General features: G+C 68.4%; 52 protein-coding genes, 2 tRNA genes and 3 pseudogenes (1 of these 57 only partly in view). 34 read left to right on the plus strand and 23 right to left on the minus strand.

Annotated elements, in window-relative coordinates:
* From D6682_00550 to D6682_00565, 4 genes and pseudogenes are all read left to right on the plus strand, one after another.
* Positions 1-1,089: pseudogene (locus D6682_00550) on the plus strand (FMN-binding glutamate synthase family protein).
* The gene (locus D6682_00555) at positions 1,082-2,527 is read left to right on the plus strand and encodes an aldehyde dehydrogenase family protein (GenBank protein ID RMH52833.1); all 1,446 of its coding nucleotides are present in this window, start codon (positions 1,082-1,084) and stop codon (positions 2,525-2,527) included. Before D6682_00550 ends, D6682_00555 begins: the two are co-directional and overlap by 8 nt.
* 158 nt (positions 2,528-2,685) lie before the next feature.
* Complete coding sequence (locus tag D6682_00560; protein ID RMH52834.1) at positions 2,686-4,335, plus strand: acetolactate synthase large subunit; 1,650 nt, start codon at positions 2,686-2,688, stop codon at positions 4,333-4,335.
* Positions 4,336-4,357: 22 nt separating this feature from the next.
* A complete protein-coding gene (locus D6682_00565) occupies positions 4,358-4,627 on the plus strand; it encodes a hypothetical protein (GenBank protein ID RMH52835.1) in 270 nt (89 codons plus the stop codon).
* Here the strand turns inward: D6682_00565 and tsaE are convergent, their stop codons facing one another.
* The 3 genes from tsaE to thiC all read right to left on the minus strand — a co-directional run bounded on the left by tsaE (position 4,628) and on the right by thiC (position 7,519).
* Entirely contained in the window at positions 4,628-5,092 is a 465-nt protein-coding gene (gene tsaE / locus D6682_00570; protein RMH52901.1) for a tRNA (adenosine(37)-N6)-threonylcarbamoyltransferase complex ATPase subunit type 1 TsaE, read from the minus strand. It abuts the gene before it with no gap.
* A 28-nt stretch (positions 5,093-5,120) separates the two neighbouring features.
* Positions 5,121-5,582, minus strand: coding sequence for a CBS domain-containing protein (locus tag D6682_00575; protein RMH52836.1), 462 nt, complete (start codon positions 5,580-5,582; stop codon positions 5,121-5,123).
* Positions 5,583-5,653: 71 nt separating this feature from the next.
* A complete protein-coding gene (gene thiC, locus D6682_00580) occupies positions 5,654-7,519 on the minus strand; it encodes a phosphomethylpyrimidine synthase ThiC (GenBank protein RMH52837.1) in 1,866 nt (621 codons plus the stop codon).
* 52 nt (positions 7,520-7,571) lie between these two features.
* On the opposite strand from thiC, the gene D6682_00585 reads away from it, so the two are divergent.
* The 10 genes from D6682_00585 to D6682_00630 all read left to right on the plus strand — a co-directional run bounded on the left by D6682_00585 (position 7,572) and on the right by D6682_00630 (position 16,405).
* Positions 7,572-8,297, plus strand: a complete 726-nt coding sequence (locus D6682_00585; protein ID RMH52838.1) for an adenosylcobinamide-GDP ribazoletransferase — start codon at positions 7,572-7,574, stop codon at positions 8,295-8,297.
* Positions 8,298-8,304: 7 nt separating this feature from the next.
* Positions 8,305-9,486 carry a bifunctional folylpolyglutamate synthase/dihydrofolate synthase gene (locus tag D6682_00590; protein ID RMH52839.1) on the plus strand — a complete coding sequence of 394 codons (1,182 nt, stop codon included), beginning with the start codon at positions 8,305-8,307 and terminating at the stop codon, positions 9,484-9,486.
* A gap of 160 nt (positions 9,487-9,646) precedes the next feature.
* Positions 9,647-11,164, plus strand: a complete 1,518-nt coding sequence (locus tag D6682_00595; protein ID RMH52840.1) for an Rne/Rng family ribonuclease — start codon at positions 9,647-9,649, stop codon at positions 11,162-11,164.
* Positions 11,165-11,176: 12 nt separating this feature from the next.
* Positions 11,177-12,373: a radical SAM family heme chaperone HemW gene (gene hemW, locus D6682_00600; GenBank protein RMH52841.1), complete on the plus strand. Its 1,197-nt coding sequence runs from the start codon at positions 11,177-11,179 to the stop codon at positions 12,371-12,373.
* Positions 12,348-13,373: an MRP family ATP-binding protein gene (locus tag D6682_00605; GenBank protein ID RMH52842.1), complete on the plus strand. Its 1,026-nt coding sequence runs from the start codon at positions 12,348-12,350 to the stop codon at positions 13,371-13,373. The genes hemW and D6682_00605 overlap by 26 nt, the downstream gene beginning before the upstream one ends.
* Before the next feature lie 3 nt (positions 13,374-13,376).
* On the plus strand, positions 13,377-14,291 hold the full coding sequence (gene ispE / locus D6682_00610) for a 4-(cytidine 5'-diphospho)-2-C-methyl-D-erythritol kinase (GenBank protein ID RMH52843.1): 915 nt from the start codon (positions 13,377-13,379) through the stop codon (positions 14,289-14,291).
* Positions 14,282-14,356, plus strand: a tRNA-Gln gene (locus tag D6682_00615). Before ispE ends, D6682_00615 begins: the two co-directional genes overlap by 10 nt.
* A gap of 78 nt (positions 14,357-14,434) precedes the next feature.
* Positions 14,435-15,403, plus strand: coding sequence for a ribose-phosphate pyrophosphokinase (locus D6682_00620; GenBank protein ID RMH52902.1), 969 nt, complete (start codon positions 14,435-14,437; stop codon positions 15,401-15,403).
* A 26-nt stretch (positions 15,404-15,429) separates the two neighbouring features.
* The gene (locus D6682_00625; GenBank protein RMH52844.1) at positions 15,430-15,873 is read left to right on the plus strand and encodes a hypothetical protein; all 444 of its coding nucleotides are present in this window, start codon (positions 15,430-15,432) and stop codon (positions 15,871-15,873) included.
* 16 nt (positions 15,874-15,889) lie between these two features.
* A complete protein-coding gene (locus D6682_00630) occupies positions 15,890-16,405 on the plus strand; it encodes a bifunctional adenosylcobinamide kinase/adenosylcobinamide-phosphate guanylyltransferase (GenBank protein RMH52903.1) in 516 nt (171 codons plus the stop codon).
* Between the two features lie 229 nt (positions 16,406-16,634).
* On the opposite strand, the gene D6682_00635 is transcribed toward D6682_00630, so the two are convergent.
* From D6682_00635 to D6682_00660, 6 genes are read right to left on the minus strand one after another with little or no spacing between them, the layout of a single operon-like run.
* On the minus strand, positions 16,635-16,895 hold the full coding sequence (locus tag D6682_00635; protein ID RMH52845.1) for a hypothetical protein: 261 nt from the start codon (positions 16,893-16,895) through the stop codon (positions 16,635-16,637).
* 20 nt (positions 16,896-16,915) lie between these two features.
* The gene (locus tag D6682_00640) at positions 16,916-18,280 is read right to left on the minus strand and encodes a methylenetetrahydrofolate--tRNA-(uracil(54)-C(5))-methyltransferase (FADH(2)-oxidizing) TrmFO (GenBank protein ID RMH52846.1); all 1,365 of its coding nucleotides are present in this window, start codon (positions 18,278-18,280) and stop codon (positions 16,916-16,918) included.
* A 4-nt stretch (positions 18,281-18,284) separates the two neighbouring features.
* The gene (gene rfbB, locus D6682_00645) at positions 18,285-19,340 is read right to left on the minus strand and encodes a dTDP-glucose 4,6-dehydratase (protein RMH52904.1); all 1,056 of its coding nucleotides are present in this window, start codon (positions 19,338-19,340) and stop codon (positions 18,285-18,287) included.
* Between the two features lie 47 nt (positions 19,341-19,387).
* The gene (locus D6682_00650; protein ID RMH52905.1) at positions 19,388-20,029 is read right to left on the minus strand and encodes a hypothetical protein; all 642 of its coding nucleotides are present in this window, start codon (positions 20,027-20,029) and stop codon (positions 19,388-19,390) included.
* 14 nt (positions 20,030-20,043) lie between these two features.
* Entirely contained in the window at positions 20,044-20,739 is a 696-nt protein-coding gene (locus D6682_00655; protein RMH52847.1) for a hypothetical protein, read from the minus strand.
* Positions 20,740-20,770: 31 nt separating this feature from the next.
* Positions 20,771-21,577: an SDR family oxidoreductase gene (locus D6682_00660; protein RMH52848.1), complete on the minus strand. Its 807-nt coding sequence runs from the start codon at positions 21,575-21,577 to the stop codon at positions 20,771-20,773.
* 128 nt (positions 21,578-21,705) lie between these two features.
* On the opposite strand from D6682_00660, the gene D6682_00665 reads away from it, so the two are divergent.
* From D6682_00665 to D6682_00700, 8 genes and pseudogenes are all read left to right on the plus strand, one after another.
* Positions 21,706-22,374, plus strand: a complete 669-nt coding sequence (locus D6682_00665) for a ribulose-phosphate 3-epimerase (protein ID RMH52849.1) — start codon at positions 21,706-21,708, stop codon at positions 22,372-22,374.
* 142 nt (positions 22,375-22,516) lie between these two features.
* Positions 22,517-23,218, plus strand: coding sequence for a hypothetical protein (locus D6682_00670; protein RMH52906.1), 702 nt, complete (start codon positions 22,517-22,519; stop codon positions 23,216-23,218).
* 62 nt (positions 23,219-23,280) lie between these two features.
* Complete coding sequence (locus D6682_00675; protein ID RMH52907.1) at positions 23,281-25,611, plus strand: molybdopterin oxidoreductase; 2,331 nt, start codon at positions 23,281-23,283, stop codon at positions 25,609-25,611.
* A 3-nt stretch (positions 25,612-25,614) separates the two neighbouring features.
* Positions 25,615-26,468 (plus strand): annotated as a pseudogene (locus D6682_00680) (4Fe-4S dicluster domain-containing protein).
* Positions 26,469-26,613: 145 nt separating this feature from the next.
* Positions 26,614-27,996 carry a polysulfide reductase gene (locus tag D6682_00685; GenBank protein ID RMH52908.1) on the plus strand — a complete coding sequence of 461 codons (1,383 nt, stop codon included), beginning with the start codon at positions 26,614-26,616 and terminating at the stop codon, positions 27,994-27,996.
* Positions 27,993-28,529 carry a DUF3341 domain-containing protein gene (locus D6682_00690; protein RMH52850.1) on the plus strand — a complete coding sequence of 179 codons (537 nt, stop codon included), beginning with the start codon at positions 27,993-27,995 and terminating at the stop codon, positions 28,527-28,529. Before D6682_00685 ends, D6682_00690 begins: the two co-directional genes overlap by 4 nt.
* Positions 28,526-29,095: a cytochrome c gene (locus D6682_00695; GenBank protein ID RMH52851.1), complete on the plus strand. Its 570-nt coding sequence runs from the start codon at positions 28,526-28,528 to the stop codon at positions 29,093-29,095. The genes D6682_00690 and D6682_00695 overlap by 4 nt, the downstream gene beginning before the upstream one ends.
* A pseudogene (locus D6682_00700) lies at positions 29,092-30,117 on the plus strand (polysulfide reductase, NrfD). Before D6682_00695 ends, D6682_00700 begins: the two are co-directional and overlap by 4 nt.
* A 253-nt stretch (positions 30,118-30,370) precedes the next feature.
* Here the strand turns inward: D6682_00700 and D6682_00705 are convergent.
* The 3 genes from D6682_00705 to mgtE all read right to left on the minus strand — a co-directional run bounded on the left by D6682_00705 (position 30,371) and on the right by mgtE (position 34,261).
* Entirely contained in the window at positions 30,371-31,918 is a 1,548-nt protein-coding gene (locus D6682_00705) for a 2-isopropylmalate synthase (GenBank protein ID RMH52852.1), read from the minus strand.
* A 156-nt stretch (positions 31,919-32,074) separates the two neighbouring features.
* A complete protein-coding gene (locus D6682_00710; GenBank protein ID RMH52853.1) occupies positions 32,075-32,893 on the minus strand; it encodes a symmetrical bis(5'-nucleosyl)-tetraphosphatase in 819 nt (272 codons plus the stop codon).
* Positions 32,894-32,902: 9 nt separating this feature from the next.
* Positions 32,903-34,261, minus strand: a complete 1,359-nt coding sequence (gene mgtE, locus D6682_00715) for a magnesium transporter (GenBank protein RMH52854.1) — start codon at positions 34,259-34,261, stop codon at positions 32,903-32,905.
* Between the two features lie 88 nt (positions 34,262-34,349).
* On the opposite strand from mgtE, the gene D6682_00720 reads away from it, so the two are divergent.
* Positions 34,350-36,065, plus strand: coding sequence for a proline--tRNA ligase (locus tag D6682_00720; GenBank protein ID RMH52855.1), 1,716 nt, complete (start codon positions 34,350-34,352; stop codon positions 36,063-36,065).
* A 228-nt stretch (positions 36,066-36,293) separates the two neighbouring features.
* Here the strand turns inward: D6682_00720 and uvrA are convergent, their stop codons facing one another.
* Both uvrA and D6682_00730 read right to left on the minus strand, forming a co-directional pair.
* Positions 36,294-39,092, minus strand: a complete 2,799-nt coding sequence (gene uvrA, locus D6682_00725; protein RMH52856.1) for an excinuclease ABC subunit UvrA — start codon at positions 39,090-39,092, stop codon at positions 36,294-36,296.
* A 153-nt stretch (positions 39,093-39,245) separates the two neighbouring features.
* Positions 39,246-39,321, minus strand: a tRNA-Ala gene (locus D6682_00730).
* A gap of 99 nt (positions 39,322-39,420) precedes the next feature.
* Here D6682_00730 and D6682_00735 point away from each other — a divergent pair.
* Complete coding sequence (locus tag D6682_00735) at positions 39,421-40,116, plus strand: endonuclease V (GenBank protein ID RMH52857.1); 696 nt, start codon at positions 39,421-39,423, stop codon at positions 40,114-40,116.
* A gap of 84 nt (positions 40,117-40,200) precedes the next feature.
* On the opposite strand, the gene D6682_00740 is transcribed toward D6682_00735, so the two are convergent.
* The 9 genes from D6682_00740 to D6682_00780 form a co-directional block, all read right to left on the minus strand.
* Positions 40,201-40,467 (minus strand): hypothetical protein, encoded by a 267-nt coding sequence (locus D6682_00740; GenBank protein ID RMH52858.1) that lies wholly within the window; start codon positions 40,465-40,467, stop codon positions 40,201-40,203.
* 126 nt (positions 40,468-40,593) lie between these two features.
* Complete coding sequence (locus D6682_00745) at positions 40,594-41,295, minus strand: hypothetical protein (protein RMH52859.1); 702 nt, start codon at positions 41,293-41,295, stop codon at positions 40,594-40,596.
* A gap of 126 nt (positions 41,296-41,421) precedes the next feature.
* The gene (locus D6682_00750; GenBank protein ID RMH52909.1) at positions 41,422-42,468 is read right to left on the minus strand and encodes a glycosyltransferase family 4 protein; all 1,047 of its coding nucleotides are present in this window, start codon (positions 42,466-42,468) and stop codon (positions 41,422-41,424) included.
* Between the two features lie 11 nt (positions 42,469-42,479).
* Positions 42,480-43,544 carry an RnfABCDGE type electron transport complex subunit D gene (locus D6682_00755; GenBank protein RMH52910.1) on the minus strand — a complete coding sequence of 355 codons (1,065 nt, stop codon included), beginning with the start codon at positions 43,542-43,544 and terminating at the stop codon, positions 42,480-42,482.
* 222 nt (positions 43,545-43,766) lie between these two features.
* Positions 43,767-45,263, minus strand: coding sequence for an electron transport complex subunit RsxC (gene rsxC / locus D6682_00760; protein ID RMH52860.1), 1,497 nt, complete (start codon positions 45,261-45,263; stop codon positions 43,767-43,769).
* Between the two features lie 111 nt (positions 45,264-45,374).
* On the minus strand, positions 45,375-45,941 hold the full coding sequence (gene rsxB, locus D6682_00765) for an electron transport complex subunit RsxB (protein ID RMH52861.1): 567 nt from the start codon (positions 45,939-45,941) through the stop codon (positions 45,375-45,377).
* Positions 45,942-45,983: 42 nt separating this feature from the next.
* Positions 45,984-46,565 carry an electron transport complex subunit RsxA gene (gene rsxA / locus D6682_00770; protein ID RMH52862.1) on the minus strand — a complete coding sequence of 194 codons (582 nt, stop codon included), beginning with the start codon at positions 46,563-46,565 and terminating at the stop codon, positions 45,984-45,986.
* An 81-nt stretch (positions 46,566-46,646) separates the two neighbouring features.
* On the minus strand, positions 46,647-47,039 hold the full coding sequence (locus tag D6682_00775; GenBank protein RMH52863.1) for a 30S ribosomal protein S9: 393 nt from the start codon (positions 47,037-47,039) through the stop codon (positions 46,647-46,649).
* Between the two features lie 3 nt (positions 47,040-47,042).
* Complete coding sequence (locus D6682_00780) at positions 47,043-47,507, minus strand: 50S ribosomal protein L13 (GenBank protein RMH52911.1); 465 nt, start codon at positions 47,505-47,507, stop codon at positions 47,043-47,045.
* 422 nt (positions 47,508-47,929) lie between these two features.
* Between D6682_00780 and D6682_00785 the strand changes: the two genes are divergently transcribed.
* The 10 genes from D6682_00785 to D6682_00830 all read left to right on the plus strand — a co-directional run.
* Positions 47,930-48,295, plus strand: a complete 366-nt coding sequence (locus tag D6682_00785) for an NADH-quinone oxidoreductase subunit A (protein ID RMH52864.1) — start codon at positions 47,930-47,932, stop codon at positions 48,293-48,295.
* Complete coding sequence (locus D6682_00790) at positions 48,286-48,765, plus strand: NADH-quinone oxidoreductase subunit B (protein ID RMH52865.1); 480 nt, start codon at positions 48,286-48,288, stop codon at positions 48,763-48,765. The genes D6682_00785 and D6682_00790 overlap by 10 nt, the downstream gene beginning before the upstream one ends.
* 13 nt (positions 48,766-48,778) lie before the next feature.
* Positions 48,779-49,381, plus strand: a complete 603-nt coding sequence (locus D6682_00795; GenBank protein ID RMH52866.1) for an NADH-quinone oxidoreductase subunit C — start codon at positions 48,779-48,781, stop codon at positions 49,379-49,381.
* The gene (locus D6682_00800) at positions 49,374-50,549 is read left to right on the plus strand and encodes an NADH-quinone oxidoreductase subunit D (GenBank protein ID RMH52867.1); all 1,176 of its coding nucleotides are present in this window, start codon (positions 49,374-49,376) and stop codon (positions 50,547-50,549) included. The genes D6682_00795 and D6682_00800 overlap by 8 nt, the downstream gene beginning before the upstream one ends.
* Before the next feature lie 203 nt (positions 50,550-50,752).
* Positions 50,753-51,247 carry an NAD(P)H-dependent oxidoreductase subunit E gene (locus D6682_00805; GenBank protein ID RMH52868.1) on the plus strand — a complete coding sequence of 165 codons (495 nt, stop codon included), beginning with the start codon at positions 50,753-50,755 and terminating at the stop codon, positions 51,245-51,247.
* Entirely contained in the window at positions 51,244-52,521 is a 1,278-nt protein-coding gene (gene nuoF, locus D6682_00810; protein ID RMH52869.1) for an NADH oxidoreductase (quinone) subunit F, read from the plus strand. The genes D6682_00805 and nuoF overlap by 4 nt, the downstream gene beginning before the upstream one ends.
* The gene (nuoG, locus tag D6682_00815; protein ID RMH52870.1) at positions 52,518-54,890 is read left to right on the plus strand and encodes an NADH dehydrogenase (quinone) subunit G; all 2,373 of its coding nucleotides are present in this window, start codon (positions 52,518-52,520) and stop codon (positions 54,888-54,890) included. Before nuoF ends, nuoG begins: the two co-directional genes overlap by 4 nt.
* The gene (gene nuoH, locus D6682_00820) at positions 54,887-55,948 is read left to right on the plus strand and encodes an NADH-quinone oxidoreductase subunit NuoH (protein RMH52871.1); all 1,062 of its coding nucleotides are present in this window, start codon (positions 54,887-54,889) and stop codon (positions 55,946-55,948) included. Before nuoG ends, nuoH begins: the two co-directional genes overlap by 4 nt.
* Before the next feature lie 10 nt (positions 55,949-55,958).
* Entirely contained in the window at positions 55,959-56,441 is a 483-nt protein-coding gene (nuoI, locus tag D6682_00825; GenBank protein RMH52912.1) for an NADH-quinone oxidoreductase subunit NuoI, read from the plus strand.
* Between the two features lie 2 nt (positions 56,442-56,443).
* Positions 56,444-56,994: the 5' portion of an NADH-quinone oxidoreductase subunit J gene (locus D6682_00830; GenBank protein ID RMH52872.1), read on the plus strand. Its footprint extends 37 nt past the window's final position; the window shows 551 of its 588 coding nt (coding positions 1-551); the start codon lies at positions 56,444-56,446; the stop codon falls past the right edge of the window.

Raw genomic sequence — 56,994 nt, forward strand, 5'->3', positions numbered from 1 at the left:
CAGCCTGTTCAACATCTCGGCGATGAGCTACGGCGCCCTCTCCAGGGTGGCGGTGCAGGCACTCTCGCTGGGGGCGGCCCGTACCGGCTGCTGGCTGAACACCGGAGAAGGGGGCTTTCACCCTATCATCTGGAGGGAGGATGCGACCTGGTGGTGCAGATCGGCACCGCCAAGTACGGGGTGCGCGACGAACATGGACGCCTTTCCGATGCACGGTTGCGTGCGCTGGCGGAGATCGAGCAGGTGCGCATGTTCGAGATCAAGCTCAGTCAGGGGGCCACGCCGGGCAAGGGAGGGATCCTGCCGGCGGCCAAAGTGACCGAGGAGATCGCTGCCATCCGCGGCATTCCGCCGGGGGAGGATTCGGTCAGTCCCAACCGCCACCCGGAGATCGCCAGCGCCGCCGATCTGCTCGATATGGTGGCGCACATCCGCTCGGTCACCGGCAAGCCGGTCGGCTGCAAGCTGGTGATCGGAGGATGCAATGTGCTCGATTCGCTGTGCGAGGAGATCAACCGCCGCGGCAAGGCATCGGCGCCCGACTTCATCACCCTGGACGGAGCCGAGGGCGGCACCGGAGCCGCGCCCCAACCGCTGATGGACTTCATGGGGCTGCCGCTCAGGGAGAGCCTGCCGATGCTGGTCGACCATCTGGTCGGCTACGGACTGCGTGACCGGATACGGGTGATCTGCTCGGGCAAGCTGATCGTGCCGTCGGCGGTGGCGTGGGCGTTGGCGGTCGGGGCCGACTTCGTGGTCTCCGCCCGTGGATTCATGTTTGCTCTAGGCTGCATCCAGGCGTTGCAGTGCAACAAGAACAGCTGCCCCACCGGCATCACCACCCACCAGCGACGGCTGCAGCGCGGACTGATCCCTGAGGAGAAGGCGGTACGGGTGGCGCACTATGTCGACAATCTGTTGCACGATGTCGGGGTGATCGCCCACTCCTGCGGCGTGCGCCACCCCAGACAGTTGAAGCGAAAGCATGTGCGGGTGGTCACCGCCGACGGCAACGGCATCGGCCTCGACCGGCTCCATCCGGAGACCGTGGTCGGCTATCCGCACGGCAAGGAGGGAAGCGATGGATGAAAGACCCCATTTCCCGGCGATGGCGCCGGGCGGAACGCATGAGCCGCTGGCGGTGACCGCCCCGTTCGACGGTCGGCGGCTGGCCACGGTGGAGAGAAGCGACGCAGCGGGGATCGATCAGGCGCTGGCCACGGCGGAGGCATGCTTCCGCGACCGCGACCGTTGGCTGTCGGTTACCGAGCGGATCGCCATCCTCGAACGGGCCATCGCCCTGATGAACGAGCGGTTCGAGGAGCTGGCGCGCGGCGCCGCCGCCGAAGGGGGCAAGCCGCTGATCGATTCGCGCATCGAGATGACCCGCTGCATCGACTCCTTCCGCCTCTGCATCGACGCCATGCGCAGCAACGGCAGCCCGCCGCCGGTGATGGGGATCAACCCCGCCTCGAGCCGGCGCGTCGCGCTGCTGCGCCGCGAGCCGATCGGGGTGGTGGTGGCGGTCAGCGCCTTCAACCATCCGCTCAACCTGATCGCCCATCAGGTCGGCCCGGCGGTGGCCAGCGGCTGTCCGGTGATCGTCAAGCCGGCGGAGGATACGCCGCTCTCCTGTATCCGGCTGGTCCGCATCCTGCACGAGGCGGGGCTTCCCGAGGCGTGGTGCCGCTGGATCGTGCCGCAATCGCTTGCGCTGGCGGAAGCGTTGGTGACCGACCCCCGGGTTGCCCTCTTCACTTTCATCGGCAGCGCCAGGGTGGGGTGGCATTTGCGCTCGCGGCTGGCTCCCGGCACCCGCTGCCTGCTCGAACACGGCGGCGTAGCACCGGTGGTGGTGGCCGCCGATGCCGATCTGGAGGCGGCGTTGCCCGGACTGATCAAGGGGGCCTTCTACCACGCTGGCCAGGTCTGCGTCTCGGTGCAGCGCATCTTCGTCCACGCCTCCATCGCCCGTCGTCTGGGCGCGATGATGGCCGAGGCGGCCGAAGCGCTGCGGGTCGGCGACCCGCTCGACGAGGCGACCGAGGTCGGGCCGCTGATCCGCCCCGCCGAGGTCGATCGGGTGGCCCAATGGGTCGGCGAGGCGCGCAACGGCGGGGCGGCGCTGCTTTGTGGAGGGCGGCGGATCGGCCGTCAGTGCTATGCGCCGACGGTGCTGTTCGACCCACCACCAGATGCGGCCGTCTCCCGCCGGGAGGTGTTCGGGCCGGTGGCCTGCCTGTATCCATTCGATGATCTGGATGACGCAATCGCCCGGGCCAACGCGCTCGAGGTCGCCTTCCAGGCGGCGGTCTACAGCCGCGACATCGACACCGCCCTCCATGTCGCCGACCGGCTGGACGCATCGACGGTGATGATCAACGACCACACCGCCTTCCGTGTCGACTGGATGCCGTTTGGCGGATTGCGCCACTCCGGGCTGGGCATCGGCGGCATCCCGTTTGCCATGCGTGACATGCAGGTGGAGAAGCTGACCGTGATCCATTCTCCGGGAATCGGGCCATGATGGTTTCTTGCGAAACCATCATCGCGGCCATCCGTGGCCGCGCAAATCCGAAGCTTGCGCATGCAAGCGAAGGATTTGTAAGGGAATCGAAGACCTCGCTCTACGATTCCCGTCGAGCAAAAAGCCCACGGACGGGCTTTTTGCGATTCCATTAGGTCATGAACTGCGCCGAGCTGCTGGTCCGCGCGCTGGAGATGGAGGGCATCCGCTATGTCTTCGGCGTACCCGGCGAGGAGAACGCCGATTTCATGATGGCGCTGGAGCAGTCGGAGTCGATCCGCTTCATCCTCACCCGCCACGAGCAGGCCGCCGCCTTCATGGCCGATGTCCACGGCCGGTTGACCGGCGATCCGGCGGTCTGCCTCGGCACGCTGGGGCCGGGGGCGACCAACCTGATCACCGGGGTGGCCAACGCCAACATGGACCGCTCTCCGATGCTGGTGGTGACCGGGCAGGGGTCGAGTGACCGGCTGCACAAGGAGTCGCACCAGGTGATGGATGTGGTCGGCATGTTCCGCCCGGTGACCAAATGGGCCACCTCGATTCGCCATGCGGAGGCGACCCCGGAGATCGTGCGCAAGGCGGTTCGGCTGGCGCGGAGCGAAAAGCCGGGCGCCTGCCATATCGAGCTGCCGGAGGATGTGGCGCAGCAGGAGGTCGATGCCGCACCGATGGCCCCGCACCGCTACCCCCATCCGGTGGCCGATCCCGGTGAGATCGAGATGGCCTTCGCCATGATCCGCCGCGCCAGGCGGCCGCTGATCCTGGTCGGCAACGGCTGCGTGCGCCGGGGCGTGCGCGATGAGCTGCGCCGCTTCTGTGCGCGCAACGGCATCGGGGTGATCAGCACCTTCATGGCCAAAGGGGTGGTGGACATGGATGCCGACTACTGCCTCTACACCATCGGCCTGCAGGCGAAGGATGTGGTCGCCTGCGCGCTCGACGGCGCCGATCTGGTGATCACCATCGGCTACGACCTGGTCGAATACCACCCGCGGCTGTGGAACCGCGACGGCAGCAAGCAGATCATCCACATCGACACCCAACCGGCGGAGATCGATCGCTGCTACCATCCTGAGATCGAGATCATCGGCGACCTGCCCTACACGCTGGCGGTGATCAACGCCAATCTCGACCAGTTGGGTCCGGTGGAGCGCAACCTGTCGCAACAACGGGCGGTGCGTCGGGCGATGCAGCAGGAGCTGGCCGACGACGCTCCCGATCGGGACGGCCTGATCCGGCCGCAGAAGGTGCTGGCGATCACCCGCGCGGCGATGGGGCCCGAGGATGTCCTGCTCTCCGATGTCGGCGCACACAAGATGTGGATCGCCCGCCACTACCACTGCCACGAGCCCAACACCTGTCTGATTCCCAACGGCTTCTGCTCGATGGGCTTTGCTCTGCCCGGAGCGATCGCCGCCGCGCTGATCCATCCGGAGCGGCGCATCCTGGCCATCTGCGGCGACGGCGGTTTCCTGATGAATGTGCAGGAGATGGAGACCGCCCGGCGGCTGGGTGTCAACCTGGTGGCGATGGTGTGGGAGGATCATGGCTACGGGCTGATCGCCTGGAAGCAACAGAGCCACTTCGGCCACCACACCGAACTCGGCTTTGGCAACCCCGACTGGCTGGGGCTGGCCGCCGCCTTCGGCTGGCACGGCCACCGGGTGAAGGATGGCGACGGCCTGCGCGCGGCGTTGGAGACGGCCTTCACCGAGGAGGGACCGAGCCTGCTGGTGGTGCCGATCGACTATCGCGAAAACATGAAGCTGAGTGCGCGGCTGGGCAGTATCGCCTGCCCGATCTGATCCGGACGAACGAGGGAGGGGGATGAGACAGGGCATGGCGATCGCCCGCCGGCCGGAGGTGGTGCGCACCGCGCTGCGCTTCTCGCTGGTGGTCGGCCCGCTGCTGGTGGTGATCAACCACGGTGACGGGCTCTTCTCCGGCGCCATGACGCAGGCAGACTGGCTGAAGAGCCTGCTGACCATGATCGTTCCCTACGCGGTCTCCACGCTGTCGAGCATCAGCGCCTGTCGTTCCTGCGAGGAGGAAACAGCTGACGCGCCTGACGACTTGCGCCCTCCCCGGAGGAGGTGATCAGCCGGACTCGGGAGAGCCCGTCGGAGACTTGGGAGAGCCCTGCCAGGCAGGCGGCGCCAACACCATCCGCCGTGACCCGGGCGCATCGGCGGGAATGGCGAGCTCCACCCGCCAATAGGCCGCAGGCAGCAGCCCCATCCCCCGCTCCGGCCACTCGACAAGGGTGATCCACGGCGCGACCAGATACTCCGCCACGCCGGTCAGACGCAGCTCCGCTTCGTCGTCGATGCGGTACCAGTCCATGTGGGCCACCGGCCCATGGGCACCGCGATAGGGCTGGATGATGGCGTAGGTCGGGCTGGGCAGGGCCGCATCGCGCACGCCGAGCGCACGCAGCATCGCCCGGGCGAAACAGCTCTTGCCGACACCGAGCGGGCCGCTGAGCGCCACCACATCCCCAGGCTGCAACCGCGCGGCCAACTCCCGGGCGGCACGGAGCGTCGCCGCCTCGTCCTCCAGCAGCGTGGAGGCCGCTGCGGTCACGGTCGCATCAGCCGGCGGCGCGGGCGGCCAGTGCGCGGATCAGCTCCCGCTTGGTCACCATGCCGACGACGAAGTTGTCGCCATCGACCACCGGCAGGTGGTGGATGTCGGCATCCTCCATCAGCGCGGCGATCTCGTCGAGCGTGGCCTCCGGCGCGATGGTCCGGGGCGGATGCTCGATCAGATCGCCGGCGGTCATCGCCCTGAGCCGGGCGATCTCTCGCTCGAAGCGCTGCGCGCCCAGCGGAATCACCATGTCAAAGATGGCCAGCGCGGTGGGAATATGGAGGCTGGCCTGCCGGTCGACCAGGTCGCTCTCGGTCACCACACCGAGCAGCCGCTGCTCCTCGTCGACCACCAGCACACCGGTGATCCCCTCCTCGCTGAAACGAACGGCCAGCGTGCTGATCGGGGTATCCGCCCTGCAGCAGGGCGGCTGCCGGTTCATGATCTCCGCTGCGGTGTTCATCGTGCCTCTCCCCTGGTCGAAACTTCTCGCGCGGCCGTCCTGACCGCGAATGACGGCTTCTCACGAAGCCGTCACGCCTGCCGGTAGATCTCGCCGCCCTGGTCGACGAACTCCTCCGCCTTCTCCTGCAGGCCACGCTCCAGCGCCTGCTCCAGATCGAGCCCCTGCGTCGCCGCGTAGTCGCGCACATCCTGCGTGATCTTCATCGAGCAGAACTTCGGCCCGCACATCGAGCAGAAGTGGGCATGCTTGGCGCTCTCCTTGGGTAGGGTGGCGTCGTGGTAGGCGCGCGCGGTCTCCGGATCGAGACTGAGGTTGAACTGATCCTCCCAGCGGAACTCGAACCGCGCGCGGGAGAGCGCGTCGTCGCGCGCCTGAGCGCCGGGATGCCCCTTGGCCAGATCGGCGGCGTGGGCGGCGATCTTGTAGGCGATCACCCCCTGTTTGACATCCTCGCGATCGGGCAGGCCCAAATGCTCCTTGGGCGTGACATAGCAGAGCATGGCGCAGCCGTACCAGCCGATCTGGGCGGCGCCGATGGCGCTGGTGATGTGGTCGTAGCCCGGGGCGATGTCGGTGGTCAGCGGCCCCAGGGTGTAAAACGGCGCCTCGAAACAGTGCTTGAGCTGCTCCTCCATGTTCTCCTTGATCAACTGCATCGGCACATGGCCCGGCCCCTCGATCATCACCTGCACATCGTGCGCCCACGCCTTGCGGGTCAACTCGCCCAGCGTATGCAGCTCGGCGAACTGCGCCTCGTCGTTGGCGTCGGCGATGGCGCCCGGGCGCAGACCGTCACCGAGCGAGAAGGCGACGTCGTAGGCCTTGGCGATCTCGCAGATCTCGTCGAAATGGGTGTAGAGAAAGTTCTCCCGATGATGCGCCAGGCACCACTTGGCCATGATCGATCCGCCGCGGGAGACGATGCCGGCCAGCCGCTTTGCGGTCAGCGGGATGTAGCGCAGCAGCACCCCGGCATGCAGGGTGAAGTAGTCCACCCCCTGCTCCGCCTGCTCGATCAGGGTGTCGCGCACCAGCTCCCAGCTCAGCTCTTCGGCAACCCCATCGACCTTCTCCAGCGCCTGATAGATCGGCACCGTGCCGATCGGCACCGGACTGTTGCGGATGATCCACTCGCGGGTCTCGTGGATGTACTTGCCGGTGGAGAGGTCCATGATGGTGTCCGCCCCCCACCGGATCGCCCAGACCATCTTCTCCACCTCCTCCTCGATCGAGGAGCCGAGCGCGGAGTTGCCGATGTTGCCATTGATCTTGATCAGGAAGTTGCGCCCGATGATCATCGGTTCCAGCTCGGGGTGGTTGATGTTCGCCGGGATGATCGCCCGGCCGCGCGCCACCTCGTCGCGGACGAACTCCGGCGTGATCACCCGGGGGATGGTCGCGCCGAACGGCTCGCCGGCATGCTGATCACTCAGCGAACGGATCCGCTCGCGCCGCTGGTTCTCGCGGATGGCGACGAACTCCATCTCCGGCGTGACGATCCCGGCGCGGGCGTAGTGCATCTGGGTGACGTTGCCCCCCGGCCGCGCCCGCCGCGGCCGACGCATATGGGCGAAGCGGAGGTGCGCCAGCGCGGGATCCTCCCGCCGGGCACGGACGAAGCTGGAGGAGGGGGCGGGCTGCAGCTCGGTGTCGGCACGCTCCGCGATCCACGGTGCGCGGATCGACGCCAACCCCTGCTCCAGGTCGACCGACTGCTCCGCATCCCCGTAGGGCCCCGAGGTGTCGTAGACCAGAAGCGGGGGGTTGGGGACCTCCCGCCCCCCCACCCGACTGGGCGAGAGGGAGATCTCCCGCATCGGCACCCGGATGTCGGGGCGTGACCCGGTGATGTAGACCCGACGCGAAGCGGGGAAGCGGGCGGCGGTTGCATTCTGGGCGCGGCTGCCGGAAACTTTGGGCATGGACTCCTCCATCGGTTCGGTTGTGCGGCGCGAAGGATGCTAGGGTGCCACGCCCCCCCTGTCGATGGAAGAGCATGAGAAAATCCTGAAAATCAGAGGGAGAAGAGCCATGTCCACAGGATGTTGCAGCGCGTTTTCGCTACTCTCGAAGGATCCCGCCGGCGGCGAGGCGTACGACCTGGCAGTCGGCCGCGACTGGTTCCCGGTGATCGGCCTGACCACCGGGCTGCTGGTGATGGTGCTGGGCAGGATCGGTGGCATGGTCGACCCTTGGCTGGGGGCGGTGCTCGCCCTGCTCGCCTGGTATGGTGCCAACGGCGGCGCCCACGCGGTCGGCGCGGCGACGATGGCCGACGGCTGCGCGGGCCGCGGGGGCGGTGCCCTGCAGAGTGCGCTGCTGGTGGCCGCCAAGCTGGTATTGCTGATGCTCCTGATCAGCGCGGCCCGGTGGTGGGCGCTGGTGTTGATCCCCGCCTGGTCGCGGTTGGGTGCCGCCTGGTGCCTCGCCTCGATCCCCCCGGCGGCGGACGACCCCGTGGCGCAGACACTCCACGACCATGCGCAGCAGGAGGGGAGCAGCACCGGCTTCTGGGCGCTGGCCCTGTGGCTGCTCGGCGGCGCCCTCTCCCCGCTGATGTGGCTGGCGCCGCTGGTCATCGCCGGCTGGTACTGGTTCCTGCAGAACCGGCTGGGCGGCATGCGCGGCGCGGCAATCCACGCCGGCGTCGAGTGGTGCGAGGTGGGGCTGCTCGTCCTCGCCGTCGTCCTGCACTCCACCGTCGCCTCCTGAGCGGTCGGTGCCGGCCGCCCGGCCGACCGCCCCGCTGGCGCCGCGCGACACGACGCCGGAGCGGCTGCTCGAAACGCTCGGCGCCCCCGCCGCCGACCGCGACTATCGCCCCGGCCATGCGCGCATGGCGGCACTGCTCGATGCGGTGGCCCCGCGCCGGCCGCGGCTGCGCATCCGTGTCGCCGGCACCAACGGCAAGGGTTCGACCGCGGCGATGGTCGCGGCCGGCCTGCGCGCCTGCGGCCTGCGCGTCGGCATCTACACCTCGCCCCACCTCCACCGCTTCCACGAACGGATCCGCATCGACGACACCGAGGTCGACGACGACGCCCTGCTGCAAACGCTGGCCCGGCTGATCCCCACCGCCCGGCGGGTCGGCGCCAGCTACTTCGAGACCGCCACCGCCGCCGCGCTCTCCCTCTTCAGCCAGGCGCGGGTCGATGCCGAGGTGCTCGAGGCCGGCGTCGGCGCCCGGCTCGACGCCACCACCGCGGTGGAGGCGGAGATGGCGCTGCTAACCCCGGTGGCACTCGACCATCAGGCGTGGCTCGGCGACACGCTGCGGGAGATCGCAGAAGAGAAGGCGGCGGCGGGCGACGGATGCCGCTGGTTCTGCTCGGCCGAACAACCGCCGGAGGCAGCCGACCTGCTGCGCGCGCGCCACCCACGGATCCGCTTCGTCGATGCCGACCCCACCCTCACCCCGGCGATGGAGGGCGCCCACCAGCAGCAGAACGCATCGCTGGCCATGGCCGCGCTCGACCTGCTGCACCGGGAAGGGTGGATCGCGGGGGATCGGGAGCGGATGCGGCAGACAATCTGCTCGGTGCGGCTGCCCGGCCGGTTGGAGCGCCGCACGCTGCGCGGCGCCACCCTATGGCTCGATGTGGCCCACAACCCCCACGCCGTCGCCGCGCTGATCGACGCCCTGCCCGAGCCGGTCGACGCCGCGCTGATCTACACCCGCGCCGACCGCTCGCTGGCCGATCAGGCCACGCTGCTGCGCCGCCGCTGCGCCACCCTGATCGGTGCTGACGCAGCGGTGTGGGACCGGCGGATCGCCACACCGGAGCAGGCGCTGAAGGCGGCCTTGGCCGATGGCGCGCGCCGCCTGCTGCTGCTCGGCTCCTTCACCTCGGTGGCCGCCGCCCGCCGCTGGCTCACCGCACAGTCCCGGAAAGGCCAATGATGATGGTTTCGCAAGAAACCATCACCGCGGCCACGGACGGCCGCGCAAATCCAGAGCTTGCAGACGCAACCGACGGATTTGTAAGGCGATCGAAAACCGCGCTCCTCGATCCCCGTCGAGCAAAAAGTCCACGGAGGGACTTTTTGCGATTCCATCACACATGACCGCCGAACTGCTGATCAACGTCACCCCCTTCGAGACCCGGGTGGCGCGCATCGAGGACGGGCGGGCCGAGGAGCTCTACATCGAACGCGAGTGCGAGCGGGGGCTGAGGGGCAACATCTACAAGGGGCGGGTGCAGCGGGTGATCCCCGGCATCCAGGCGGCCTTCGTCGACATCGGGCTGAGCAAGGCCGGCTTCCTCTACGTCGCCGACGTCGCCCACGGCAAGGAGCAGCGCGACCGGCTGGTGGAGGCGGCGGCCACCTCCGCCGACGGCGAGGAGGAGCCGGAAGAGGCACCCCGGCGGCGGCGCCACCCCGACATCTCCGAACTGCTGGAGGAGCGCCAGCAGCTGCTGGTGCAGGTGAGCAAGGAGCCGATCGCCTCCAAGGGGCCGCGCCTGACCTCGCTGATCTCGCTGGCCGGCCGCTACCTGGTCTATCTGCCGCAGTTCGACCATGTCGGCATCGCCCACCGGCTGGAGGATCCCGGCGAGCGCCGCCGCCTGCTCGAACTGGCCGAGAAGATCAAGCCCGACGACGGCGGGCTGATCGTGCGCACCGTGGCCGACGGCCACAGCGAGGAGGATCTGCTGCGCGATCTCGCCTTCCTGCAGCGACTGTGGGATGACATCGTACACAACATGCGCTCCGCCCCCCCCGGCACCCTGCTGCACAGCGACCTCAACCTCTACCTGCGGGTGATGCGCGACTTCGTGGACGACGAGGTGCGCAAGATCCACATCGACTCGCGCGAGGCCTACGACAAGATGAAGCAGTTCGCCGCCCGTTTCATGCCCGAGGTGCTCGAACGGATCTTCTACTACCCCGGCGACCGGCCGCTGTTCGATCTCTACGGCGTCGAGGAGACGCTGGAGGCGGCGCTCAAGCGGCGGGTGCCGCTCAAGTCGGGCGGCTACATCGTGATCGAGCAGACCGAGGCGCTGACCGTAATCGACGTCAACTCCGGCTCGTTCATCCAGTCACGCAACCTGGAGGAGACCGGCTTCAAGACCAACCTCGAGGCGGTGCATGAGCTGGTCCACCAGCTCCGTTTCCGCAACCTGGGCGGCATCGTGGTGATCGATTTCATCGACATGCAGGACGAGGAGAACCGCAACCGTCTGATCGAGGTGCTCAAGGAGGCGCTGCGTCGGGACAAGGCCAAGAGCAAGGTGGTGCAATACTCCTCGCTCGGGCTGGTGGAGATGACCCGCAAGCGCACGCGCGACTCGCTGGAGCGGATCCTGCTGGAGGATTGCCCCCACTGCGGCGGCATCGGCAAGCGCAAGAGCGCGCGCACCATCTGCTATCAGCTCTTCCGCGACATCGTCGCCGAGGCGCGTGCCTATCCGGCGGAGCGGCTGCTGGTCATCGCCCATCCGGAGATCATCGATCTGCTGCTGGGCGAGGAGAGCGAGCACGTGCGCCGGCTGGAAGGGTTTCTCGGCAAGGAGATCGCGCTCAAGGGGGACGAGGCGCTCCCCATGGAGGAGTACGAGGTCGCCCTGCTCTGACGCGCATACCCCGTGCAGATCTACATCCACATCCCCTTCTGCCGCCACAAGTGCCCCTACTGCGACTTCAACTCCCATGTGCGCCGCATCCTGCCGTGGGCACGCTACCAAGCCGCGCTCTGCACCGAACTTCGCCAGCGGCTGCGGCGGCAGCCGTGGCGCGGCCGTGTGGCGGAGACCCTCTACTTCGGCGGCGGCACCCCCTCGCTGGCACCACCGGAGCTGATCGCCGCGGTCATCGCGCTGCTGCGCAGCGAGGGCGCGCTCACCGCCGATGCCGAGATCTCCATCGAGGTCAATCCGGGCGCCCTGGACGAAGCGCGGCTCGACGGCTGGCGGCAGGCGGGGGTCAACCGCATCTCCATCGGCGTGCAGAGCCTGGATCCACGCCAACTGCGCTGGCTGGAGCGGATCCACGACGCGGAAGAGGCGCGGGAGGCCGTGGAGGCCGTCCGCGCCGGCGGATGGCGGCGGATCGGGGTCGATCTGATCTACGGCCTGCCCGAACAGAGCCTCGACGCCTGGCTGGAGGAGCTCTCCGAGGTGGCACGCTGGCCGGTCAGCCACCTCTCCTGCTACCAGCTCGCCGTCGAGGAGGGGACGGTGCTGGCCGCCCGCCACGCCGCCCGTCCCTACCCGCTGCCCGATGAGGAACAGGCGGCATCAATGCTGCAGGAGAGCCGTCGGCTGCTGCGCGATGCCGGCTGGCAGCCATACGAAATCTCCAACTACGCCCGCGGCGGCGACCGCTGCCGCCACAACGACGGCTACTGGCGCTACGTCGACTACCTGGGCGCCGGCGCCGGCGCGTGGGGCAAGTACGACCTGCCCTGCGGAGGGGTGCGGCGCTACGGCAACATCCGTCACCCCGAACGCTACATGGCGGCGGTGGAGTCGGGCAGGCGGCCCGAGCAGGAGGCAGAGAGACGCAGCCGCCGGCAGGCGGCGGCCGAGGCGCTCTGGCTCGGGTTCCGGCGGAGCGACGGGATCGACCTGCCCGCCTTTCACCGCCGCTTCGGCGCCTCCCCCCACGCGCTCTTCGGCGGGGCGCTGGCGGGGTGGCTGCAACGCGGGCTGCTCGTCGAGGAGGCGACATCGATGCGCTTGAGCGAGGAGGGACTGCTGCTGGCCGACGCCGTCGCCGCCGAGCTGCTCGCCACGGCCGCCGACGAAGGGAGGGCGGATGCCCCACCCTGCAAGCCACGCTAGCCTTGCCCATGGTTTCATCACGACACCACAGCCACGGACGGCCGCACCGGGCCGCCGCCTGCGCATGCAAGGGCATCGAAGGTCGTCCGCCTCGCTGCCCGTCGGGCGACACCTCCATGGAGGGATGTGTCGCAACCAGGCCATGAGCGATCCTCTTCCTACCCACATCCCCGCCGGCAAGGAGGCGATCGACGGGGTGCGCAACCTGGTCGCCATCGCCTCCGGCAAGGGAGGGGTGGGCAAGTCGACCACCATCGTCAACCTGGCCGTCGTCCTGGCCGCGCAGGGCTACCGCGTCGGCCTGCTCGACGCCGACATCTACGGCCCCTCCATCCCGCTGATGATGGGGCTTGCCGACCGCCGGCCGAGGGTGGAGCGGCGCACCCTCTTCCCGCTGGAGAACTACGGCGTGCGGACCATCTCCATCGGCTACTTGACCGACCCCGAGCAGGCGGCGATCTGGCGCGGACCGATGGCCTCGGGCGCGGTGATGCAACTGCTGCGCGACGTGCGCTGGACCGGCCCCGACGAAGAGCTCGATCTGCTGTTGATCGACCTGCCGCCGGGCACCGGCGACATCCACCTCACCCTGGCGCAGCAGGCGCCCCTCTCCGGTGCGATCGCCATCACCACCCCGCAGGAGGTGGCGCTGATCGACTGCCGCAAGGCGATCCACATGTTCCGCAAGGTGGCCATCCCCTGCCTCGGCGTGGTGGAGAACATGCGCGAGTTCGTCTGCCCCCACTGCGGACAGCACAGCGACCTCTTCGACCGCGACGGCGCCGCATCGCTGGCCGAACGATTCGAACTGCCGCTGCTCGGAGGGATTCCGCTCGATCCGGCCATCCGCCGACTGGCCGATCGCGGCACGCCGCTCGCCATCGCCGAGCCCGACAGCCGTTCCGCCGCCGCCTACCGCGCCATCGCCGAGGCGCTGATCGAACGGATCCGGGCGCTCCCCCGACAGATCAGGCTCGACATCCCGGTCACCGCCGGATAGCCGGTGGCCGCACCGACGCTGCCGGCCCCGGCCAAGATCAACCTCCATCTGCGTATCACCGGCAGGCGTGCGGACGGCTACCACCTGCTCGACACCAGCTTCGCCTTCACCGACCTGTGCGACAGCCTCACCTTCGCCCCCCACCGGGAGCGGATCGTGCTCACCTGCGACCGGCCGGAGCTGGCCGGTGCCGCCAACCTGGTCCACCGCCTGCTCGACGCCTTTCGCCGACGGCACGCCGTCCGGGAGGGGCTGCGCATCGCCATCGAGAAGCGGATCCCGCAACAGGCCGGCCTCGGCGGCGGATCGTCGGACGCCGCCACCGCCCTGCTGGTCGCCAACCAGGCCTGGGGCATCCGGCTCGACCGCCGGGCCATGATCGACTTCGCCGCCCCCTTCGGCGCCGATATCCCCTGCTTCCTCTTCGGCGCCGCCTGCCGTACCGGGGGGAGCATCGGCGAACGGCTCTCCCCCTGGCGGGCACCGCTGCCCGACGGCGCGCTCCTGCTCGCCCACCCCGGAGCGGGGCTCTCCACGGCGGAGGTGTTCGCCGAACACGACGCCATCGAGGGCTCGTTGACCACCGACGGGGGGGGGGATACCATGCGGGCACCTTCGCCACCCGCCCTCGGATCCAACGACCTGTTCGACGCCGCGACGATGCTGCTCCCCCCCCTCGCCAACCTCCTCGATGCCATGCGCGCACGGGCGCGGACGGCCTGGATGAGCGGGTCGGGCAGTTGCTGTGCGGCGCTGTTCGACCACCGCGAGGCGGCTGCCGCCTGCGCCGGGGAACTCGTGCGACGCGGCCTGGCCCGGTGGTGCCACGTCGGTTCGTTGCGCCGGCACCACCCGGTGGACGACGATGCCGTCGCACAGGCGGCGGCGATGCTGGAGCAAGGGTGCGATGGGGCGTAGCCAAGCGGTAAGGCAACGGGTTTTGGTCCCGTGACGCGCAGGTTCGAATCCTGCCGCCCCAGCCAGAATCGCCGGATGGGGGTGGGGGTGAACGCCTCCATCCGGGCAAGGAGCGCCCTTCCGTCATGAACAGCAACCGCCGCATGCGCCTCTTCTCCGGCACCTCCAATCCGCCCCTGGCGGCGGAGATCTGCCGCCACAGCCGGATCCGGCAGGGGGAGGTCTACATCCGCCGCTTCTCCGACGGCGAGATCTTCCTCCAGGTGCAGGAGACGATCCGCGGCCTGGATGTCTTCTTCATCCAGAGCACCTCGACCCCGGCCAACGACACCCTGATGGAGCTGCTCATCTTCATCGACGCAGCCAAGCGGGCCTCGGCGCGCTACATCTGCGCGGTCATCCCCTACTTCGGCTACGCCCGGCAGGACCGCAAGAGCGTCGGGCGCTCGCCGATCTCGGCCAAGCTGGTCGCCGACATGATCACCCGCGCCGGCGCCACCCGCGTGCTCACCGTCGACCTCCATGCGGGACAGATCCAGGGATTCTTCGACATCCCGGTGGACAACATCTACGCCGCGCCGGTCTTCGTGCGCGACATCCAGCAGCGGCGCGGCGACGACGACATCCTGATCGTCTCGCCCGACGTCGGCGGCGTGGTGCGCGCGCGCGAACTGGCCAAGCGGCTCCACGTAGAGATGGCCATCGTGGACAAGCGCCGGCCGGCGCCCAACGTCGCCAAGGTGATGAACATCATCGGCGACGTCGCCGGCAAACACTGCATCCTGGTGGACGACATCGTCGATACCGCCGGCACGCTGTGCAGCGCGGCGGAGGCGTTGATGGAGGCCGGCGCGGCCAAAGTCTCCGCCTACGCCACCCACGGCGTCCTCTCCGGGCCGGCGGCGGAGCGGCTGGCCGCATCGGCGCTGCACGAGCTGGTCATCACCGACTCGATCCTCCAGCCGCCGGCGGTGGCCGACTGCGGCAAGGTGCGGCAGATCTCCATCGCGCCGCTGCTCTCCGAGGCGATCGACCGAATCTACGACCAGCGCTCGATCAGCAGCCTCTACGACGAGGAGGAGGCCCGCCCGGAAGAGGGGGGAGAGGCGTGACCATCGGCGTGCCCGCCTTGTGGGGTATGGGGTTCGCCGCCGCGATCTACCTGCTGGGCAACGGGTTGTGGGCCAACCGCTGGGTCCGCCGGCGACGCTGGCTCGGCTGGCTGCTCTGGCTGGTCAGCTGCGCGCTGGTGCTGGTCGCCGGAGCGGCGATCGAGAACCACCTCGGCACCGGTCGATCGATCCTCGACCGCCTCACCTCGGTCGATGCGGAGAACCACTGGATCGCCCTCACCCTCTACGCCCTGATGAGCGTTCCCGGGGCCGCGTCGGTCATCCTCGGGCAGGGCCGCTTCTGGACCCGCCTTGCGCTGATCGCCGTCGCGCTTCTGATCTTCGTCCCGACCGCCTTCCACCTTGGCAGCGACATCGGCACACCGGCGCCGGCGTTCGCGATCGCCGCCGCCCTCTGCGGGCTGCTCTGGCTGTGGCAGGCGGTGCTGGACGACGACCCCTCCGGCTGAACCGGGCGCGCCCACGCTGCCCCGGCGCACCCTGATCCTCGGCGGCGCGCGCAGCGGCAAGTCGCGCAGGGCGGAGCGGCTGGCCGCGGAACAGCCGCTGCCCGTCTGCTACGTCGCCACCGCCGCCGCCGACCCGCGGGACCCCGAGATGGCCCGGCGCATCCAGTCCCACCGAAGCCGCCGCCCCGCCGCGTGGCAAACCGTCGAGGCGCCGCTGGCGCTGCCCGAGGCGGTCGCCGGCGCCGAAGAGGGGCGGCTGCTGCTGGTCGACTGCCTCACCCTCTGGCTGGGCAACCTGCTGCTGCACGACCCGGCCTCCATCCCCTCCCGGCGCGCGGCGCTCTGCCGCGCCGTCGCTGCACGGGAGGAGCCGATCATCCTGGTCTCCAGCGAGGTGGGGGCGGGCATCGTGCCGGACCACCCCGCCGGACGCGCCTTCCGCGATGCGCAGGGGGAGCTCAACCAGGAGGTGGCGGCGCTCTGCGACCGGGTGGAACTGATCGTCGCCGGCCTGCCGCTGCGGCTGGTGTAGCGCCGGCAGGGCATCGGCCGCATCGCCCATGCCTGATCGGAGCGCAAAAAGGATTGGAGCGCAAAAAGTCCGTCCGTGGACGTTTTGCTTGACGGGAATCGAAGCGCGGTCTTCGATCCCCTCACTAAATCGATCGCTTGCTTACGCAAGCTCTCGATTTGCGCGGCACGCCAGCGCCGCGGATGCCGGCTTCTTGCGAAGCCGTCATGGCTGGCGGTCGGCATCCGGATCAGTCGAGCGGTTGCAGCTCCTCCCACAGGGGGAACGGCTCCCCCTCCCGATTGCGCAGCCGCAGCCGCACCTCGTCGGGCACCACCCGGCTGGGACGGCCGAAGCTGTCGTTCTGCACCCGATCCCGATCGGTGGCCTGCAGGATCATCCACCCCTCCTCCCACAGCAGATCGGCCACGATGTAGCTGCGGCCGCGGTAGCGGACCCTGCGGCCGCAGAGGGCACGGGCGCCCGCCGCGTCGCTCAGCGCCGCACGCAACGCCGCCTCCGATCCACCCGTCACCATATCCCCTTCCGCCAGCCGTCCAGCGCCGCCAGCGCACCCTCCACCACCCGTCGCCGCCGCTCGGCCCGACTCAGCCTGCGCCGCCGCCCCGCATCGTCCACCCCATACCGCTCCCCCGGAGGGAGCAGACCGAAGTTGATGTTCATCGGCTGGAAATCCCCACTGCGGCTGCCGGTGACGTGGGCCAGCAGCGCGCCGTGGGCCGAGGCGGGCGGCGGCGGCTGCGGCGTACGGCCGCGCGCCATCGCCGCGAGGAAGCGGCCGGCCAGCAACCCGCAGGCGGCCGACTCGACATAGCCCTCGACACCGGTGATCTGGCCGGCGAAGAGGATGCGCGGCTCCCGCTTGAGCCGCAACAGCCCGTCGAGCAGCCTGGGTGCGTTGATGAAGGTATTGCGGTGCAAGCTGCCCAGCCGGAAGAACTCCGCCCGCTCCAGCCCCGGGATCATGCGCAGCACGCTGCGCTGGGCGCCGTAGGTCATCTTGGTCTGGAAGCCGACCATGTTGAGCAACGTCCCCATGCGGTTGTCGCGCCGCAGCTGCACCACGGCGTGGAACCGCTCGCCGGTGACCGGATGCTCCAGCCCCACCGGCTTCATCGGACCGAAGCGGAGCGTCTCCCGGCCGCGTGCGGCCATCACCTCGATCGGCATGCACCCCTCGAAGAAGGGGATGCGCTCGAACGCCTTCGGTGCCACGCAGTCGGCGGCCAGGAGCGCATCGACGAACGCCTCGTACTCCGGCCGGCGCATCGGGCAGTTGAGGTAGTCCCCCCCCTCCCCGTCGGCGGTTCCCTTGTCGTAGCGGTTCTTCCAGTAGGCGATCTCCATGTCGACGGTCTCGGCATCGACCACCGGTGCGATGGCCTCGAAGAAGGCCAGATTCTCCGCTCCGGTGCGGGCGACGATCGCCCGGGCCAGGGCGTCGGAGGTGAGCGGCCCGCTGGCGATCAACACCAGCCCCGCATCAGGGATCTCCCGCACCTCGCCGGGGATCCGCCGGATCCGCGGCTCCGCATCGATCGCTTCGGTGACCAGGGCGGAGAAGCGGTCGCGATCGACCGCCAGGGCGCTGCCGGCGGGGATGCGGGCGGCATCGGCACAACGCATGATCAGCGAGTCGAGCCGGCGCATCTCCTCGTGCAGCAGGCCGACCGCACTCTCCAGGGTGTCGGCGCGGAAGGTGTTGGAGCAGACCAGCTCGGCACAGCGGTCGGTGCGGTGGGCGGGCGTCATCACCTGCGGCCGCATCTCGTGCAGCCGCACCTCCACCCCGCGGCTGGCCAGCTGCCACGCCGCCTCGCTGCCGGCCAGGCCGGCACCGATCACCGTCACCGAATCGGCCGCCGCGCCCTCCATCCCTTCAGCCCAGCCCCAACCGCTCTCCCCCGTAGGAACCGCCCTCCTGCACCCGGCGGCACCAGTCGCGGTGCTCGAGATACCAGCAGACGGTCTTGCGCAGGCCGCTGGCAAAACGCTCTTGCGGACGCCAGCCCAGCTCGCGGGCGATCTTGCCCGCATCGATGGCGTAGCGCCGGTCGTGCCCGGGGCGGTCGGCGACAAAGGTGATCAACTCGTGGTGGCTGGAGAAGGGGCGCCCCTTGGGGGGGCGCAGCGCGTCGAGCAGGTCGCAGATCGCCCGCACCACCTCGATGTTGCGCCGTTCGCTGTTGCCGCCGATGTTGTAGGTCTCTCCCACCCGACCGGCCAGGACCACCCGCAGCAGCGCCCGGGCGTGGTCCTCGACGAAGAGCCAGTCGCGCACCTGCCCCCCGTCGCCGTAGACCGGCAACTCCCGCCCCTCCAGCGCATGGATGATGGTCAGGGGGATCAGCTTCTCGGGAAACTGGTAGGGGCCGTAGTTGTTGGAGCAGTTGGTCACCACCACCGGCAGCCCGTAGGTGCGGTGCCAGGCGCGGACCAGATGGTCGGAGGCCGCCTTGCTGGCCGAGTAGGGCGAGCTCGGATCGTAGGGGGTCTGCTCCGTGAAGGGGGGATCGCCCGGCGCAAGATCGCCGAACACCTCGTCGGTGGAGATGTGGTGGAAGCGGAAGCGCTCCCTCCGCCCCTCCGACAGCCCCTCCCAGTAGGCGCGCACCGCCTCCAACAGGGTATAGGTGCCGACGATGTTGGTCTCGATGAAGGCCGCCGGACCGTCGATGGAGCGGTCCACATGCGACTCGGCGGCCAGGTGCATCACCACGTCGGGGGCGAACTCCCGCAACAGCGCGGCCATGCGCGCACCGTCACAGACGTCGGCCCGCACGAAGCGATAACGGGGATGCCCCTCCACCTCGGCCAGCGACTCCAGGTTGCCGGCATAGGTCAGCTTGTCGACGTTGAGCACCCGGTGGCCGGTGTGGCCGATCAGGTGGCGGATGAGGGCGGAACCGATGAAGCCGGCCCCGCCGGTGACCAGGATGGCGAGCGCCGGGGAGGAGTCCGCCCCTTCCCCGCCGGCCGCGGTCAACGCATGCCCGCCAGCTTGGTCGCCGCCTCCTGTTTGCGCCCCTTGGAGTAGACCGGACGATCCTTCACGTCGGGCAGGGAGAGCACCTTGCGGAAGTAGCGCTCCGCCTTGCGCTTGTCGCCCTGGTCGAGCCAGTAGTCACCCATGAAGTAGTTGGCGTCCATGTCGTCGGGGGCGATCTCCAGCCCCTTCTTCAGATATTCGAGCGCCTTGTCGTCGTCCCCGTAGCCGAGCGGCCAGCCGGGCACCATGTAGTAGAAACTGCCCAGGGAGGTGTAGGCCGCCCCGTGGAGCGCCGTGCCGTCGATCGCGATCGCCCGCTCGAGCAGCGCTTTGGCATCCTTCATGATGCCGAGCGCACTCAGTCCGCCGGTGGCGCCGGCGAGGCTGGCGCGGATGATCCCCTCCCAGATCAGCGGCTCGGCCCGGTTCGGATAGGCGGCCACCACCGCATGCGCCTCCTCGGCCAGCCGGGCGAACTCCCGCTTGCGCTCGCTCTTGGGCTTCTGGTAGTTGATGATCGCCCACTGCCGCTGCAGCTGCGAGATCCTGGCCTGCAGGCCACCGTCATCGGTCGCATGGGCCGCCGTACCCAGCAACAGGCAGGCCGCCAGCAGAGAGAGGAGAGAACGCACCATGATGGTCACCCCCGTCAGAAGTGGTAATGGATGTCGAGCGTGAAGCCGTTGACGTCGAGACCGGCGAAGTTGGTGGTCAAGGTGGCGGCGTTGGCCTTGGTGGCGTAGCGCACCCACTCCCCGGCGAGCGAGAAGTCACGGTCGATGCGGTATTCACCGCCAAACCCGAAGGAGAAGGCCCCGCCGGTCTTGCTGTATTGCTTCGCCGTGGTCTGGTAGCTGGTCTTGAGGTTGGTCCCGCCGATCAGGCCGTAGCCGCGGAACTCGCGGGTGAACTCGAGGTTGAGCTTGAGAAAGCCGGAGAGGAAGTAGTCCACCCTGGCCTGCGAGGCGCGGGCGGAGGTGCCCACCCGGAACTCGGCGCCGAGGAAGCGGTTGAAGTCGGTGAAGTCGTACCCCAGCTTGAGGAACCCGCCGAGGCCCGACTTCTTGTTCTGGCCGGTATCCATCTCGAAGGCGCCGAGACCGAGCCCCACGTACGGGGCCTGGGCGAAGGCGGGGGCCGTAGCGCCGAGCGCGACGGCGATGGCGATGGCGAGCGCGTGGATGATCTTCTTCATCTCTTTGATCGAATCACAACACGTCCATCCATGGACGTTTTGCTCGACGGCAATCGAAGAGCGCGCTCTTCGATTGCCTTTACAAAAACCGTCGGTTGCCTCTGCAACCTCCAGTTTTGCGCGGCCCTCCTTGGCCGCGGATGCCTGCATCACCTCCCGCCACAGCGTCGAGGCAACGCCGTCACCCCTCCGAATCCTCCTCGTACTGCCGCAGCGCGAACTTGCGGGCGATGCGGTTCTGCTCGGCGAGCGCCCGGTCGACGAGGCGCGGAAGCATAACGTTGACGCGTACGAAAAGCGACTCGGGGAATCCGATGTAGGTATCCTTGTGATCGTCGTCGATCGCTTCGATGATCCGCGCCGCCACCACGTCCGGATCGTCCATGTTCATGCCGGTGGCCGCACCCATGCGCATCACCGCATCGTCGTTCATCGGCGTCCTGACCGCGCGCGGCGCCACATAGCTGACCCGGACGCCGGTATCCGCCAGCTCCCGGCGCAGCGCCTCGGAGAAGCCGCGCAGGCCGAACTTGCTGGCCGAGTAGGCGGTGAACCAGGCGAATCCAATCGATCCAAAGATGGAGCCGACGTTGACGATCCGGCCGCTGCCGCGGGCGATCATCCCGGGCAACACCGCGCGGGTGAGCAGCATCGGCGCCAGCAGGTTGACGTGGATCAGCCGCTCCAGCGCCGCCGGCTCCTCCGCATCGAAATTGCGGAAGCTGTTCAGCCCGGCCAGGTTGATCAGCAGATCGACCTCGCCCAGATGGTCCAGCGCCGCCTCGGCCGCGGCAGTACACCCCTCCACCGTGGAGAGGTCGCCTGCCACCGCATGGCCGCCCGTCGCACCGGCCACCTCCTCCAGCGCCGCCCGTTCGCGGTCGATGAGCACCATGCGGCCGCCACGGGCGGCCAGCGCCTCGGCGAGCCTGCGCCCGATCCCGCCGGCCGCCCCGGTGAGAATCAATCGTTTATCCCGAATCTCCATCCGTTCCACCTCCTCCGGGGAGCCCCCGATCCCGCCCCGGCGATGGGGGAATCGTAGCAGCGGCCAAGATGAAGCCACGATGAAATCGGCTGGACATTGTTCTGGTCCGGCACTAGACATTCGCCCCCATGAACGAGCTCGTCATCGCCCCGTCGATCCTCTCCGCCGACTTCGCCGACCTCGGAGCCGAGGTGCGCGCCATCGACGAAGGAGGGTGCGACTGGGTCCACGTCGACGTGATGGACGGCCGCTTCGTCCCGCCGATCACCATCGGCGACAACGTCGTCCGGGCGATCCGACCGCATACGAAGAAGGTGCTGGACGTCCATCTGATGATCGTCGAGCCCGACCGGCAGATCGACGCCTTCGCCGCCGCCGGAGCCGACATCATCACCGTCCACCAGGAGGCGTGCATCCACCTGGAGCGGACGCTGCAGTACATCCGCGGGCTGGGCAAGAAGGCGGGGGTGAGCCTCAACCCGGCGACCCCGGTCGCAACCATCGCCCATGTGCTGCACTGCGTCGACCTGGTGCTGCTGATGAGCGTCAACCCCGGTTATGGCGGCCAGAAGTACATCCACGCCGTCACCGACAAGATCCGCCAGGCGCGGGCCATGCTCGATGAGGCCGGCAGCCATGCGTGGCTGGAGGTCGACGGCGGCGTCAACAGCGAAACCGTCGCCGAGGTCGCCGCCGCCGGCTGCACCGCGGTGGTGGCAGGCTCGGCGGTCTACAACAAGCCCGACTACGCCGCAGCCATCGCCGAGCTGCGCGCACGAGCCCGCGACGCGGCCTGAAGGCAGGTCCGCACAGGCTGCAAGACACCCGACCAGATTTCCGGACGCAGAGAGGATTCGCATGAACCCCGAGCACGACACCGCCCCCAACCGGCCGAACTCCGCCGCGCAGATCTTCGCCGCAACCCTCCCCGCCCTCCTCATCGTCTCGCTGCTGGCCTGGGCCGCACCGCCGCCCGCCCTGGCCGACGACGTCAGCGACGCCAAACAACCGATCGAGTTCCCCCACGACCGCCATGCCGGCAAGTTCAAGATCAACTGCATGTACTGCCACACCTACGCGCGCCGCAGCGCGGTCGCCGGCATCCCGCCGGTGGCCAAGTGCATCGGCTGCCACAGCCATCTGCCGAGCGTGCGCAACAAGCCGCGCATCAAGAAGCTCTTCTCCTACTGGGAGCAGAAGAAGCCGATCCCGTGGCTGAAGGTCCACGACATGCCCGACTTCGTCCACTTCACCCACAAGCGCCACATCCAGCGCTTCATCTTCCAGGACGGACGGCCCACCCAGCAGGTGTGCGGCATGTGCCACGGTGACGTGAAGACCTTCACCGTCGGCCGCAAGGTGCGGGCGATGACCATGGGCTGGTGCCTGAGCTGCCACCGCCAGTTCCAGGAAGGAAGCGACATCGGCAAGCCGGCGCCGGCCTCGCGCTGGATGATCCCGGTCGCCGCCACCGACAAGCCGGTGATGGATGTGAAGTTCCCGCAGCCGGCGGTGCTCGACCCGGAGCATCCCAAGCAGATGAAGGTGGCGCAGATCAACAAGCTGGCCGAGCGGTTGCCCCAGCGGATCCGCGACCATCTGGTGCGCGCGCCGCACGACTGCTGGCAGTGCCACAAGTAGAGGCGGCGATGGGCCGGAACGGCATGCGCGAAGATGGCGCCGGGGAACAAGGAGCGGTGACGATGGAGAACAACAAGGCAGAGCGCGCAGGGCAAAACGGGTGGAGCCGACGCACCTTCCTCAAGGTGATGGGGCTGAGCGGCGCCGGCGGCGCGCTGGCGATCAGCGGATGCGGCGACACCGACATCATCAACGAAGTCGACCTCGAGGTGCGCAAGGAGAAGGTCGAGCCCAACGTCGATCCGCAGGACTTCGTCCGCCCGGGCATCGCCGTCTACTACGCCTCCACCTGCCGCCAGTGTCCGGCGGGCTGCGGCATCCACGCGCGCAACCGTGAGGGGCGGGTACTCAAGCTGGAGGGCAATCCGGCATCGCCGGTCAACCGCGGGCGGCTCTGCCCGATGGGGCAGGCCGGCCTCCAGGCCCACTACAACCCCGACCGCATCACCAAACCGATGGTGCGCAAGGGGGGCAAGCTGACCGAGGTCTCGTGGGCCGAGGCCGAGAGCACCCTCAAGCGCATCCTCGGTCGGAAGAACGGCAGGATCGGCTGGCTGAGCGGCGCGCTCAGCGGCCATCAGGCGGCGTTGATCCGCGCCTATCTCGACGCCGCCGGCGCCCCCGACAACCTCTTCGTCTTCGACACCCTGCCGCCGGCCGTGGGCCATGCGGCCAACGCCGGGATCTTCGGCGTGGAGATGCCCCGCTACGACTTCGAGAAGGCGCGGCTGATCCTCTCCTTCGGGGCCGACTTCCTCGGCACCTGGATGTCGCCGGTCCACTTCGCCACCCAGTACAGCCGCTTCCGCAACGCGCCGCGCGGCACGCTGGTGCAGATCGAGCCCCGGATGACCATCACCGGCGCCAACGCCGACCGCTGGATCGCCATCCGCCCCGGCACCGAAGGGCAGCTGGCGCTCGCCCTGGCCTCCCTCCTGGCCCAGGAGCCCCGCTACGCCCGCCGTCTCCCCGAAGGGATGGCGGCCGCCATCCGGGAGATCGATCCGAACGCCGTCTCCGCCGCCACCGGCGTCCCGGTCGAGCGGATCCACCGGCTCCACCAACTGCTCGTCACGCGCAGCCCGAGCCTGGTGCTCTCCGGCGCCAGCGCCGAGGGTGTGGAGCACGGCTCGGAGACCGCCCAGGCCATCCTGCTGCTCAACGTCATGCTGGGCAATGTCGGCAAGACCATTCTGCCGCGCAGCCCCCAACCCTTCCCCGACCTCGCGCCGGTCATGGGGGGGTGGTCGGAGCTGCGCGCCTTCCTCGACAAGCTCAACCGCGGCGACATCGACACCGCGGTGGTCTACGGCACCAACCCCATCTATCAGGCGCCGGCGGTGCTCGGAGCCGACAAGGCCTTCGCCCGGGCGAAGCACCGCATCGCCTTCTCCATGTTCCCCGACGAGACCACCATGGCCTGCGACCTGGTGCTGCCGGTCCGCTCCTACCTCGAGGAGTGGAACACCACCATGCCGGCCTACAGTCCGGAGGATGGTCTGCTCGGGCTGCAGCAACCGGTGATGAATCCGGTCTTCGGCGACGACGGTCCGCGCCCCTTCGGGGATCTGCTGCTTGGCGTGCTGCGCATGCTCGATGCGCGCTTCGGCAAGTGGAAGCGCTACGAGGAGTATGTCATGGAGGCGCTCTTCACCATGCGCCCGGCGATGATCGATCCGCCGAAGATCACCACCCCCGGCCAGACCGAGGAGGATGCCTTCCGTCAGGGGATCCTCGCCAGGGGATTCGTCCGCCTCAAACACGGGGAGGCCGGCCGGCTTGCCCCCCGGGTGGAGCCGGTGGAGCTGCCCGAGCCGTCGAAGGCCGAGGGGAGCTACCCGTTCCATCTCGTTCCCACCCCCAGGCTCGGGCTGTGGGACGGACGCCACGCCAACCTCCCCTGGCTGCAGGAGCTGCCCGACCAGCTCACCGCGGTGGTGTGGGATTCCTGGGTGGAGATCCATCCGGAGACCGCAAAGAAGCTCGGGGTCATCACCGGCGACGTGGTGCGGGTCAGCTCGCCCGCCGGCGCGCTCGAGGCCAAGGTGGTCCTCTTCCCGGGTATCCAGCGCGACTCGGTGGGGATCCCCCTCGGTCAGGGGCATACCGAGTACGGCCGCTACGCCAAGGGGATCGGGGTCAACCCCTACAAGATCCTCGAGGCCCGCTTCGACCGGAAGACGGGGGAGCTGGCCACCCACGCCACCCGGGTGGCGGTGCAAAAGGTGGCCGACCGCGGGCCGCTGGTCACCCTGGCCCACGGCGACCTGGTGCTGGAGAGCAACACCGCCCGCCAGGCCGGGCGGAAGATCGTCAAGACGGTACGGGCCAAAGACTTCGACCGCACCGAGGCCGGGATGTCCGCCACCCATCCCGAAAAGAAGGAGGTATAAGCCATGGCCCTCAAGCGGATGCTGGAGCACTGGTCCGATTTCCGGAAGCGGGACTACTACGAGGACGAGCCCTACATGTGGGGCATGTCGATCGATCTGAACAAGTGCATCGGCTGCGGCGCCTGCGTCACCGCCTGTTATGCCGAGAACAACCTGCCGGTGGTGGGCAAGGAGCGCTACGCCACCGGCCACGCCATGCACTGGATGCGGATCGAGCGCTTCTGGGAGGAGCCGGAGGGCGAGGCGGATATCGACATCGAGCAGAGCGAATACCCCGAGCGGGGCGCCCACTACATCCCGATGCTCTGCCAGCAGTGCAACCATGCGCCGTGCGAGCCGGTCTGCCCGGTGGCGGCCACCTACCACACCCCCGACGGCCTCAACGCACAGGTCTACAACCGCTGCATCGGCTCGCGCTACTGCGGCAACAACTGCCCCTACAAGGTGCGCTACTTCAACTTCTTCGACTTCAACACCGAAATCCCCCACCCGCTGGAGATGCAGCTCAACCCCGACCTTTCGGTCCGCAGCAAGGGGGTGATGGAGAAGTGCACCTTCTGTGTCCAGCGCATCCGGGCGGCCAAGGATGCGGCCGAGGACGAGGGGCATCGCGACCACATCGAGGACGGCAGCTTCCAGACCGCCTGCCAGCAGAGCTGCCCGACCGAGGCGATCGTCTTCGGCAACCTGAAGGATGAGAACAGCCGCGTGAAGCGGATGTGGGAGGAGCACGAGGTGGAACTCAACCGCCACGAGCAGACAAGTCGGAGGATATCCGCGGCTACCGGGTGCTCGAGGGGCTCAATGTCGAGCCCTGCATCATGTACCTCGAGCGCGTGCGCGACACCGAGGCCTGACCGCACCGCGGCGGGCGCGGATTCCGACCCCTCGCACAACAGGCTTGCAGGCCGGCATCCGCCTCCCCCTCGCATGCGGGCGAGGCGGACGCAGGGCGGCCGCGATTTCGTCAACAAGGAGAGCAGTTCGATGAACGACTACGCGATGAAGGACATCGAGTGGGCCAAGATCAACAAGGATGTGCTCAAGAGCCTCGAGTCGCCGCGCGCCGCCTTCTGGGTGGTTCTCGGGATCTGCGCGGTGCTGGTGGCGTTGGGGATCGCCGCCGAGATCTACCAGTACAACCAGGGGCTCGGCGTGGCCCTGATGAACCGGCCGCACTTCTGGCAGCTGTACATCTCCAACTTCGTCTTCTGGATCGGCATGAGCCACTCCGGCACGCTGCTGTCGGCCATTCTGCTGCTGACCAAGGCCGACTGGCGCAAGCCGATCTACCGCTTCGCCGAGGCGATGACGCTCTTCTCCATCCTGACCGCGGCCATCTTCCCGGTGATCCACTTGGGAAGGGTGTGGAACATGTACTGGGTGTTGCCCTATCCGAACGAGCGCACCATCTGGCCCAACTTCCGCTCGCCGCTGCTGTGGGACGCCGCAGCCATCACCACCTACGCCACCAGCTCGGCGCTCTTCCTCTACGTCGGCATGATTCCTGACCTGGCCATCTGCCGCGACAACGCCAAAGGATGGCGCAAGAAGCTCTACACCGCGCTGTCGGTCGGCTGGATGGGACGCGCCACCGAGTGGCTCGCCTTCCGCAAGACCTACGTGCTGATGGCCTGCTTCCTGGTACCGCTGGCCGTCTCGGTCCACTCGATCGTCGCCTCGGACTTCGCCATGTCGATCATGCCCGACTGGCACATCACCTCCTTCCCACCCTACTTCGTCGCCGGCGCCCTCTACTCCGGCTGCGCGGCGATCATCACCCTCTTCGTGCTGCTCCGGTACGTCTTCCGCTTCGAGGAGTACATGACCACCGAGATCATGGACAAGACCGCCAAGCTCACCTTCGCCATCGCCATGGTATGGAACTACCTCAACCTCTCCGAGTACGCCTCCATCTGGTACTCCAACGACATGTACGAGAAGGAGGTGCTGCTGGAGAAGTTCTTCGGGCCCTACTGCTGGATCGTCTGGGGCATGCTCTTCTGCGCCACCGTGGCGCCGTTCGCCATGGCCTTCAAGAAGGTGCGGCACAACATGTGGGCCATGTTCTGGCTCTCGTTGATCCTGCAACTGGGGATGTGGCTGGAGCGGTTCCAGATCGTCAGCCCGCCGCTGGCCAGCAACCACGAGCCGTGGACCTGGGCGGTGGTCTGGCCGGGGCTGGTGCAGCTGACCATCACCCTGGCCAGCTTCGGCTGGTTCACCATGCTGTTCCTCATCTTCTGCAAGGTGTTCCCCAGCGTCTCCATGTATGAGGTCAAGGAGATGGTCTTCCACCGGCGCAAGGCCAGTTCACGCGCCGAGCTGGAGGATCTGAACAAGATCAAGGACGAGATGGTGCAACTCGAGGAGAAGCTGGCATGAGGAAAAGAAGAAGACACTTTCTCTTTGCGACCTACGAGGATTTCGACAAGGCGCGCGATGTCGTCGCCGAGCTCAAGGTGCTCGACCTGAAAGAGATGGTGGTGCAGAACATCGAGATCTACTCGCCGATCGAGCACCCCGAGGTGGAGGAGATCCTGGGCGAGTTCCATCAGCCGATCCAGCGCTTCACCTTCTTCGGGGCCATCGGCGGGGCCATCGGCGGCTTCCTCCTGGTCGCCGCGGCGGCGCAGTCGATGTTCACCGTCCAACCACAGGGAGGCAAACCGGTGATTCCGCTGCCGCCGGACATCGTCATCACCTACGAAGGGACCATCCTCATCGGGGTGTTGAGCACGCTGGCCGCCTTCTTCATCTACTCGGGGCTGCCGCGCAGCCTGCGCAAGCACTACAACGAGAAGGTGAGCGAGGATCAGATCGGCATCGAGGTGGAGGTGCTGCCGCGCCACCGCGAGAAGGTGCGCGAGGTGCTCGAACGGTGCAACGCCTCCGAGATCCGGGAAGTGACGCTATGAAGAAGACACTGCTCCTCATCACCATCATGGCACTGCCCACCGCGGTGCTGGCCTGGCCCTGGTCGCGCGATCTGATGAACCAGCCGTCGATCAAGCCGCAGGAGCCGCCGATCCACACCTACCCCAAGGATTCCGTGCCGGTGGGCGGGCTGTGGACCAAGGTGGCCGACCGCGACGCCGCCGAGAACATCAAAAACCCCATCCCACCGACGAAGGAGTCGATCGCCAAGGGTCGGGCGCTGTTCCGCATCTACTGCATGCCCTGCCACGGCTACTCCGGCAAGGGGGACGGCCCGGTGGGCAAGATCTTCGAGACCCAGCCGGCCGACCTCACCTCCGACTACGTCAAGGACGACCTGACCGACGGCTGGATCTGGGGGACGATCACCTTTGGCAGCTACATCATGCCGCGCTACGGCTACGACATGTCACCGACCGAGCGCTGGCACGTGGTCAACTACATCCGACAGGAGCTGGAGAAGCGGATGACCGCAACCAGCAAGGAAGAGCGCGCCCGGCAGGTGCTCTCGACCATCAACGGCAACAAGGGAGGGGAGCAGCGATGACACTCTCGCCAGCCAACTGGGCGGTCCTGATGGACAACTACCTTTTCGCCCTCTACATGCCGCTCGCCGCCGCCTTCTGGGCCTCGGTGCTCCACCTGGTCAACGGCAAGTGGCGCTATGAGGTGCGCTTCCTGATGGCCTCGGCCAGGGCGATGTTCCCGCTCGCCTTCGTGCTGCTGCTCATCATCCTGGCCAGCGGCGCCAACTGCTTCCCGTGGATGGGGGGCGAGACCTACGGTGAGCCGCTCAACGGCTGGCACGACCGACTCTTCTTCACCCTGCGCGAGATCGTCCTCTTCCTCGCGGTGTGGGCCTTCTGCAACCACTTCTTCAAGCTGCAGCGCAAGGAATTCCCGCACGCACCGGCCGAGGACCGGCGCCGCTTCCGCAACGTCGCGCTGCTGGTGCCGTTCGTCTACTGCATCTACGGCACCATCGTCGGCTGGGACATGGAGATGACCCAGATGCCGCGCTGGTGGAGCCCGATCTACGGCCCCTACCACTTCGAGAGCATGATGCGCGCCTTCCTCGCCTTCTTCATCGTCTCGCTCTACGTGCTGCGGCAGCGCGACGTGCTCCGGCGGCGGATCAACGACTACGTCTTCAACTACTGCGCCCAGATCATGCTGGCGTTGACCATCATCTGGACCTACGCCTTCTTCGTCCAGTACCTGGTGATGTGGTACGGCGACCTGCCGGAGGAGATCGAGCGCTACCACAACATGATGGACGGCCCCAACTGGTTCCTCTTCTGGGCCTTCTTCCTGCTCAACTCCTTCGTGCCATTCTTCATGTTGATCTTCAGCGCCATGCGCCACTCGCCCAGCCTGATGCTCTTCCCCTCGATCAGCATCCTGATCGGCACCTTCCTCGAGCACTACATGTGGATCATCAGCCCGCGCGCCAAGGATATCGACCACACCCCCTTCCTCTCGTCGTGGGTCGACGTCGCCATCACCGGCGTCATCTTCTGCATCGGCTTCTACCTCTGGCACCATCAGATGCGCAAGGACGGCCTCTACTGGGAAGGAGGCACCGAGGAAGAGGAGGAGGCGCGCATGCTCGAACTGGAGGAGCGGGCCCGCTTCGAGCACTGATCCCCGCCGAGGATCCTGCGCCTACCATCTTCCCCGGTTTCCAGGGCACTGCCGGCTGAGGAGGGGAGACCGGTCGCCGGAGGGGAGGAACAGAGCAACAGCCGTCTTTCCCTTCCGGGCCGGGAAGGGGAGAGGATGGGGTGACGCGGCGCCCCCATTCTCCCCCTTGCTTGCGGGTTCAGATGCCTGAGTAGTGGGCGTGGAGCGCGCGGGCGTGGGCCTCGGGCAGCTTGTTGAGCGCCGCAATCAGCGCCTTGGCCGAGGCGACGACGATGTCGGTGTCCGCCCCCTTGCCGTTGACCACGCGGTTGCCGTTCTGCAGCCGCACGGTCACCTCCCCCTGGGCATCGGTGCCGGAGGTGATGGCGTTGACCTGATAGAGCAGCAGCCGGCCGTTGGGTTCGACCAGCGACTTGATCGCCTTGAAGGCGGCATCGACCGGCCCATCCCCCTCGCTGCTCGCCTTGTGCAGCTCGCCGTCGATGGAGAGCTCCACCGCCGCCACCGGCGTGTCGCGGGTGCCGGAGGCGACATGGAGCCCGACCAGCCGGATCCGCTCTGCACGCTGCGGGTCGCGCTCATCGGAGATGAGCGCCAGCAGATCCTCGTCGAAGACCTCCTTCTTCTTGTCGGCCAGCTCCTTGAAGCGGGCGAAGAGCGCATCGATCCGGCGTCGGTCGAGCTCCACCCCCAGCTCCCTGTAGCGGGCCGCCAACGCCGCCCGCCCGGAGTGTTTGCCCAGCACGATGCGGGTGGTGCTCCATCCGACCGACTCCGGCGTCATGATCTCGTAGGTCTCGTGGTGCTTGAGCATGCCGTCCTGATGGATGCCCGACTCATGGGCGAAGGCGTTGGCGCCGACGATCGCCTTGTTGGGCTGGACGGGGGAGCCGGTGATCTTGGCCACCAGCCTGGAGGTGGGCACGATGCGGGTGGTGTCGATGCCGGTGTCGATGTCGTAGCGGTCGCGCCGGGTGCGCAGGATCATGACGATCTCCTCCAGCGCGGCGTTGCCCGCACGCTCGCCCAGTCCGTTGATGGTGCACTCCACCTGACGGGCGCCGTTCTCCACCGCGGCCAGCGAGTTGGCCACCGCCAGGCCGAGGTCGTTGTGGCAGTGGACCGAGAAGACCGCCTTGTCGGCGTTGGGCACCCGATCGATCAGAGTGCGGATGCGGCCGCCGAACTCGTCGGGGGTCATGTAGCCGACGGTGTCGGGGATGTTGATGATCGTCGCCCCGGCATCGATCGCCGCCTCGACGATGCGGCAGAGGAAATCGAGCTCCGAGCGGCCGGCATCCTCGGCGGAGAACTCCACCTCCGGCGCCAGCGAACGGGCCAGCCGCACCGCCTCCACCGCCCGTTCCACCACCTCGTCCGGGGTCATGCGCAGCTTGGCCTCCATGTGGATCGGGCTGGTGGCGATGAAGGTGTGGATCCGCCCGCGGTCGCCGGCGGGCTTGATCGCCTCGCCGGCGGAGCGAATATCCCGCTCCAGCGCCCGGGCCAGCCCGGCGATACGCGCCGCGCGCACCGTGCCGGCGATCTGCTGCACCGAGGCGAAGTCGTCCGGTGAGGCGGCGGGAAAACCCGCCTCGATCACATCCACCCCCAGCTGCTCCAGGGCCAGCGCAACCTGCAGCTTCTCTGCGGAGTTCATCGAGCAGCCGGGCGACTGCTCCCCGTCGCGCAGCGTGGTATCGAAGATGTAGAGGGTATCCGTCATGATCGCATCGCCGGAAATCCGTCCATGGAGTTCCTGCGACTCGTTGTTCGGTCGGAAACCGGAAGGGGAAGGCCTCCCCGACCACCCCGTGGCCGGAGGTGCCGCACCACCGTACGGGGGGAGGCGCGGGAAAGGCTGATCCCCATGCCCGCCGGGTCAACAACCGACGGAGAAGAGGCGAATCCGGCGGCTGTCGAGGCGGGCCAGTGTCAGACGGTTGCCCCAGACGCAACCGCTGTCCAGGCCGAGCACGTGGGGCTGATCGTCCACCAACCCCATCGCCGCCCAGTGGCCGAAGAGGATGCGGTAGCGCCGGCCGTGCGACTTGCCGCGCCAGCGCGCCTTGCGGTGCATGAACCAGGGCGCCTCGTCGTAACGGCTGCGGGTACGGCTGCTGTTGCGCCAGTTGAACACCCCCTCCCGGGTGCAGAAGCGGCCGCGGGTGAGCACCGCAAGCCGGAACGCCCGCCGCTGCCGCTTCCCCTCCGGCGGCTGAACCAGCGGGGTCTGCAGCAGCCGGATCAGCCGCCTGCCCCACTCCTCGCCGCGCAGCCGCCGCTCCAGTGTTCCGGCGTAGCGTTCGGCCCGCTCCACACTCCAGCGCGGATGGAGCGCGGCATGGATCATCACCCAGCCGAGATCGTCATCGCGATGGAGCAGCGGGCGACGCCGAAGCCACTCGATCAGTTGCGGTGCATCCGCCGCGTCGAGTACGGAACGGAGCGCGGGCGGCGGCGCGATCCCCCCGGCCGCGGCATGGAGCAGGTGGAGGTCGTGGTTGCCCAGCACCACCGTACAGCGATCCCCCAGATCCTGCAGAAAGCGGAGCGTCTCCAGGGAATCCGGCCCGCGGTTGACCAGATCGCCGACACACCAGAGCCGATCGCGGCCGACCCGGAAGCCGGCATGGCGCAGCAGCCGGCGCAGGCAGCCATAACACCCCTGAATGTCCCCCACCGCATAGACCGCCGCCATGGGGCGGGGCTACAGCAGGATGCGGCTGGCCAGGCCGAGGAAGGCGAAGAAGCCGACCACGTCGGTCACCGTGGTCAACACCGTGCCCGAAGCCAGCGCCGGATCGATGTGCAGCCGCTGCAGGGTGAGCGGGATCAGCGCCCCGGCCAGCCCGGCGGCCAGCAGGTTGATCAGCATCGCCGCGGCGATCACCACCCCCAGCTTCATCCCCAACGCAGGGAACCAGAAGAGGGCCACCACCCCCATCAGCAGGGCGAAGAAGGTTCCGGTCACGACACTGACCAGCACCTCCTTGACCAGCGCGCGGCCGGCATTGGCCAGCGTCACCCGCCCCAGCGCGATGCCACGCACGATCACGGTCAGCGTCTGTGTACCGGCGATCCCCCCCATGCTGGCGACGATCGGCATCAGCACGGCCAACGCCACCACCCGGGAGATCGTCTGCTGGAATTGCGCGATCACCGTCGAGGCGAGGATCGCCGTGACCAGATTGACCAGCAGCCAGACGCCGCGGCGCCAGGCGGTACGCGACACCGGCTCGCTCAGGTCGTCCTGGTCGGAGAGGGCGGCCAGGCGGAACATGTCCTCGGTCGCCTCTTCGTTGACCACATCGATGATGTCGTCGGCGGTGATCCGCCCGACCAGCACCCCGCGCTCGTCGACCACCGGCACCGCCAACAGATCGTATTTGTCAAACAGCTGCGCCACCGTCTCCTGGTCCTGCTGCGGCGTCACGGTGACGAAGTTCCGCTCGGCGGCGTCGAGCACCGGCTGATCCGGCTCGAGGAAGAGCAGATCGTGCAGCGACAACAGGCCGACCAGCCGGTCGTCGTCATCGACGACATAGATGTAGTGCAGGTTGCCGATCTCCCGCCCCCAGCGACGCAGCACCTTGAGCACCCGCCCGGCGCTCCAGTCGGCGCGCACCTTGAAGAGCTCGGCCTGCATCAGGCCGCCGGCGCTCTCCTCGTCGTAGCCGAGCAGCGGCTTGATCTCGCGCTGCTCCTCCGGCTCAAGCTGTCCGATCACCTCGTCGGCGACCGAGCGGTCCACCGCCTGCAGCAGATCGGTGGCGTCGTCGGAATCGAGATGTTCGACCACATCACCGATCGCCTCGGGATGGAGGCTGGCCAGCAGCGTCTCCTGCATCCCCTCGGGCAGATCGAGCAGCACGTCGCCCTGCTTCTCGTCGGGGATGTAGCGCAGCAGCAGCAACCGCTCATCGTTGGTGGCGCAGTCGAGCAGCAGCTCGGCGATGTCCGCGGTGTGCATCCCGGCGAAGCGCCTGCGCAGCCCCACCGGATCACGCCGGGCGAGGGCGACCGCCTCCTCGGCGGAAAGGCTCCGCTGCTCCCGATCCTGTCGCATGCCCCGAAGGCTACGGCCCGGGCGGCGGAATAGCGAAAGCCGCGGTCGGCCTGCTGTACCTGTACGCGCCAGCCTCTAGAGTTGGCCCATGCGCAGCTCCACCCTCTTCTCCCCCACCCTGCGGCAGGATCCCGCCGATGCCGACATCGCCTCCCACCGTCTGCTGCTGCGGGCCGGCTACATCCGGCGGGTGACCAGCGGCGTCTACGACCTGCTGCCGCTCGGCCTGCGCGTGCTGCGCAACATCGAGACGATCATCCGCGACGAGCTCGACCGCGCCGGCGCGCAGGAGCTGCTCATGCCGATGACCCAGCCGGCCGAGCTGTGGCAGCGCTCCGGCCGCTGGGAGAAGTACGGCCGCGAGTTGCTGCGCTTCGTCGACCGCCACGACCACCCCTCCTGCCTCGGCCCGACCCACGAAGAGGTGATCTGCGACCTGGTGGCACGCGACCTGCGCTCCTGGCGGCAACTGCCGCTCAACTTCTACCAGATCCAGGCCAAGTTCCGCGACGAGATCCGCCCCCGCTTCGGCCTGCTGCGCGGACGCGAATTCATCATGAAGGACGCCTACTCCTTCCACGCCGACGACGATGACCTGGCCCGTGAATACGAGCGGATGTTCGCCTGCTACCAGCGCATCTTCACCCGGCTGGGGCTGCGCTTCCGCGCGGTCGAGGCCGACACCGGCGCCATCGGCGGCAACCGCAGCCACGAGTTCCACGTGCTGGCCGAGGCCGGCGAGGATCTGCTCGCCTATTGCACGGCGTGCGACTACGCCGCCAATGTGGAGAAGGCGGAGAGCATCCGGCCCGATCCCGTGGAGGAGCCAGAGGAGCGCGCCGAGGCCGCTCCCGAGCCGGTGGCCACCCCGCAGGTGCGCGCCGCCGACGAGGTGGCCGCCTTCCTCGGCATCCCGGCCGGCCGACTGATCAAAACCCTGCTCTACAAGGTGCGCGGCGGACCGCACGACGGCGCCACCGTCGCCGCCTGCGTCGCCGGCGACGACCAGCTGCAGGAGGTCAAGCTGCTGCGCGCGCTCGATGCGCAGGAGCTGACCATGGCCGACGATGCGGCCATCCGGTCCGTCGGCGGGGTGGCCGGCTTCATCGGCCCGCTCGGGCTCGACTGCCCGGTGCTGATCGACCGGGCGCTGCGCGAGGCGCGGGGGCTGGTCGCCGGCGCCAACCGGCCCGACACCCATCTGCGCCACATCGATCCCGCCCGCGACCTGCCTAAGGCCCGCGTCGTCGATCTGCGGCAGGCTGCCGACGGTGACCGCTGCCGCCGCTGCGGCGGCACCATCGCCACCGCCCGCGGCATCGAGGTGGGGCAGGTCTTCGCCCTCGGTCGCTGCTACACCGAGCCGATGGGGGTGGCCTTCCAGGATCGCGACGGTGAGCGGCGCATCGCCACCATGGGCTGCTACGGCATCGGCGTCTCTCGGCTGATGGCGGCGATCGTCGAGCAGTGCCACGACGATGCCGGCATTTGCTGGCCGATGGCGGTAGCCCCCTTCCCGCTGGCGCTGATCTCGCTGGGTAACGACGATGCGGTCATGGCGGCGAGCGAGCGTCTCTACCGCGCGCTGCTCGATGCCGGCATCGAACCGCTGTGGGACGAGCGGGACGAGCGGCCCGGGGTCAAGTTCAAGGATGCCGAATTGATGGGCCTGCCGCTGCAGCTGGTGGTGGGCAGGCGGGGGCTGGACGCCGGCACGGTCGAGTTCGGCCGGCGGGGGGAGGCGCGGCGCGGCCTGGCGATTGAAGCGGCGATCGATGCGGTGCGCGCGGCCATCGTGAAATAGGTAGGAGCGGACTCCTGTCCGCGAATGACGATGGCGCCGAACCCACACCCGTGCAGGTTCGGGGAAAGGATTCCCCTCCTGCAACTACTCAGCACACCCTTGGAACTGCTCAGATCGCCCCTGATTTGTTCGAGAACAAGGAAAAAGCGCGCAGTGTGCTACTGTACATGAGCACTTTCGACGCGGTTATCGGGCAAATCAGGGGATGAGCTGAGTAGTTACCCCCTCCTACAACATCCGGCGCAGGTAGCGCCCGGTCCATGAGCGCGCACAGGCGGCCACCTCCTCGGGGGGGCCGGCCACGACGATCTCGCCGCCCCGCTCCCCTCCCTCGGGGCCGAGATCGACGATCCAGTCGGCGGTCTTGATGACATCCAGATTGTGCTCGATGACGATGACCGTGTTGCCGCGGTCGACCAGCGCATGCAGCACCCCGAGCAACTTGGCCACATCATCGAAATGGAGCCCGGTCGTCGGTTCGTCGAGAATGTAGAGGGTGTCGCCGGTGGCTCGCCGGGCCAGCTCGCGGGCCAGCTTCACCCGCTGCGCCTCGCCGCCCGATAGCGTGGTGGCCTGCTGGCCGAGCCGGATGTAGCCCAGCCCCACCTCGATCAGCGTCTGCAGCCGGTGGCGAATCGCGGGCACGGCGGAGAAGAAGCCGCAGGCATCCTCCACGGTCATCTCCAGCACCTCGGCGATGCTCTTCCCCTTGTAGCGGATATCGAGCGTCTCGCGATTGTAGCGTGCGCCACCGCAGGCCTCGCAGGTGACATAGATGTCGGGCAGGAAGTGCATCTCCACCTTGATGATGCCGTCGCCCTGGCACGCCTCGCACCGCCCGCCCTTGACATTGAAGGAGAAACGCCCCGGCCTGTAGCCGCGCGCCCGCGCCTCCGGCACACGGGAGAAGAGCTCGCGGATCGGCGTGAACAGCCCGGTGTAGGTCGCCGGATTGGAGCGGGGCGTGCGCCCGATCGGGCTCTGGTCGATCTCGATGATCTTGTCCACGAGATCGGCACCGATCAGCGTATCGAAGGGTTCCACCCGTTCCGTCCTCAGCCCCTTCGAGCGCGCCAGCGCCCGATAGAGCGTGTCGATCGTCAGCGTCGACTTGCCCGAACCGGAGACTCCGGTCACGCAGACGAAGCGCCCGAGCGGAAAGCGGGCGGTGATCCCCTTCAGGTTGTGGCCGCAGGCGCCACACACGCCGACCACCGGGTGATCGCGCGGCACGGGTCGGCGTGCCGGCACCGGAATCCGCTTGCGGCCGCTCAGGTAGTCGGCGGTGAGCGTGTCCGCCTGTAGAATCTTGGAAAGCGGCCCCTGGGCGACGACCTCGCCACCGTGCTCGCCGGCGCGCGGCCCCATGTCGATGATCCAGTCGGCGGCGCGGATGGCATCCTCGTCGTGCTCCACCACCAGCACCGAGTTGCCCAGATCGCGCAGCCGCTCGAGCGTGGCCAGCAGCCGATCGTTGTCGCGCTGGTGGAGCCCGATCGAGGGCTCATCGAGGATGTAGAGCACCCCGACCAGCGCCGAGCCGATCTGGGTGGCCAGCCGGATGCGCTGCGCCTCGCCGCCGGAGAGGGTGGCCGAGGCACGGTCGAGGGTGAGGTAGTCGAGACCGACATCGATGAGGAAGCCCAGCCGGGCGTCCACCTCCTCGACGATGCGGGCGGCGACCGCCTGCTCGGCCGGCGTCAGCTCAAGCCCGGCCAGCCACGCCCTGGCGCGGCCAAGCGGCATGGCGCACAGCTGCGGCAGGTTGACCCCGCCCAGCCGGATGTGGGCGGCGATGCGGTTGAGCCGGCCGCCGCCGCAGGCCGGGCAGTCGACGGTGTTGATGTAGCGGGCCAGCTCCTCGCGCACCGCCTCGGAGTCGGTCTCGCGCATGCGCCGGGCGAGGGCGGCCAGCACCCCCTCGAAGGGGCGCTCCACCCGGTGGCGCCGCCCGCGCGGCGAGCGGAAGGAGAAGCGCACCCGCACCGCACCGGAGCCGTGCAGGATCAGCCGCTGCTGATCGGCGTCGAGCGCCGAGAAGGGGGTGTCGAGCGACACCCCGAGATGGTCGGCCAGCGCGCGCAGCGTCTGGCGGTAGAAGATCCCCACCCGCCCGCGCCAGGGGGCGATCGCCTCCTTCAGCGGCAGATCGGGGTCGGGCACGACCAGCGCCTCGTCGAAGATGGTCGCCGAGCCGATGCCGTCGCACTCCGGGCAGGCGCCGATCGGCGAGTTGAACGAGAAGAGGCGGGGCTCGATCTCCGGGTAGGAGATGCCGCACTCCGGGCAGGCGCAGCGCTCGGAGAAGAGCTGCTCCTCCTCGCCGATCAAGGCCAGCAGCAGCCCGTCGCCGAAGCGCAGCGCCGTCTCCACCGAGTCGGCCAGTCGCACCCGCACGCCGTCGCGGACCACCAGCCGGTCGATGACCAGCTCGATGGTGTGGCGCTGCTGCCGGTCGAGCGGGGGCACCTCGTCCAGCGCCATCATCGCCCCATCGACGCGCACACGGACGAAGCCGTCGCGCCCGGCCTGGGCCAGCTCCGCCTTGAACTCCCCCTTGCGGTTGCGCACCAGCGGCGCCAGCAGCTGCAGCCGGGTCCCCTCGGGCAGGGCGGCGAGCTGATCGATGATCGCGCTCGCCGGGCGGGCGGAGATCGGCCGGCCGCAGCCGTGGCAGAAGGGCTTGCCGACGCGGGCGAAGAGCAGCCGCAGATAGTCGTGAATCTCGGTGACGGTGCCGACGGTGGAGCGCGGGTTGCGGCTGGTGCTCTTCTGCTCGATCGAGATGGCCGGCGAGAGCCCTTCGATCGCATCGACATCGGGCCGCTCCATCATGCCGAGAAACTGCCGCGCATAGGCGGAGAGCGACTCGACATAGCGCCGCTGCCCCTCGGCGTATAGGGTATCGAAGGCGAGCGAGGATTTGCCCGAGCCGGAGACGCCGGTGATCACCACCAGCCTGTTGCGGGGGATCTCGATCGAGATGTTGCGCAGGTTGTGCACCCGCGCGCCGCGGACGCGGATCATCGGAATCGGGCGGGAATCGGGGAGATTGAGCGCGGGGAAATCGAGCGCGGGAAGATGGAGCGGGAGCGGCGCACGGGGCGGAGGCTAGCCCCGGGCCGCGGAGGGTTCATCCCCGCCGGAGGCGACGCCCGGGCGGAGACGGAACGGGGAAACTGGTGGAGCCGGCCGGGATCGAACCGGCGACCTTTACATTGCGAACGTAACGCTCTCCCGACTGAGCTACGGCCCCAACCCCTCCCGTCGGAGGGGGGCGAATGGTACCCTGCGGCGACGGCGCGCACCACCCCTCCGTGCGCGGCCGACCCACCCCGATCCACCGGGAGGCGCCATGCAGCAGGGCTTTCGGCTCCATCTCCGAGACGACCTCCACCCGTGGCCGCAGGAGCCCGCCGAGGCGCGCGCCATCCAGCAGGCGCTGCCGCCGCCGGTGGTCTCCCCCCTGCCGCCGGGCCAGGCACCCCGACGTCTGCTCGGGCTGGATTGCGCCTTCCCCCGCCGACCGGCGCCCCACGCCGTCGCCGCGGCCCTCCTGTGGGACACCGAAGAGGGGCGGGTCCTCTGGCGCCAGAGGATCCGCCGCCCCATCCCCTTCCCCTACCGCACCGGGCTGCTCGCCTTCCGTGAGCTGCCGCTCCTCCTTCCGCTGCTCGCCGCACTGCCCCTGCCGATCGACGCCATCCTGGTGGACGGGCAAGGGATCGCCCATCCGGCGGGGATCGGCTCGGCGGCCCATCTGGCCCTCTGGATCGAGGAGCCCGTCCCGGTGGTCGGCGTGGCCAAATCGCATCTGACCGGCAGCTTCGGGCCTTTGCCGGCGGAGGCCGGTGCCCGAACCCCGCTCCTCCATCGGGGACGCATCGTCGGCGCGGTGGTGCGCAGCCGCACGGGATGCCGTCCGCTCTTCGTCTCCCCCGGCGGCCATGTCGATGTCGCAGGGGCGGTGGAGATCGTACTCCGCTCCCTGCGGGGGCGTCGCCTGCCCGAGCCGCTGCGGCTGGCCGATCGCCACAGCCGCGATGGGTAGCCCGCGCGATTGCGCCGCCCCGAAACGAACAAGGCCGCGATCCGGAAGGACCGCGGCCTGATCGGGAGGAGTGGCGGGCCAGCCTCAGGCGAAGACGTCCAACTGATTGACCCCTTGCTGCTGCTGCACACGGGGGTTGGCGCGCGCCTGTGCCTCCAACCCGCTGGTCCGGGGGGCCTCCCCCTCGGCACCCTGGGTCGGAGCCGACTCACCCACCTCGCGGGGCTGCGTCTCCACCGCCTCTCCGCCCGCATTCCGATTCAGATCGGGCGCAACCTGGACCTGCGTGGAAGAGCTCTTCCGCTCCTGGGCCTGCTGCGCCTGATTCTGCTGGAAATCGGGACGGACCAACGGGACGGTGGAGGTTACCGAGCCTATTTGCATGACGAACCTCCTTGCGTTTCGGTGCGCACAAGACGCACCTTGGGACCAATCATCGCCGATTCGGCGGCGGACTTGAGCGGCCGGCCGGCGGCGTCAGCTCCCCTGCTCCACCGGTGCGGCCACACCCGACCGCGGCGCCACCCCGCCGCCGGCCCGCTGCGCACTCCCCTGCTGCGCCTGGATGCGCTGGTATTGGCGCAAGGCCGCCTGCCGCCCCTGCGACGACGCAGCGCCCTGTGACGGGGCGGCCGCCACCGACTCCGCCCGACGCGCCGCCTCGCGCGCCTCGGCCTGCGCATGCGCCGCCTGCGCCTGCGCCCGCTCGACCCGATGGCGCGCGGCGGCCTCCTGCAACCGATCGAGCGCTCCGGACCGCTGCTCCCGCACCGCGTGGTGCGCCACGGCCGCCGAGGCTAAAGTCTCCTCCCCGCCCGCCGATACTCCCGTTATGGTCACGCGGTCGGTGACGGCGGGGCGGGCCGCCGCCACGGAAGCGCGCACCGCACGCAGCTCCGCCCGGGCGGCGGATGCGGCGGCCCGGGCCTGCCGCGCCTCGCTCTGTCGTGCAGAAGCTTGGCGGCGTGCCTGCGCCCGCTGCGTCGCGCCGTCGCCGTTCGCCCCGGACGGCGACGCCTCCCCCCGGCCCGATCCGCCGGAGGCCCCCGCTCCGGACGCAGCAGCCCCGTTCGCCTGCGCATCCTTCCTCGCAGGCGGCTTGGGCTTGAGCTGCGGCATCAGCAGATCGGCTTGACGGCGGCCGAGGTAGGCCGCAGCAAAGGCGGCATCGCTTAGCATCTTCCCGATTCGTGCCCCGAACGTCGGCGCCCCCTACTCGAGAGGGGCGAAACAGGCGCTTTATAGCAGAGAGACCATCCGAAGTCAAGCCGTGCGCCTCCATGGGGAGGCCCGCGGCACCGCTCCTCAGGGGATCAGTCCCGCCGCGCGCGCCCGACGGGTGAGCGCCACCGCCGCCACCGTATAGAGGAGCAGGAAGGGAACAAAGGGCCAGAGCCGCTGCAGCCCCGACAGATGGGGGATCCAGAGCGCGGCCGCCCCCTGCAGCAGACCGAGCGCGCCGTAGAGCAGCGTCACCTGCGCATGCGTCCGCCCCATCCGCACCAGCAGCTGATAGAGGTGGCTGCGGTGGGCCTGGGTCGGGTTCTCGCCGGCCAGGATGCGCCGCGCCATGGTGAAGCTGGTGTCGAAGATGAAGTGGAGCAGCAGCAGCGGCATGACGAAGAAGGAGGTGTGGGCCTTGTCGTAGCTTGCCGCCATCAGGGCCAGCGCGGCCAGGACGAAGCCGAGAAAGGCACTGCCCACATCCCCCATGAAGATGCGCGCCGGCGGCCGGTTGAACCAGAGAAAGCCGGCCGCAGAAGCGGCGATGACGAAGCTGACCAGATAGGCGAAGTTGCTCCCCGCCGACAGGGTGATGGCCGCGAAGAAGAGGGCGGCGATGATCGCGGTGGTCGCAGCGAGGCCGTCGATGCCGTCCATGAAGTTGTAGGCGTTGGTCATCCCCACCAGCCAGAGGGCGGTGACCGCCCCCGCCAGCACGGGGTGTCCCTGCAACGCCGGCACCGTCCGCGCATCGAGCGTCAACCCCGCCGCCATGGCGACGGCGACGGCGACCACATGGGTCAACAGCTTGATCTGGAATGACTTCTCCTTGATGTCGTCGTAGAGGGAGATCGCGGCGATCAGCAGCGCGGAGAGAAGAAACGCCCAGAAGTAGTGGCGGTGGATCTGGCTGCTGTCGCCGAAGAGACGGATGGCTGAGAGGCCGGCCAGGAAGGTGACCACGATGGCCACACCGCCACCGCGCGGTGTCGGCACCCGATGGGAGGAGCGGGCGTTGGGCCGGTCCATGATCCGCACACGGTGCAGCATCAGCCAGGTCCCCGCCGCCGAGAGCAGGGCGAGCAGCAGCGCGAAGAGCAGGTGTTCGACCAGAGCGGAGGCACGCACGGAGGGGATCATCACCGTAGCGAACCGGCACCGCGGCCGTAGACCGGCGGGCGGAGATGGCGGTCGAGCAGCGGTACCAGGCAGTTCATCAGCATCACCGAGAACATCGCCCCTTCGGGATAGCCGCCGAAGGTGCGGATCACCCAGGTGAGCACCCCGCAGCCGATGCCGAACACGATCTGGGCGCGCGGCGCCACCGGCGAGGTGACCGGATCGGTGGCCATGAAGAAGGCGCAGAGCATCAGCCCGCCGGCGGCGATGTGAAAGGGCGCCGGGGCAAAGCGATCGGGATCGATCGCATGGGCGATCGCGGCCAGCAGCGCCACCGAGGCCAGGTAGCTCGTCGGAATCTGCCAGCTGATCACCCGCACCCGCAGCAGGTAGAGCCCGCCGAGCAGCAGGGCCAGCGCGCTGGTCTCGCCCATGCTGCCCCCCTCGCGACCGAGCAGCGCATCGACCAGCGAATAGTGGGCGGCGGCCAGCGCCTCCGGCACGGTGGCGCCGCCGTGGAGCGCGGTCTTGAGCCGACCGAGCGGCGTGGCGGCGGTGATCGCGTCGAACGGCTGCCCGGTGGCGGCCACCCCGCCGGTGAAGATGGTCCAGGCATTGGAGAAGTGCGCCAGATCGATCCCGCCGGGCAGCGGCAACGGAATCAGCCAGGTGGTCATCTGCAGCGGGAAGGAGACCAGCAGGATCACCCGCGCGGCCAGCGCCGGGTTGAACGGATTGTAGCCCAGCCCGCCGTAGAGCTGCTTGCCCAGGGTGATGGCGGCAAGCGCGCCGATCAGCGCCACCCACCAGGGCGCCGCCGCCGGCAACACCAGCGCCAGAAAGAGCCCGGTCAGCGCCGCGGAGCCGTCGAGCGCCGCTGAGCCGTCCCGGCCGGTGAGGCGCAACACCCCCCACTCGATCACCACACAGGCGGTGATGGCGAAACCAAGCTGCAGCAGGGCCAGCCAGCCGAAGAGCCACACCGCCACCAGCGTCGCCGGTAGCAGTGCTGCCATCACCTGCAGCATCATCACCCGGCTGGAGCTGCCGCTGTGGTCGTGGGGGGAGCTCAATTCTGTTTGCAGCGCAAAACATCCGTCCATGGATGTTTTGCTTGACGGAAAGCGAAGAATGCGATCTTCGCTTTCCTTACAAATCCTGCGCTTGCCTTGGCAAGCTTCGGATTTGCGCGGCCGTCCATGGCCGCGTTGATGGCTTCTCGCGAAACCATCAACTCTGTTTGCAGCGCAAGACATCCGTCCATGGATGTTTTGCTTGACAACAATCCCCACCTCCCGGCGAAGCCCTCACTGCTTCCGCTCCTCCACCCCCGCACCGGCCGCAGGCCTGCGCGAGCGCCTGCGGGCGGCACGCTCCTCCTGCTCGCGCCGGAGCCGCTCCTCACGCGCCTCGGAGCGGCGGCGCGACGCATCGGCGAATGCACGGGCGCGGCGAATCGCCGCCACCTGCCCCTTGCCGTAGCGGAAGTAGTGGACCAGCGGAATGTGGGCCGGGCAGACGTAGCTGCAGGCGCCGCACTCGATGCAGTCGAAGAGATGGAACGCCTCGGCCTGCTCGAAGCGGTCGTTGCGGCAGTGGGCGGCGAGCTCGTTGGGCATCAGCCCGGCGGGGCAGACCTGCAGGCAGTGGCCGCAGCGGATGCAGGGCGACTCCGGCTCGACCGGACGGCGCGCCATGGCAAGAATGGCGTTGCTCCCCTTGGTGACCGGCGCCTCCGGGTACAACACCCGCTCGCCCATCATCGGCCCGCCCTGGATGATCTCGATCCCCTCCAGATCGAGCAGCCCCTGCCGGCGCAGGAGGAAATCGATCGGCGTACCGATGCGCACCCGCAGATTGGCCGGCTGCGGCATGGCCTCCCCGCCCAAGGTCACCACCCGCTCGGTCAGCGGACGCCCCTGCAGCACCGCGTCGGCCACCGCCGCACTGGTTGCCACGTTGACGCAGAGCACCCCGACATGGAGCGGCAGCCGACCGGCAGGGACCTGCCGGCCGGTGATCGTCTCGATCAACTGCCGCTCGCTTCCCTGGGGATAGCGGACCGGCAGCAGCCGCACGGCGACGTCGTGCAGCCCCCCCGCGATGGAGGCCCGCTCCATCGCCTCGGCGGCGTCGGGCTTGTTCTCCTCGATCGCCACCACACAGCGCGCCGCGCCGACGACATGGCGCAGGATCGCCATCCCCGCGACGATCCGCTCCGCCTCCTCGACCATCAGCCGGTGGTCGCAGGCGAGCCACGGCTCACACTCCACACCGTTGAGGATCAGGGTCTCGATCGGATGACGTGGGTCGCGCGCCAGCTTGACGAAGGTGGGGAAGAGCGCGCCGCCCAACCCGACGATCCCGCAGGCGCGGATGCGCTCGCGCAGCTCGGCCGGGTCGCGCTCCGGCCAGTCCGGCCACCCCTCCCACCCGCCGGTGGAGCGGTCCTCCCCGTCGGCCTCGATGAAGATCGAGCGCATCCCGATGCCCGAGGGGTGGACGATGGCGTGCTCCTCGATCTTGACCACCGTCCCGGAGGTGGGGGCGTGGAGCGCCGCGGAGACGTAGCCCTGCGGCCGGGCGATCGGCTCATCGCGCAACACCCGCGCACCGACATCGACCACCGGCTCGGCGCTCTCCCCGATATGTTGACGCACCGGCACGACGAACAGCGGCGGCAGCGGCGCGGACTCGATGGGTGCGGCGGCGGCATCCTCGTGCATCTCGGGATGGACCCACGGCCGGGCCAACGGCAGCAGCCCCCCCAGCAGCCGCACCCCCATCCGCTGCCAGCTATGCATCGCGATCAGGACGCGGCAGAGCCGGCATGACGGGGACCCCTCCTTGCGGCCACGGCGGAGCGCGCGAAACAGCCGAGCAAACAGCCCACGGACGGACTTTTTGCGATCTCATCATCCATGCTGCATCCTGCGCGCACGGCCCAGATCGGCGCGCGCGGTGCCCGGCAGCGGCCAGGACCAGTGCTCCAGCAACTCCGGCTTCTCCAGCATGTCGATGCAGTCGACCGGACAGGGCTCGACGCAGAGGGCGCAACCGGTGCAGTCGTCGGCGATCACCACATGGTACTGCCTGGGCGCGCCGACGATGGCATCGACCGGACAGGCCTTGATGCAGAGCGTACAGCCGATGCACTCGTCCTCTCGGATGAAGGCGACCATCGGCGCCTTGGGCTCCTCTTCGATCGCCTTGGGCTCCACCCCCATGATGTCGGCGATCTGGCGCATCACCCGCTCGCCGCCCGGCACACAGTGGTTGACCTCCGCCTCGCCTGTGGCCACCGCGTGGGCGTAGGGCCTGCAGCCGGGATAGCCGCACTGGCCGCACTGGGTCTGCGGCAGCAACCGGTCGATCGACTCCTCCAGCGGATTGCCCTCCACCTTGAACAGGCGGGAGAAGAGGGCCAGCGCCGAGCCGAAGAGCACCCCCGCGCCCGCCAGCAACAACACCGGCGTCCACAATGCGGCGCCTCCCGTCAACGGCGGTCGATGCCCGGCGGTGGATCAGCCCTTGACCAGACCGCTGAACCCGAGAAAGGCCAGGCTCATCATCCCGGCGGTGATCAGGGTGATCGGGCTGCCGCGAAACGGGCGCGGCACCGGCGCACCGTCCAGCCGTTCGCGCAAGCCGGAGAAGGCGACCAGCACGATGGAGAAGCCGATCGCCGCCCCCAGGCCGTAGAGCGCGGCCTGCGGCAGATCGAGCTCCTTCTGCACGTTGAGCAGCGCCACACCGAGCACGGCGCAGTTGGTGGTGATCAGCGGCAGGAAGACGCCCAGCGCCTGATGGAGCAGCGGGCTGGTCTTGTGCATGGCCATCTCGACCAGCTGCACCAGCGAGGCGATCACCAGAATGAAGAAGACGGTCTGGAGATACTCCAGCCCCAGCGGCTGCAGCAGCCAGTGCTGCACCATCCAGGTGGAGATCGAGGCGAGCGTCATGACGAACATCACCGCCAGCGCCATGCCGACGGCGGTTTCGGTTTTGGCGGAGACACCGAGAAAGGGGCAGATGCCGAGGAACTTGGCCAACACGAAGTTGTTGACCAGCACCACGGAGACCAGGATCAGCAGGTAGTCATGCATGCCGGCAATGCTACCGCCCACGGCGCAAAATGTATCACCATCACCTCGCCCGGGCCGCAGCGCGACCGGGCAAAGCAGCGATCAGCGCTTGGAGAACTGCGGCGCGCGCCGCGCCTTCTTCAAGCCGTACTTCTTGCGCTCGACCACGCGGGCGTCCCGGGTGAGAAAGCCGCGCTTCTTCAGCAGCGGGCGCAGCCCGGAGTCGTAGCTGACCAGCGCGCGGGCCAGCCCCATACGGATCGCACCGGCCTGACCGCTCACCCCGCCGCCACGCACGTTGACCCGCACATCGACCCGTCCCGAAAGGCTGACGGCGGCCAGCGGCTCCAGCGCCCGCTGACGGGTGATCTCGATCGGAAAATAGCGCTCGATCTCCCGCCCGTTGACCTCGATCCTGCCGGCACCCGGCTTCAGGATGACGCGGGCGGTGCTCGCCTTGCGCCGCCCCGTTCCGCGATGGATGTTCTCGTTCACGACCTACCCCTGATTCCCTTCTCCGGCGCCGCGCCCGCCCGGATCGAGCACGACCGGCCTCTGGGCTGCATGCGGATGGTCGGCACCGGCATAGACCTTGAGCTTGCGCATCATCCGGCGGCCGAGCGGCCCCTTGGGCATCATCCCCCGCACCGCATGTTCGATGATCCGCTCGGGATGGCTCCGGCGCAACTCGGCCAGCGCGGTCTCCTTCAGCCCGCCGGGATAGCCGCTGTGGCGGTAGTAGCGCTTCTGCCGCTCCTTCCTGCCGGTGACATGGACCCGGGCCGCATTGATCACCACCACATGGTCGCCGCAATCGGCGTGCGGCGTATACCAGGGGCGATGCTTGCCCCGAAGGATGGCGGCGACCCGGGTGGCCAGCCGCCCGAGCACCTGATCGGCGGCATCGACCACATACCACTGCCTTGCTCTCTCCTCGCCCGCACGGGGCACCCAAGTGCGCATCGTATCCACCTGCCCGAAACAATGAGATTGGAACCGAATCCAGGCCCATCGTGGACCCGTCGGCGATCGGCGGGGCAGCCACACCCACGGAGGCGGCCGCCGCCGGTTCCATCCCCGGGGCCGCGCCCGCAGGGGGCGGCGCATGGTAGGAGCCCACCCCGCATTGTCAACGCCGGAAGCCGAAAGCAGGCCCGGCGTTGACAGCCCCCCGTCCGTCCCGGAAAGTTCACCGCCCGACCTGGACTTCTCCGCACCCCGAGGCGTGGGCAGCGTGGAAGGGGGAAGCGGAGGCGGACGCATTGCAACTCCGGGCGGCTCCGTCCGGAGCGGGGGCGACGGGAATACCCGATGAAAGCGGTCGATTCAACCGGAAGAGCGACCCGGCTACGCGACCAAACACACCAGTGCGGAAAGGGGGGCATATGGAATACCTGGCCAACGAATATGTCCCGGTCTTCATTTTTTTGGTCGTCGCCCTGGCCATGGGGGTGGTGCCGCTGGTGCTCACGGTGGTGGTCGCCGAGCAGCGTCCCGATCCGGAGAAGCTCTCCGCCTACGAGTGCGGATTCGAGGCCTTCAACGACTCGCGCATGCGCTTCGACGTCCGCTTCTATCTGGTCTCCATCCTCTTCGTCATCTTCGACATCGAGACGGCCTTCATGTTCCCCTGGTCGGTGGTGCTCAAACAGATCGGCATCTTCGGCTTCGTCGAGATGGTGCTCTTCCTGTTGATCCTGGTGGTCGGCTTCGCATACGCCTGGAAGAAGGGGGCGCTGCAGTGGGAATAGAGGGGGTTCTGGAGCGGGGGTTCATCACCACCACCGCCGACAAGGTGATCAACTGGGCGCGCAGCGGCTCGCTCTGGCCGATGACCTTCGGCCTGGCCTGCTGCGCGGTCGAGATGATGCATGCCGGTGCCAGCCGCTACGACCTCGACCGTTTCGGCATCGTCTTCCGCCCCAGCCCGCGTCAGTCGGACGTGATGGTGGTCGCCGGAACCTTGATCAACAAGATGGCGCCGGCGCTGCGCAAGGTCTACGACCAGATGAGCGAGCCCCGATGGGTGATCTCGATGGGCTCCTGCGCCAATGGCGGCGGCTACTACCACTACTCCTACTCGGTGGTGCGCGGCTGCGACCGCATCGTGCCGGTCGACATCTATGTCCCCGGCTGCCCGCCGACCGCCGAGGCGCTGCTCTACGGCTTCATCCAGCTGCAAGAGAAGATCAAGCGCACCAACACCATCGCCCGCCGCTAGCCATACCAAAGCCATGAGCGACCGCGAAGCACAGCCGACCACCGCCCTGCCCGACGACCTGCAGGCCCTGCAGCAGCAGTTCGGCGCGCAGGTGGTCGCCTGCCGGATGGCGATCGACTGCCCGGAGGCGGTGGTGGAGCGGTCGGCGATCGTCGAGATCTGCCATTTCCTGCGCGGCCGGTTGGGGTACGACCAGCTGATCGACATCTGCGGCGTCGACATGTCCGAGCACCCGGACCACCAGCCGGATCAGCCCCGATTCGAAGTCGTCTACCACCTGCTGTCGGTCTCCGACCACAAGCGCATCCGCATCAAAACCCGGCTCGACGAGCGGGAGTTCGTCGACTCGGTCACCGAGGTGTGGCCGGCGGCCGACTGGTTCGAACGGGAGGCGTTCGACATGTTCGGCATCATCTTCAACCACCACCCCGACCTGCGCCGCATCCTCACCGACTACGGCTTCGAGGGCTATCCGTTGCGCAAGGACTTCCCGGTGACCGGGCGAGTCGAGCTATTCTACGACGAAGAGGAGCGCCGCTGCGTCTACCGACCGATCGCGCTGGAGAACCGCGTGCTCACCCCCAAGGCCTGGCCGGAAGAGCATCTTCGTGGCTGAGATCCAGAATTACACCCTCAACTTCGGGCCGCAACACCCCTCGGCCCACGGCGTGCTCCGGCTGGTGCTGGAGCTCGACGGCGAGGTGGTCGAACGGGCGGAGCCGCACATCGGCCTGCTCCATCGCGGCACCGAGAAGCTGTTCGAGCAGAAGACCTACCATCAGAACATTCCCTACTTCGACCGCTTCGACTATGTGTCGATGATGTGCAACGAGCACCCCTACGCGCTGGCCGTGGAGAAGCTGCTCGGCATCGAGGCGCCGATCCGCGCCCAGTACATCCGGGTGATGTTCGCCGAGCTGACCCGCATCCTCAACCACTGCCTCTGGCTGGGCGCGCACGCGCTCGACATCGGCGCCATGACCGTCTTCCTCTACTGCTTCCGCGAGCGCGAGGATATCTTCGACTTCTACGAGGCGGTCAGCGGCGCCCGCATGCACGCCGCCTACTTCCGCCCCGGCGGGGTGACCGCCGACCTGCCCGAGGGGCTGCTGGAGCGGATCTGGGCGTTCACCGAGCGCTTTCCCGGCTATGTCGACGAGTACGAGACGCTGCTGACCGAGAACCGCATCTGGAAACAGCGCACCGTCGACATCGGCGTGGTCGACCGCGATGCGGCGCTGGCCTGGGGCTTCACCGGCCCGATGCTGCGCGGCTCGGGCGTTGCATGGGACCTGCGCAAGACCCAACCCTACGACGTCTACGACCAGCTCGACTTCGAGATCCCGGTCGGCGCCACCGGCGACTGCTACGACCGCTATCTGGTGCGGGTGGAGGAGATGCGGCAATCCAACGAGATCGTCCGCCAGTGCATCCACTGGCTGGAGAAGCACGACGGTCCGGTCAAGATCGACGACTACAAACTGACCAATCCCCCGCGCGCCCTGATCAAGGAGGACATGGAGTCGCTCATCCACCACTTCAAGTTCTTCTCCGAGGGCTATCCGGTCGAGGGCGAGATCTACCAGCCCACCGAACACCCCAAGGGGGAGCTGGGGGTCTACATCCGTGCCGACGGCTCCAACAAGCCCTACCGCATCAAGGTGCGCGCGCCGGGCTTCGCCCATCTGCAGGCGCTCGACTATATGTGCCGCGGCCATATGATCGCCGACGTGGTCACCATCCTCGGCACCCAGGACATCGTCTTCGGCGAGGTCGATCGATGATGGTCTCGCAAGAAACCATCATCGCGACCATGGAGGGTCGCGCAAACCCGGAGGTTGCAGACGCAACCGACGGATTTGTAAGGGGATCGAAAACCGCGATCTTCGATCCCCGTCAAGCAAAAAGTCCACGGACGGACTTTTTGCGATTCGATCATCGATGATGGTTTCGCAAGTAACCATCATCTGTTGTGGTGTGGTCACCGATGAGTGAATCGCTCTCCTTCAGCCGCGAACAGCAGGAGGCGATCGCCGCGCTGGTGGCGCGCTACCCCCATCCCCGCTCGGCGCTGCTGCCGGTGCTGCACATGGCCCAGGAGACCTTCGGCCACCTCTCCTTGGAGGCGCAGCAGCTCGTCGCCGACACCTTGGGGCTGCGGCTGATGGTGGTGCGCGAGGTGGTCACCTTCTACACCATGTTCCGCGAGACACCCGCCGGCAAATACCGGCTGGAGTTCTGCACCAACGCCGGCTGCATGCTCAACGGCGCGCGGGAGCTGGTGGCGCATGTCTGCGACAAACTGGGGATCCGACCGGGGGAGACCACCGAGGACGGCCTGTTCACCGTCACCGAGGTGGAGTGCGCCGGCGCCTGCGGCGGCGCGCCGGTGGTCCAGATCAACAACGTCTACCACGAGAAGGTCGACCCCGAAACGATCGACGCGCTGATCGAGCAGATGCGCAGCGAGGCATCGGCATGATTCCGTCGGATCCGACCAGGGTCACCGCCCACTGTTTCGCGCGCATCGGCATCCCCGACCAGCGGCGGCTGGAGGTGGCGCGCGCCCACGGCGCCTACGACTTCCTGCCGGTGGTGCTCAACGACTTCGATCCCGGGAAGATCATCAACGAAGTCAAGGCCTCGGGCATCCGCGGCCGCGGCGGCGCCGGCTTCCCCACCGGGCTGAAGTGGTCGTTCGTACCGCGCAACACCGGCAAGCCGACCTATCTACTGTGCAACGCCGACGAAGGCGAGCCCGGCACATTCAAGGATCGCGACATCATCCGCTTCGACCCCCATCTGCTGATCGAGGGGATGATCATGGCCGGCTTCGCGCTCGGCGTGCATGACGCCTACATCTACATCCGCGGCGAGTTCAAGCGTGAGGCGGAGATCCTCAACGAGGCGATCGGCGAGGCCTATGCCGCCAACCTGCTGGGCGAGCGCATCCTCGGCACCGACTTCTCCATGAACATCACTGTCCACCGCGGCGCCGGCGCCTATGTCTGCGGCGAGGAGACGGCGCTGATCGAATCGCTGGAGGGCCGCCCGGGACGGCCCCGGTTCAAGCCGCCGTTTCCGGCGGTGGAAGGGTTCTACCAGTGCCCGACGGTGGTCAACAATGTCGAGACACTGGCCAGCATCCCGGCGATCTTGCGCCACGGCGGCAAGTGGCACGCGGCGATCGGCAGGCCCAACAACACCGGCATGAAGATCTTCTCCGTCTCCGGCCAGGTCAAGCGGCCGGGCAACTACGAGGTGCCGCTCGGCACTCCGCTGAAAACCCTGATCGAGGAGCATTGCGGCGGACTGCGGCACGGCGTGGTGCCCAAGGCGGTGATCCCCGGCGGCTCCTCCTCCAACTGGCTGATGCCCGAGCAGTACGACATCCCGCTCACCTTCGACGACCTGATGAAGGCCGGCTCCATGCTCGGTTCGGGCGCGATCATCGTCATGGACGAGACCGCCGACGTGGTGGCGGTCGCCGCCCGGCTGGCCCGCTTCTACGCCCACGAGTCGTGCGGCCAGTGCACCCCCTGCCGCGAAGGGACCGGCTGGCTGGCGCGGGTGATGCGGCGCATCGAGCAGGGCGGCGGCCGCGAGGAGGACTTCCAGATCCTCGAAGAGGGGGCCACCCACATGGCCGGGCGGACCATCTGCGCGCTGGCCGACGGCGCCGCCGCCCCGGTGTTGTCGCTGATCCGCAACTTCCCCGACGAGGTGCGGGCGCGCATGCTGAGGAGGGCGGCGTGACCACACTGTTCATCGACGGGCGCGAGGTCGAGGTCAAGCCCGGCACCAGCGTGCTCGAGGCCTGCCGCCAGCACGGCATCGACGTCCCCTATTTCTGCTACCACCCCGAGCTGTCGGTCGCCGCCAACTGCCGCATGTGCCTGGTCGAGATCGAGGGGTGGAACAAGCCGGCGGCAAGCTGCTGCACGCCGGTGCAGGAGGGGATGAAGGTCACCACCCAGTCGCCGAGCTTGGCGGAAGACCGCAGGATGGTGATGGAGTACCTACTGATCAACCATCCGCTCGACTGCCCGGTGTGCGACCAGGGCGGAGCGTGCAAGCTGCAGGACTACGCCGTCGCCTTCGGCGCCTCCCGGGGTCGCTACGGCGAGGAGAAGCGGACGGCGGTCAACTACGACCTCGGCCCCTTCGTCGTCACCTGCATGACCCGCTGCATCCACTGCACCCGCTGTGTCCGCTTCGCCGACGAGATCGCCGGCACGTGCGACATCGGCGTCCTCGGCCGGGGCGACCGCATGCACATCACCGGCATCGTCGAGGAGTGTCTGGAGTCCGAGCTCTCCGGCAACCTGCCCGACGTCTGCCCGGTCGGCGCGCTGCTCGACAAGCCGTCGCACGACGTCTCGCGGCCGTGGGAGATGACCCGCCACCGGAGCGCCTGCATCCAGTGCCCGCAGGGATGCGACATCAGCATCGAATCGCGCGACGGTGTGGTGATGCGCATCCGCCCGCAGGAGGGGGGGATCGAGCCGTGGATCTGCGACCGCGGCCGCTATGTTTATGACGCCTTTGCCTCGGATGCGCGCATCCTGCAGCCGGCGGTGCGCCGTGACGGCCGGCTGGAGCGGTGCGGCTGGGATGAAGCGGTGGAGGCGGCCGCAGCCCACCTCGATGGGAAGCGGGTCGGGGTGATCTTCTCGCCCGACTGGAGCGTAGAGGGACTCACCTCCATCCGGCTGCTGATCGAGGCGGCGTTGCCCGGGGCGCGCTGCGGTTTCGATCTGCATCGGCGCGACATGCGTCCCTTCGCCTTCAGCGAGGGGTTCGCCATGACCAGCGATCAGCTCGAGGCCGCCGACCAGGTGGTGGTGCTGGGCAGCGATCTGCGCCAGCGGCTGCCGCTGGTGATGCAGCGGCTGCGCAAGCGGCTCCGGCACGGCCGGCCGGTGGTGCGCATCGGCGCCATGCACTACCGCACCGACTGCCGACTGACCACCGACCTGCTGGTCCGCCCACGCGACTGGCACGCGGTGATCGCCACCGCCATGGAGCAGGTGCGCAACGTGGGCAAGGAGGCCGCCGGCATGGAGGCGTGGCTGGCCGCGGTCGAGGGGCGGCATGAGGCGGGGAAGGCGCTGGCCGACGCCCTGATCGCCGACTCCTGCGCATTGCTGGTCGGCGAGGAGATCCGCAGCCACCGCGACGCGGCGGCGCTGATCCACGGGCTCGACCTGCTGATGCGCGCCTGCGGCCACGCCGAGCCGGAGCGGGACGGACGCAACCTGATTCCACCGGGGATGAACGCCCAACCGCTGGAGCTGCTCTTCGGCGACCGGCGCGAATCGGTCGGCGCCCTGCTCGAGGCGGCCGGCAAGGGAGAGATCGACACGATCGTCCTGATCGGCAGCGACCCCGCCGGCGACGGGCTCTTTCCGGCCGAGTTCCGGCAGGCGGCGGAGGGGTCGGCCACCCTGATCCAGATCGCCGCAATCGAGGGGCAATGCAGCGCCGACGTCGACATCCAACTCCCCTGCCACTGTTACGCCGAAGTGGACGGTACCTTCGTCAACATGGCCGGCCGGCTGCGCACCTCCGACCTGCCGCTCACCCCGCCCAAAGGGGAGGGGCGCCCGCTGTGGAAGGTGATGATGCGGCTGGTGCAGGCGCTGGGGGGGGAGGTGCCGGTGGTCTCGCTCGACGAGCTGCGCCGGGCATGCATGGAACGGGTGCCGGGGGTCGAGCGCGCCTGGGACGGCAGCCCGCGTGACCAGTGGCTGATGGCACCGGCCCGCCATCGAGAAGCGGCCCATCTGCCGGCGCAGCAGGCTCGGCTGATGCCGCTCGATGTGGTCAGCCGCTATTCGATGTACCGTGAAGGGAGCTGGGCACGCGCCTCCGGGCTGCTGGTCACCGCCGGCAAGCTGCATGCGCTGGCCGACCTCATCGTCCATCCGAAGACGCTCCAGGAGGCGGGCTTCACCCCCGGTGACAAGGTGACCGTCAAGAGCCATCGCGGCAGCCACAGCTACCACATCGGCGTGCGCGGGGATCTCTCCGAGGGGGTGCTCTTCGTCGCCCGCCGCGGTGTGGCGGGGGTCCTCTCCAGCGAGTGTGAGGCGGAGCTGGCCGCGCCGGAGGCGGATGGATGAAGGGGATGCTCCTGCAAACGCTGATCTGGGTGCTGGAGGTGCTGGCCATCACCGTGCCGGTGGCGCTGTCGGTGGCCTACACCACCTACGTCGAGCGGCGGGTGATCGGCTGGGTACAGGCGCGCAAGGGGTGCAACCGCGTCGGTCCCGCCGGCCTGCTGCAGCCGATCGCCGACGTCATCAAGCTCTTCCTCAAGGAGTCGATCATCCCCGCCGGCGCCAACAAGCTGCTTTTCATCGCCGCACCGGTGGTCTCGCTCACCCCGGCGCTGCTCGCCTTCGCGGCGGTCCCATTCGGCAAGACCTCCCTCTTCGGCCTGTGGGACCACCCCCACGTCATGGCCATCGCCAACCTGAACATCGGCGTGCTCTATGTCATGGCCGTCGGCTCGCTGGCCATCTACGGCATCCTGCTCGCCGGCTGGGCCTCCAACTCCAAGTATGCGCTGATCGGTGCGGTGCGCTCCACCTGTCAGATGATCTCCTACGAGGTCTCGATGGGCTTCGCCGTCGTCTGCGTGCTGATGATGGCCGGCACGATGAACCTGACCGGGATCGTCGAGGCACAGGCGGGCGGCTTCTGGCACTGGTACTTCATCCCGCTCTTCCCGATGTTCCTGGTCTATTTCATCTCCGGCTGCGCCGAGACCAACCGCGCCCCCTTCGACCTGCCCGAGGGGGAGGCGGAGCTGGTCGCCGGCTTCTTCGTCGAGTACTCCGGCATGTGGTTCGCCACCTTCTCGCTGGCCGAGTACGCGGCGATGATCCTGATCAGCCTGATGACCTCGATCATGTTCCTCGGCGGCTGGCATGCACCGTTCCCGGCGCTCGACGTCATCCCCGGCACCGTCTGGCTGCTGGGCAAGACTGCCTTCTTCCTCTTCGTCTTCATCTGGTTCCGCGCCACCTTCCCGCGCTACCGCTACGATCAACTGATGCGGCTGGGGTGGAAGGTGTTCCTGCCGTGGACGCTGATCTGGATCGCGGTGGTCGGCACCGCCACCTACACCCCGCTGCTCTCCGACATCATCGGATTCTGGCAGCCGTGGAGGTCGTGACGTGACCGCCCTGATCAAACGCCACATCAACACCTGGCTGCTGCTCGAGCTGGTGCGCGGCCTGATGCTCACCGGCAGCTACCTGTTCAAGAAGAAGATCACCGTCGAGTATCCGGAGGAGCGCACACCGCTCTCCCCGCGCTTCCGCGGCCTGCACGCCCTGCGGCGCTACGACGACGGCGAGGAGCGCTGCATCGCCTGCAAGCTGTGCGAGGTGGTCTGCCCGGCGCTGGCCATCACCATCGAGTCGGAGGAGCGATCCGACGGCAGCCGCCGCACCACCCGCTACGACATCGACCTGACCAAGTGCATCTTCTGCGGCTTCTGTCAGGAGGCCTGCCCGGTCGACGCCATCGTCGAGACCCAGGAGTTCGAGTACGCGGTCGAGGATCGGCGCAACCTCTACTACACCAAGGAGATGCTGCTCGACGTCGGCGCCCGCTACAAGGCGCAGATCGACGCCAACATCGCATCGGAAGCGCGCTACCGCTGACCATGTCGCTCATCACCCTCTTCTTCGACCTCTTCGCCACCCTGGCTGTGCTCGGCGGTGCCATGGTGGTGCTCTCGCGCAACCCGATGCACTCGGTGATGTGGCTGATCTTCTGCTTCTTCAACGCCGCCGGCCTCTTCTTCCTGCTCGATGCCGAGTTTCTCGGCGTCATCCTCATCCTGGTCTACGTCGGCGCGGTGATGGTGCTCTTCGTCTTCGTCATCATGATGATCGAGGTCAACGTCGCCCAGATGCGCGAGGGATTCCTGCGCTATCTGCCGATCGGCGGGCCGATCGCATTGATCCTCTTCGCCGAGATGGTCGCCGCCGGCTTCAGCGGCATCTTCTCGACCGCCCGCACCGGCGTTGTCGGCCACCTGGGCGGCCAGGTCGACAACACGGTGGAGATCGGCAAGGAGCTCTACACCCGCTATCTGCTCGGCTTCGAGCTGGCGGCGATCATCCTGCTGGTGGCACTGGTCGGCGCGGTGGTGCTCACCCTGCGCGCCCGCAAGGATGCACGCTACCAGAACATCGCCAGACAGGTGGCCGT

Source organism: Zetaproteobacteria bacterium, from assembly GCA_003696765.1.
Classification (GTDB): domain Bacteria; phylum Pseudomonadota; class Zetaproteobacteria; order Mariprofundales; family J009; genus RFFX01.

What these genes read in the sequence shown, in the direction of transcription:
- D6682_00640 (RMH52846.1), bottom strand. Translation starts at nt 18,280, where the DNA reads ATGGAGGGCGCGGCGGCCGATTCGGTGACGGTGATCGGTGCCGGCCTG.
- D6682_00620 (RMH52902.1), top strand. Translation starts at nt 14,435, where the DNA reads ATGCGCCTCTTCTCCGGCACCTCCAATCCGCCCCTGGCGGCGGAGATC.
- D6682_00745 (RMH52859.1), bottom strand. Translation starts at nt 41,295, where the DNA reads ATGCTAAGCGATGCCGCCTTTGCTGCGGCCTACCTCGGCCGCCGTCAA.
- D6682_00710 (RMH52853.1), bottom strand. Translation starts at nt 32,893, where the DNA reads ATGGCGGCGGTCTATGCGGTGGGGGACATTCAGGGGTGTTATGGCTGC.
- nuoF (RMH52869.1), top strand. Translation starts at nt 51,244, where the DNA reads ATGATTCCGTCGGATCCGACCAGGGTCACCGCCCACTGTTTCGCGCGC.
- rsxA (RMH52862.1), bottom strand. Translation starts at nt 46,565, where the DNA reads ATGCATGACTACCTGCTGATCCTGGTCTCCGTGGTGCTGGTCAACAAC.
- D6682_00780 (RMH52911.1), bottom strand. Translation starts at nt 47,507, where the DNA reads ATGCGCACTTGGGTGCCCCGTGCGGGCGAGGAGAGAGCAAGGCAGTGG.
- D6682_00675 (RMH52907.1), top strand. Translation starts at nt 23,281, where the DNA reads ATGGAGAACAACAAGGCAGAGCGCGCAGGGCAAAACGGGTGGAGCCGA.
- D6682_00735 (RMH52857.1), top strand. Translation starts at nt 39,421, where the DNA reads ATGCAGCAGGGCTTTCGGCTCCATCTCCGAGACGACCTCCACCCGTGG.
- D6682_00805 (RMH52868.1), top strand. Translation starts at nt 50,753, where the DNA reads ATGAGTGAATCGCTCTCCTTCAGCCGCGAACAGCAGGAGGCGATCGCC.
- uvrA (RMH52856.1), bottom strand. Translation starts at nt 39,092, where the DNA reads ATGATCCGCGTCCGCGGCGCGCGGGTGCACAACCTGCGCAACATCTCG.
- D6682_00595 (RMH52840.1), top strand. Translation starts at nt 9,647, where the DNA reads ATGACCGCCGAACTGCTGATCAACGTCACCCCCTTCGAGACCCGGGTG.
- D6682_00720 (RMH52855.1), top strand. Translation starts at nt 34,350, where the DNA reads ATGCGCAGCTCCACCCTCTTCTCCCCCACCCTGCGGCAGGATCCCGCC.
- D6682_00650 (RMH52905.1), bottom strand. Translation starts at nt 20,029, where the DNA reads ATGGTGCGTTCTCTCCTCTCTCTGCTGGCGGCCTGCCTGTTGCTGGGT.
- D6682_00695 (RMH52851.1), top strand. Translation starts at nt 28,526, where the DNA reads ATGAAGAAGACACTGCTCCTCATCACCATCATGGCACTGCCCACCGCG.
- D6682_00690 (RMH52850.1), top strand. Translation starts at nt 27,993, where the DNA reads ATGAGGAAAAGAAGAAGACACTTTCTCTTTGCGACCTACGAGGATTTC.
- D6682_00575 (RMH52836.1), bottom strand. Translation starts at nt 5,582, where the DNA reads ATGAACACCGCAGCGGAGATCATGAACCGGCAGCCGCCCTGCTGCAGG.
- D6682_00605 (RMH52842.1), top strand. Translation starts at nt 12,348, where the DNA reads ATGCCCCACCCTGCAAGCCACGCTAGCCTTGCCCATGGTTTCATCACG.
- D6682_00560 (RMH52834.1), top strand. Translation starts at nt 2,686, where the DNA reads ATGAACTGCGCCGAGCTGCTGGTCCGCGCGCTGGAGATGGAGGGCATC.
- D6682_00655 (RMH52847.1), bottom strand. Translation starts at nt 20,739, where the DNA reads ATGCAGGCATCCGCGGCCAAGGAGGGCCGCGCAAAACTGGAGGTTGCA.
- D6682_00565 (RMH52835.1), top strand. Translation starts at nt 4,358, where the DNA reads ATGAGACAGGGCATGGCGATCGCCCGCCGGCCGGAGGTGGTGCGCACC.
- D6682_00705 (RMH52852.1), bottom strand. Translation starts at nt 31,918, where the DNA reads ATGACGGATACCCTCTACATCTTCGATACCACGCTGCGCGACGGGGAG.
- D6682_00625 (RMH52844.1), top strand. Translation starts at nt 15,430, where the DNA reads ATGGGGTTCGCCGCCGCGATCTACCTGCTGGGCAACGGGTTGTGGGCC.
- D6682_00785 (RMH52864.1), top strand. Translation starts at nt 47,930, where the DNA reads ATGGAATACCTGGCCAACGAATATGTCCCGGTCTTCATTTTTTTGGTC.
- D6682_00585 (RMH52838.1), top strand. Translation starts at nt 7,572, where the DNA reads ATGGAAGAGCATGAGAAAATCCTGAAAATCAGAGGGAGAAGAGCCATG.
- rsxC (RMH52860.1), bottom strand. Translation starts at nt 45,263, where the DNA reads ATGCATAGCTGGCAGCGGATGGGGGTGCGGCTGCTGGGGGGGCTGCTG.
- D6682_00660 (RMH52848.1), bottom strand. Translation starts at nt 21,577, where the DNA reads ATGGAGATTCGGGATAAACGATTGATTCTCACCGGGGCGGCCGGCGGG.
- D6682_00555 (RMH52833.1), top strand. Translation starts at nt 1,082, where the DNA reads ATGGATGAAAGACCCCATTTCCCGGCGATGGCGCCGGGCGGAACGCAT.
- D6682_00665 (RMH52849.1), top strand. Translation starts at nt 21,706, where the DNA reads ATGAACGAGCTCGTCATCGCCCCGTCGATCCTCTCCGCCGACTTCGCC.
- nuoH (RMH52871.1), top strand. Translation starts at nt 54,887, where the DNA reads ATGAAGGGGATGCTCCTGCAAACGCTGATCTGGGTGCTGGAGGTGCTG.
- thiC (RMH52837.1), bottom strand. Translation starts at nt 7,519, where the DNA reads ATGGAGGAGTCCATGCCCAAAGTTTCCGGCAGCCGCGCCCAGAATGCA.
- D6682_00685 (RMH52908.1), top strand. Translation starts at nt 26,614, where the DNA reads ATGAAGGACATCGAGTGGGCCAAGATCAACAAGGATGTGCTCAAGAGC.
- mgtE (RMH52854.1), bottom strand. Translation starts at nt 34,261, where the DNA reads ATGCGACAGGATCGGGAGCAGCGGAGCCTTTCCGCCGAGGAGGCGGTC.
- D6682_00795 (RMH52866.1), top strand. Translation starts at nt 48,779, where the DNA reads ATGAGCGACCGCGAAGCACAGCCGACCACCGCCCTGCCCGACGACCTG.